We start from the raw sequence: 57,182 nt of genomic DNA on the forward strand, positions 1-57,182 counted from the left end.
CCGAACAGGACCGTGAAACAACTCCACGCCGATGATAGTGCGGATTGCCCGTGTGAAAGTAGGTAATCGTCAGGCTCCTTATGCTGTAACGTCCAGAACCCCGGTCTCTCCCAACGAGAACCGGGGTTCTGGCGTTTGCGGCGGGCGTTGAGATGAAAGCGCGAGGTTGCCGCTCACGCAACGACACAGCGAAGCTCCCTCACGGCCAGCTCCACTGGCCGCGGTGAGATTCAGGCAAGGTGCGCGCCGGCGGGTGCCGGCGCTGGGTTCAGTGCCTGCGGCGAACCCGGTCGAGCACGTGATGCTCGGCCAGCCAGTGATGCATCATGCCTTCGCCGTCGTGCTCCTTCCGGTAGGCACGCGATTCGAAAATCGATAGCCCGAGCAGAACTAGCAGACCCACAGCAAGACCGATCAGACCCGCAATAGTTTCGGCATCCATGGCAGCCTCCTGTCAATTGCAGCCATGTGCGTATCTTAGAACAGTGTCGCCACGGAAAAAATAGCAAGTTCGGCTGCTTCACTATCCGCCTGGAGCGCTGATCGGATCATCATTCAGAAAGGATTTGAGGCGATGTCCCGTGTTTATCTGGCCCTTGCAGTAGCCGCTTTGCTTTCGGCATGCGCCGACAACGCAACAACCCACCGCCACGGCACTCCGCCGCAGGATCCGGCCGACTACCACGGCGTGCCGACCGACGATCGGCCGCCGATGATCATCGACAACCCACCACCCGCTCAATAAGCGCCGATGCTGGGCGCGAGCGCGCTCAGCGTAACTGCGCAGACATAGAGCCGATCGCGCCGCTGATGCGCGGCAGCAAGGGCGAGAGCGTCAGACCGCGCGCGGCCATGAAGACGAGCAGGGCGATCCACAGTCCATGATTGCCGAGCGGCCCGACCAGTGCCCAGGACGCGCACAGAAACACAGCCAGCGACACAGCCATGGCTTGCATGAGTTCGCGTGTTCGCGTGGCCCCGATGAATACGCCGTCCAGCAGAAATCCCCAGACGGAAATGAGCGGCGAAAGCGCAGCCCATGGGAGGAATGCCTGGGCGGCGGCACGCACCGCCGGCTGATTGGTTAGCTGAGCGATGATCCACGGGCCGCAGGTCCAATAAATCAGGGAAAAACCGAAGGCACCTAGCGTTGCCCAGAACAGGTTGATCTTCACGGCCTGGCGGAACGCATTGCGATTGCCTGCGCCGATCGCCGCACCGACCAGCGCCTCGGCTGCATGAGCGAACCCGTCGAGACCGTAGGCCATGAAGGTCTGGAAGTTGAGGAGCAGGGCGTTCGCCGCAAGGATCGCGTCGCCTTGCTTCGCGCCCAGATGCGCGAACCACCCAAACGAGCCCAACAGACAAAGCGTGCGCAGAAAGATATCGCGATTGATCGCGACGAGGCGCTTGAGCGCCGCGGGTTCGAGCACGGCTTGCAGCGCAAGCGGCGCGAGCCCGCGAGGACGTAGCCTCCACAGTACGCAGGCCCCAAAGACAAAACCAAGCGTATCCGCCGTTGCCGTCGCCGCACCGATGCCGGCGATGCCCCATCGCAGCCCGTACACATAGGCGAGCACGGCAACGACGTTCGCGAGATTGATAAAGATCTGCGAAAGCAGCGCAATGCGCACACGCTGCGTGCCGAGCAGAAAACCGAGTACGACATAGTTAGCCAAGGCGAACGGCGCCGAGCCGATGCGCGCGAGGCAGTAGACCCCGGCGTTGCGTTGCACCTCGACGCTGCCGCCAATGGCCGCGAGCGTGTACCGGATCAAGGGAGATTGAATCAGCAGGATCGCGGCGCCGATCGCGAGTGCTAGAAGCAGGGCGCGCACGACATTCGCACGCAATGCGGGGAGGTCGCCCGCGCCGTAGGCCTGTGCGACGAGTCCGGTGGTTCCCATGCGCAGGAAGCCGAAGCCCCAAAACACGAAGTTGAAGAACAGCCCGCCAAGCGCGACGCCGCCAAGGTCGGCCGCGCTGCCGAGGTGACCTGCCACAGCCGTGTCGACGGCGCCGAGGATGGGCTGCGTGAGATTGGCGAGGACGATGGGAAACGCGAGCGTCAGCACGCGTCGATGCCAACCTCGCTGGTCGGGCAGGGCCTCGGCGCCGCTCAAGCGCGTTCCTGCACGCACACCCACGGCGAGACGACTACCGCCCACAACTCCGGCTTGCGAGCCGCGTAATCGGCTGCGGTTTCTGTCGGCATGCGCTCGACGAGGCCTGACGACAGCCATTGCATAACGACGGCGCTGTCGTCGTTGGCAATGGCCTCGGCGACGCTTACGAGGTCGAGGTCGCGCGCCACGCTCAGCAGCTTGCCTTGAGCGAAGAAACGTTCGAGATCCTGCCAGTCGATCTTGGCGGTTTCGCCGAGCAGCCTGGCGTACGTCGAACTGGGATTGGCGTCTTCGATAGTCATGATGATTGGAAATTCGTTGCGGCCGATACTATAAACGATAGTCTGCCTGCCGACCGCTGGCCGGATGGCGAACGCCGGCTCGGCGCTATTAATCACATTAATAGTCGATATCCAGGCGTACGTCGCCAAAATGCAGACAATAAGCCACATTAAATCAGTCAAACATCTGATCTAAGCGCGCTGCGAATTGGTGTTTCAGATTTGTACACCACACCGAATAAATGCGCCGTTGCGTGCGCTCGCCCACTAAAGCCGGTTGCCTCAAAAATGCGAAAAGCGTCGTGCTTTAAACCGGCGATTCGGGCTCGCAAAAAGCCCTCGAAAAAACAATCTACGTGAGCTTGAACGGTCCGTCCAGCAAGCCTTTGCGCCATTCGACGACTTGTCGCTGTGTGTCATTGAAGCACGCGATTTCATGCGCAGGAGCAGTTGATTCGGCATCCTCATTCGTTGCTGAAAAGTGATGCGACACATAATCCGTGCGGCGTAGCACATTTTCGGGCTAATTAAGTGATTGCGCCGCAGGAAGCCCGTTGATAGATTGCGATTCGGCGCATGGTAAACCGGTCCTTTGCCGATATGCGCCAAACCCCCGTTAGCCCGGCGCCATGCCGGGCTTTTTTTTGTTCATTTGATTGGCTGGTCGCAACGGCCTGTCTCAGCGCGCGGGGAGTTGTCGCGTTGGATCGATCGAGCGTCCCTGGTATCGCAGTTCGAAATGCAGCATCACGCGATCGTTGTCGCTGCTGCCCATTTCCGCGATCTTTTGCCCTTGCGCGACGCTTTGACCTTCCTTCACGAACAAGGCCTGATTGTGCGCATAGGCTGTCAGGTAATCGCCGTTGTGCTTGATGATCAGCAAGTTACCGTAGCCACGCAGACCATTGCCGGCATAGACCACGGTGCCGGGCGCGGCGGCGACGATCGGCGTGCCGGCCGCATTGGCGATGTCGATGCCCTTCGAATTGCGGCCATCAAAGCCGCGGATGACCTGTCCGCTAGTCGGCCAGACAAGCGAAATAGAAGGCGCGGCCGCTGCCGACGGCGCGGATGACTCCGCAGATGACGGCGCTGATGAACTGTCGGAAGCGTTGGCGCTCTCGCGCGGGGCAGTTGCGGCGCTACGCGGCGCGCCACTGGTGCGGGCGCTCGCTGTACCGGCGGGCGGCTCCACGCGTAGCACCTGGCCGACTTCGATGGCGTCGGGGTTCGACAGATTGTTCCAGCGCACGATGTTCTGCACGGACTGGCGACTGCTGCGCGCGATCTTGTACACGGTGTCGCCGCGTTCCACGCGGTAAAAGCCGGGGCCGACCGGAGCCGATCCGCAAGCAGCGACCAACGCAACAAGCGCCGCACATGCAATCCGTCTGATTCCTGGTGCCAACATTGAACCTCGCATAACCTTGCCTCGACGGACCACGGTCCGCCGCGCCGGCAAAACGCCCGATTTTAGCGGGTTTGCCAACACAACTGGGGTTTTGCCTGACGAATGACTGACGAAAGCGGCAGCGCCCCTACCCGTGCCGGCCCCATACGGGGCCGGCAGGCGCGATTAGCCGCCGAGCGTCTCGACGCCGATGCGCAACGTCGCCGTCTCCGTTTGACCCGGCGCGAGCCAGCGCAGGCCGAGCCCGTTGTGGATAGCGTCGGGCAGACCAAGCCAGGGTTCGACGCAGTAGAAGTCGGAATCGGCGGCTTCCGTCCACGTCGTCACGGCGTACCAGGGCAGCGAGCCGGGCCGGTTCAGATCGATGGTCACCGCGCGGCCGAGTCCCGGCGTAACGAGGCGCACCGGCGTGGCGGGAGGCGTCGGCTCGAGCACGTGGAAGCGGTCGATGATGCTTGCGTCGTCGAGCCTGTATTGGGCCTTGCCGGGCTCGGGCGCGCTGATCGAACCGTCCGCGAGTTGATGACGGCGCTGGGCTGCCGGCAAGTCGAGTGTCGTCTGCGCGCGCTGGGCATGCGGCAAGGCGAAATAGAAATGATGGCCCGCGTACCAGGGAAGCCGCTGCGCGCCGGTATTGGTCGCGGTGAGCGTTACGTCGAGCGCATGCGCGTCGGCCAGACGGTAGGCCGCTTCGAAGCGAAAGGCGAACGGGTAGCCGGTGCGCGTTGCATCCGAGTCGACGAGCGTCATCTTCAGGCCGTGCCCATCGTCGTCGATTTGCGCGGCGAACGGCAGGTCGCGCGCGAAGCCGTGCATCGGTAGATCGCGAACCACGCCTTGGGCGTCGCGCCAGCGGCCGATCTGGCCGTCCACGCGATGGCGGCCGAGGAAGGGGAAAAGCAGCGGATTGCCGCCCCGAACGCGTGCCGGCTCGGCCCAATTTGCGTTCTCCGGCCACACGATGACCGGGCGGCCTTCGATATGCCACGAGAGCAAACGGCCACCGGCCCACGGCGCAAAACGCAGCGTCGACGCACCGCGGGTGAGGGTGAGGATGTCCTGTTCTGGATGAGCGTTCATAGGCCGGCCTGGAGTGGGTGGAAGGAGGGCGGCACGTATGCGCCGGGCAGGCGGATTTTGCGCCGCTTTCTCATGCGTGAAAACCCTCGTCGGGAAAGCGTGGGTGTCGTTGCAGGATGAGAGTCAGCATAATCCGCATGATCGTGCGCTAGCGCACAGAGCATTTTCGCAGGAGACCTCCCCATGGACCTCGCAATGACAATGAGCATGGCTCTGTTCAGCCTCTTTGTCGGCAGCAGCGCGTATTTCTTCTACAAGATGGCGCGCTAATCGCGCCGCGTTCCGTCCCTCCTCATTTGGCTCCCGCGGCACGACACGCGCGTTCGCGCCAGGATCCGTGCATTCGCAGCCAATTTTGTTGCGACGCAGTAACTTTTCTGACAAATCCGTCTCCAGGCTTGGCGCTGCAATTCGGCCCAGGCATAATCGGTGCGCTTTGCCGCACCGGCTCCGCAGCGGTCCGGCCCCTTACACCATCATTACGAGGATCCGCGCGTGAGTCTCTGGTTTCTATTCTTCCTGAGCGTGTTGCAAGGCGTCACCGAACTGTTTCCCGTGAGCAGTCTCGGCCATACGCTGCTCGTGCCCGCGCTGTTCGGTATGCACATCGACAAGCACGCGCCGCAGTTGCTGCCGTTCCTCGTCGCATTGCATCTAGGAACCGCAGTCGCTCTCCTCTGGTATTTCCGTGAGCGCTGGGTCGCGTTGATCAGTGGCTTCTTCAACTCGCTGGCCGGCCGCAAGAACGACGATGGTCACATGATGTGGGCGCTCATCATCGGGACGATTCCGACGGGTATTGTTGGCCTCGTGCTCGAAAAACGCATCGAAGCCATCTTTCACGATCTGCGCATTGTCGCGGCCGCGTTGATGGTCAATGGCGTGCTGCTGTGGTTCGGCGATCGCCTCCAGCGTGCGCGCGCGCATCGTCCGCCCGAGAAGCTCACGTTCCGCCAGGCATTTCTCGTCGGCCTCGCGCAGATCGGCGCACTCATTCCCGGCTTTTCGCGCAGCGGCCTCACGATGATCGCCGGCAACGCGGCAGGCCTCACGGCCGAAAAGGCTGCGGAGTTTTCGTTCCTGCTCGGTACGCCGATCATCTTTGCGGCTGGCGTGCTCGAGCTGCCGAAGCTCTTTCACGCGCGAGATCAGCTGATGACTGCGGTCGTCGGCGGTGTGCTCACAGGCATCGCGGCCTGGCTGAGCGTGAAGTTTCTGATGAAATATTTCGAGGGACGCGGGCGCCTCGCATCGTTCGGCGCGTATTGCCTGATCGCGGGCGCGATCTTCCTTGCTTGGTTTGCGCTGCATCAGCAGCCGGTTTGAATCTGCCGCGAAGGCCCTTGGCAAGCGTGACGAGCGAGGCGCGACCGCGTGGGACGATCGCGGTATAATCCAGCCCCGTCTTCGCGAGGCCCGCTTGCGGTCTTGCGTACGTTCACGCGACAGTAGCTCAGCTGGATAGAGCATCGGCCTTCTAAGCCGAGGGTCGGGGGTTCGAGCCCCTCCTGTCGCGCCAGATCAAATAAACAGAAAGCCCGGCATTCACTGCCGGGCTTTTTGCTTTTTCACGCACCACGCATCCAGGCCGAATCAAAACTCTCACGCCACGAGCCGCAACGGCACTCGCTCCTCGGCCACCTGCGCGAGAAACACCATACGGCGAAACTCGTGCGGATTTGCGATGCCGGGAATCGGTGTCGCGATGAGGCCCCCGCTGCCAATGACGAGCGAACCATAGTCGAATATCCGGCCAATCAGGCTTTGCTCGACCCGCACGCTCTCGATCTTCGCGAGCGTCAACTCCACCGTGTGCCGACGCAGCGCGCCGAACTTCGCCACCACGCGCTTATTGGTCACGGCGAATTCCGTCGTCCACCAGGCGAGAAGCGAGGCGCCGAACAGGCCCAGCCCTGCGACGAAAAACCCCACCGCGGCGAGCGGCGACGTTCCCATGGTGCCGATGAGCACGCCCCAAACCATGAGCAAAAGGCTCAGTGTGATACGCGGACCCATCGCCCAGAAGCAGGGGTGTCCCCCGCAGACGATCCTCTCGCCTGGCAGGAGAGCCGATTCGACGTATTTCACAATGACCTCCGTCAAGATTTTCGCAGTAATTAATCTGTAAGGTAGTGCATCTCGCAGAGTAGGATCCGTGGTCAAACGTCGCGGCTCAGGGCCCGGCTGGCGCATGGGGCGCGCATGTGGCGTATAGGGAGCGACGAATCCCCGGCGCAATAAAAAAGGCAGCCCGAGGGCTGCCCGTCAAACCGGATGATCAACATCCGGTGATCGATGGTCCGATGGTTCTGCGCGCTTAGAGCTTGACGTCGAGTGCGTTGGTCAGATCGCCCATCGGCTGGGCGCCGTTGCTCTTGAGCGCGGCGTCGCGGTTGGCAAGTCCCGGCAGCGTGGGCAGCGAGAAGCGACGCGTGATGAGGCGCAGGATCGAGGTCGTGTCGTACTGCGTGTGGTCGACGTAACCCTTCTTCGCATACGGCGAGATGATGAGCGCCGGAATGCGCGAGCCCGGACCCCAACGGTCGCCCTTGGGCGGCGCAACGTGATCCCAGAAACCGCCGTTTTCGTCGTAGGTGACGACCACGACCATGTTGTTCCACTGCGGGCTCTTCTGCAGATGCGCGATGACGTCGGCAATGTGCTGGTCGCCACTCGTCACGTCCGTGTAGCCCGCGTGCTCGTTCAGGTTGCCCTGCGGCTTGTAGAACGACACTGCCGGCAGCGTGCCTGCGTCGATCGACTTGATGAATTCCGTGCCGTCCATGCCACCGTCGAGCAGGTGCTTCGCGCGCGCGTCGGTGCCCGGCGCGTAGTTCGCGAAGTAGTTGAACGGCTGATGGTGCGGCTGGAAGTTCGGCGCCGTCATGTTCGCGCCATAGATCACACCCGAGGTGCTGTTCTGCGCTGCGCTCACGGCCGCACCCCACGCGCCGCCGTACCACGCCCACGTCACGCCCGCGTTCGAAAGCAGGTCGCCAATGTTCTGCGCCGTTTGCGCGGGCATCGTGGAGGCGTTCGACGGGTCGGCCAGGTTCGCGTCGCCGCCCGAAGCCGATGCGTTGCCGCTCGGCTGATACGGCGGCTGCATCGTGTTGACCGCGTAAAAGTCCGGCGTCAGATTGCCCGATTTCACGAACTTCGGAATGCCATCGAGTGCCGACTTCGGCGAGTTCGACGCGAGCGTGAGCGAGACGCCGTCGGCGTCCACGGCTGAAATCGTCGGCTTGGCAGGGTTCGTGTCCGCGTTCGCGTAGTACGGCGTGCACGCGCAGACCAGCCACTGGTGGTTCAGGAATGAGCCGCCGAACGCGCCCATGAAGAAGTTGTCGGCGAGCGTGTATTGCTGGGCGATCTTCCAGAGCGGCAGCTTTTCGGCGCTCGTCGTGTAGTGCCCCATCACGAGACCGCCGGAGTCGCCATAGGCCGCGAACATGTCGTTCTTGCCGCCGTGGATCTGCATCTGGTTCTCGTAGAAGCGGTGATACAGGTCGCGCGTCGTGACCGAGAGCGGCACGTTGTAGCCCTTCGCGTCGTCGAGGGCGAACGGCGCATTCGGCATGTTCTCGGTCATCGCCGCGGTCACCGCGGGCGTGACGCCCGTTTGCGTGAGACCGTTCCAGACGGTCGGCAGCGTAGCGAGCACGGAGCCGTCGCGATCGAGCTGCTGCGTGCTTTGCGCGCTCACGTTCTGCAGGCCGTTGGCGCCCGGGAAGCTGCCGTACAGGTTGTCGAAGCTGCGGTTTTCCGCGTAGATCACGACGATGTTCTTCACCGACGAAAGGCCCGGCTTGCTGCTGTCGTTACCGCCGCAAGCTGCGATGGCCAGGGTCGCCGCCGCTATCGCGATCGGCGTGGCATAGAACCATTTTCTGTTGATCATTTTTCTCTCTCTCGCGTTGGGGGCCCGCATGGAGGCCGGCGCGAATGACACCGGCCTTCGGGCGAGGCGCAGTGTCGCAACGGAATTTGACAGCAATATGTAAATAATTGCGTTTAGCTTTTTCATACCCTTTGATTGCATGACATCTGTCTTACTGCACGTCATTTGAGCGTCACATCCCTGACATACGATTTCGCGACTTCGGTGTGCGGGTGAGCGCATCGGCATTCGCACGACAGCGGCGCCACGCGCGCGTCGCGCTCAAGCTTCGGGGACCAGGCATGTTGCGTAGATTGGCGCGTCGTTCGGCGCGAACACAAAGTGAGACGCGGGCTCGATCGCACGGCGGCGCACGCCGCCCAGCGGGGCTTTTCGTGATGGCGGCGGTGCTGTCGTCGCTGCTGATGGCGTGCGACGGCAGCACGTCTGGTTTGGCCAATACCGATGCAACGACAGGCGCATCGGGCAGCGCCTCGCGTGCGCAAGACGCCAATGCGAACGCGCGAGCCGCACAGGGCGTGAAGCTGATGAAGATCGCCGCACCCGCGCAAGGCGGACAGACGCGTGCGGAGGTTTACGCTCAGGTGCGCCGCATGACAGTGCTTGGGAAGCAGATGTTCTTCGACGCGTCGCTCTCGGGCTCGGGCAAGATGGCCTGTGCGTCGTGCCACAGTCCCGACCATGCGTTCACGCCGACCAACGCGCTCGACGTGCAGATCGGCGGCGTGGACATGCAACGTCCTGGCATGCGCGCCGTGCCGACGCTCAAGTATCTGCAGGCAGTGCCGGCGTTCGCCGAGCACTATCACGACTCCGACGACGAAGGCGATGAAAGTGTCGATGCGGGCCCGACCGGCGGGCTCACCTGGGACGGCCGCGTCGATCGCGGCTCGGACCAGGCGCGCATTCCGTTGCTCTCGACGTTCGAGATGGCGAGTTCGCCGAAGAAGGTGGCCGAGGCCGTGCGGGCGGCGCCTTACGCACAGGCATTTCGAGAGGCATTCGGCGCGAGCGTCCTGGCTGACGACGACGCGACTTTCAGGGCCGTGCTGAAGTCACTGGAGACATTCGAGCAGTCGCCCGAGGTGTTTTATCCGTACACGAGCAAGTACGACGCGTACCTGGGCGGCAAGGCTACGCTCAGCGCCGCCGAGCTGCGCGGGCTGCAACTCTTCAACGACGAGAAGAAGGGCAATTGCGCGAGCTGCCATATCAGCCAGCGTGCGAAGGACGGCTCGCCTCCGCAATTCAGCGACTTCGGTCTGATCGCTGTGGGCGTGCCGCGCAACCGTGCGCTTGCCGTGAATCACGACCGAAGGTTTTTTGATCTGGGTGCATGCGGCCCGGAACGAACGGACCTCGATCACCGCGCGGAATTTTGCGGGCTCTTCCGCACGCCGACGCTGCGTAACGTCGCGCTCAAGAAGTCGTTCTTCCACAACGGCATCTATCACTCGCTGGAAGACGTGCTGCGTTTCTATGCGCGGCGCGATACGAATCCGGAGGAGTTCTATCCGGTGGTGAAGGGCAGGGTGCAGAAGTTCGACGATTTGCCGCGCCGCTACTGGGTGAATCTCAACACGGACCCGCCGTTCGATCGCAAGCCGGGCGACGCACCGGTGTTCAGCAACGCCGAAATCAAGGACGTGATCGCGTTTCTCGACACACTCACCGACGGCTGGCAGCCACGGGCGCGCTGAATGTGGACTGAGCGCGCTGCGTCAGATGCCTGCGACCAGCAGGCAGGCGCCGGTGAGCACGAGGAAGGAGACGAGCAACGCGACCGTGCCGATGCGCACAGCAGTGTCCGGCCAGCGCAGCGCGCGCTCGGGGCGCAGTGTCAGGTTCGGGCCGGGCGCCTGCGTTTGCGGCGCGTGAGTGTAGTGCGCGACGAAGGACATCAGGCCGATGCAGATAAGGGCCAGCAGGACCGCAAAGACCCGTAGTGCAATGGTGTAGGTCATGTCAGATATTCCTGATTGGGTGTAAGAGGGCGACGGACCCATCGTAGTGATCGACACCATCCCTCACCATCAGATCAGTCCGAAAACGAACCGGCCGCGTGCGCGGCCTTGCTGGGCGAGCCGAAAAAAGGGCGCGTGTTATGCTTTTCGCCGATTCGTTCAGTCCGTCGAGGAGAACACGAAATGTCGAGAATGCCCCGAACCCTGCACACGCTGAGCGCCCTGGGCGCGGCGCTCTTTGTCACGATTGGCATGGGCAGCGCGCATGCCGCCAATCTGGGTTTTCTGAACAACACGCCCATGTCGTTCATGAATCAGGAGGACTACAACTCGCTCCAGAACGCCGTGCGCGACGCCGTCGAGCACAAGGCCGATGGCGAGAGCACGACATGGTCGAACGAAGGCTCGCGCAATGGCACGCGCATTAACTCGACCATCACGACGTCGAATACGCAAAAGGAAGGCGACAAGACGTGCCGCGACACGGAGGTCGTTATCAACGCGAAGGGCCAGTCGATGACGCTGCGTCCGCACTTCTGCCGCACGGGCCAGGGCGCGTGGGTGTTCCAGAAGCAGCACTGAGCGCGCGGTGAACGGCAAGATCGTTTCGTGCGGCATCGTGCTGCTCGATCCTGAAGGCCGCGTGCTGCTCGCGCACGCAACCGGCACGAATCACTGGGACATTCCGAAGGGGCAGGGGGAGCCCGGCGAGACCGAATCGCAGAGCGCGCGCCGCGAGATGGTCGAGGAGACCGGCATCGAAGTCGCGCAATCGCGGCTCGTCGATCTTGGACGCTATGTGTACCGGCGCGACAAGGATCTGCATCTCTTTGCCGCGCGCGCAAGTGCCGATGAACTCGACCTCTCGCGTTGCGTTTGCGTGTCGCTCTTTCCGCGCCGCGAGGACGGCGTGATGATTCCGGAAATGGATGCCTGGCGCTGGACCCTACCCGGCGAAGTGGAGGGCTACGCGAGCCGCAGTCTCGCGCGGCTGTTTAACACGTCGCTCTCGCTCGTGGAATTGCACCGCGGACTTTAGGCCGTTCTCGCTAGCCGCTGGCGAAATTAAAAAAGCCCGCACGAATCCGTGCGGGCTTTTTGCTTGCTGGCGGGCGCGGACCTTACTTGCCCCAGCTGTCGCGCAAACCGACGATGCGGTTGAACACCGGCGCACCCGGCTTCGAATCGTAGCGGTCGGCGACGAAGTAGCCATGGCGCTCGAACTGATAGCGGTCTTCGGGCGCGGCATTGCGTGCGCCCGGTTCCAGATACGCTTGCACCACGCGCATCGAGTCCGGATTGAGCGCTTCGAGGAAGTCGCGGCCACCCGCGTCGGGCTGCTCTTCGCGGAACAGGCGATCGTAGAGGCGCACTTCGGCAGGCACGGCGTTGTCGGCGCTGACCCAGTGGATCGTGCCCTTGACCTTGTAGTTGCTCGCGCCTTCGGTGCCCGATTTGCTGTCTGGGAAATAGTTGCAATGCACGGCAATGATGTTGCCGTCGGCGTCCTTCTCTGCGCCCGTGCATTCGACGACGAAGCCGTACTTCAGCCGCACCTTGTTACCCGGGAACAGGCGGAAATAGCCCTTCGGCGGCGTTTCCTGGAAGTCCTCGCGCTCGATCCACAGCTCGCGTGAAAACGTGAACGCGCGATTGCCGCGTTCCGGATGATGCGGATGCACTGGCGCGCTGCATGCCTCGGACTGGCCTTCAGGGTAGTTGTCGATCACGAGCTTGAGCGGATCGAGCACGGCGGTCGCACGCGGGGCCTTGTCGTCGAGATCGTCGCGCAGCGCGCCTTCGAACACGCTCATGTCGATCCACGAATCGACCTTCGTCACGCCGATGCGCTCGCAGAAGAGCTGGATACTCTCGGGCGTGAAGCCACGGCGGCGCACGCCGACGATGGTAGGCATGCGCGGGTCGTCCCAGCCTTCCACGTGGCCTTCGGTCACGAGCTGGAGCAGCTTGCGCTTGCTCGTGATGGCGTACGTGAGGTTCAGACGCGAAAACTCGATTTGCTGCGGCAGCGGGCGCGTGAACACGCCGGCGTCGGCCAGTTCATTGAGCACCCAGTCATACAGTGGGCGATGATCTTCGAACTCGAGCGTGCACAGCGAATGCGTGATGTTTTCCAGCGCGTCCGAGATGCAGTGCGTGTAGTCGTACATCGGATACACGCACCACTTGTCGCCGGTGCGGTAGTGATGCGCGAAGCGGATGCGGTAGATGACCGGATCGCGCATGTTGAAGTTCGGCGACGCCATGTCGATCTTCGCGCGCAGCACATGCGCGCCTTCCTCGAATTCGCCCGCCTTCATGCGGCGGAACAGGTCGAGGTTTTCGTCGACGGAGCGATCGCGGAACGGCGAGTTCTTGCCGGCTTCCGTGGCCGAGCCGCGGTTCGCGCGCATCTCTTCCGGCGACTGGCTATCGACGTAGGCTTTGCCGCGCTGGATCAGCAGCTCGGCGAACTCGTAGAGCTTGTCGTAGTAGTCGCTCGCGTAGAAGAGGTACTCCTTGTCGTCCTTCTTCCACTCGAAGCCGAGCCACTCGACGGCGTCGATGATCGAGTTGACGTACTCGACGTCTTCCTTCTCCGGGTTCGTGTCGTCGAAGCGCAGGTGACACACGCCGTCATAGCGCTTCGCCACGCCGAAGTTCAGGCAGATGCTCTTCGCGTGGCCGATGTGCAAATAGCCATTCGGCTCCGGCGGGAAGCGCGTTTCGACGCGTTGCGCCCACTTGCCCGACTGGTTGTCGTCGTCGATGATGTTGCGGATGAAATTGGATGCCGCAGGCGCGTCCGTGCGGTCGGCGTCTTTACGTTCGGTATTCATGCGAAAAGGGAGTCGTTCGAGGGCGCCCGTCAAAAGGATAAAAGCGCGTAACTGGGCACCCGATGGTGTCTTCCATTCTACCTGACGCGACCCGCCGTGCCAGTCCCGGTGCCGGATCGTCGCGCGGATCACAACAACCGAGGGGAAAAACGTGACGATGAGCGAAACACCTGTGCTGGTGCTGCCGGGCTATATGGATTCGGGGCCGGGGCACTGGCAGACGCGCTGGGAGGCCGCGCACGCGGGCTTCACACGGGTGCAGATGCCTGACTGGATGCACCCGGACTGCGAGGCTTGGTGCGCGACGCTGGAGGCCGCCGTGCAACGCGCGCCTGCAGGCGTGCGCCTCGCCGCCCACAGCCTTGGCTGCCTGACCGTGGCGCATTGGGCTGCGCATCACGCGAGCGCCGCGACCCGCGCGAAGGTGGCCGGCGCGCTGCTGGTGGCGCTACCCGATCCGCACGGTCCCGAATTTCCGCGCGACGCGCGGGGCTTCGATCCGGTGCCGCTGGCGGCGCTGCCGTTTGCGAGCGTCGTGGTCGCCAGCAGCGACGATCCCTATGGCGGCGTGGCGTTTTCCAGGCACTGCGCGCAGGCGTGGGGCAGCCGTTGGATCGACATCGGCGCGCGCGGGCATATCAATGCCCAAAGCGGGCTCGATGACTGGCCGCAGGGGCTGGCGTGGCTGATGTCGGCGGGGAAGTAGGGCGGCCATGCGCAGCCGCCCCGGGCGTGGCGGTCACACCACGCCCTTGCCCCGCAACGCCGCCACCTGCTCATCGCCGTAGCCAAGCACCTCGCGCAGGACCGCATCGGTATGCTCGCCGAGCGTGGGCGGATGGCTCGCCACGCGCGGCGGCGTCTCGCTCATGCGGATAGGGTTGCCCACGAGCCGCGCCATGCCTCCCGAAGGATGAGGCACATCGACCTGCAGCCCGCGCGCGATCACCTGCTCGTTCTCGAACACCTCCGCGAGGTTGTTGATCGGCCCGCACGGCACGCCGGCGGCTTCGAGCGCGCTGATCCAGTCGGCTTTCGTGCGCGCGCGGATCAACCCGGCGACGATCGGCACGAGCGTGTCACGGTGGCGCACGCGCGCCGGATTGGTCGCGAAGCGCTCGTCGTCGGCAAGCGCGGGCTGGCCCGCCACCTCGACGAACTTGCGGAACTGCCCGTCGTTGCCCACCGCGAGGATGATCCAGCTGTCGCTCGTCTGGAACGCCTGATAGGGCACGATGTTGGGATGCGCATTGCCCCAGCGCGCAGGCGGATTGCCACTTGCCAGGTAGTTCGAGTTCATGTTCGCGAGCATGGCCACCTGCACGTCGAGCAACGCCATGTCGATGTACTGGCCAACGCCCGTGCGGTCGCGGTGCGCGAGCGCGGTGAGCACGGCGATGGTCGAATACATGCCGGTCATCAGGTCGGCGATCGCGACGCCCGCCTTTTGCGGGCCGCCGCCCGGCAGCGCGTCGCGCTCGCCGGTAATGCTCATGAAACCGCCCATGCCCTGCACGATGAAGTCGTAGCCCGCGCGCGAGGCGTAGGGTCCCGTCTGGCCGAATCCGGTGACCGAGCAGTAGATGAGGTCGGGCTTCACCTCACGCAGCGACGCGTAGTCGAGCCCGTATTTCTTCAACTGGCCCGCCTTGTAGTTCTCCAGCACGACATCGCTTTGCGCAGCCAGCTCGCGCACGATGCGCTGCCCCTCGGACGTGGCGATGTCCACCGTCACCGAGCGCTTGTTACGGTTCGCGGCGAGGTAATAGGCAGCCTCGGCGGTATCCGCGCCATCGGGCGTCTTCAGGTACGGAGGCCCCCAGTGGCGCGTGTCGTCGCCGGCGCCGGGGCGCTCCACCTTGATCACGTCGGCGCCGAAGTCGGCGAGGGTCTGTGCGCACCACGGTCCGGCGAGGACGCGGGTGAGATCGAGTACGCGGATATGGCTAAGAGCGCCCATGCTGTGTCTTCCAATGTCGTTCTAAGGCGGGCCGCGTGCGCACGTCGCGCGCTGGCCGATGCCGCCCATAGTAAGCGAAAAGGCGCGACACGCGTCAATATTCGGTACAAGGTTCCGCACTGCGGAACATGGTCGGTCGACCCGTCGCGTCGCAGCACGCCTTGTCGCGCGCATGCAAACCACGCCGGACGCGCCGCCGCGAGCGCGCGACGATCCCGTATAATCGTTCGATTCAGCACCGGGGTTTTTGCCGCAGGCCGGGCCCCCGATCACGACAAGATTCAGCACAGGACGCTCCGAGAAGGACCCAACGCACGCCATGAAAGCCGCCGACATCCGCGAGAAATTCCTCAAGTTCTTCGAATCGAAGGGCCACACGATCGTGCGCTCGTCGAGCCTCGTGCCGGGCAACGACCCTACGTTGCTCTTCACCAACTCGGGCATGGTGCAGTTCAAGGACGTGTTCCTCGGCACCGAGAAGCGCCCGTACACGCGCGCCACGACCGCGCAGCGCAGCGTGCGGGCCGGCGGCAAGCACAACGACCTCGAGAACGTCGGCTACACGGCGCGTCACCACACGTTCTTCGAGATGCTCGGCAACTTCTCGTTCGGCGACTACTTCAAGCGCGACGCGATTCACTACTGCTGGGAACTGCTGACCAAGGTCTACGCGCTGCCGGCGGAGAAGCTGACCGTTACCGTCTACAAGGAAGACGACGAAGCCTTCGATATCTGGGCGAAGGAAATCGGCGTGCCGGTCGAGCGCATCATCCGCATCGGCGACAACAAGGGCGCGCGCTACGCCTCGGATAACTTCTGGCAGATGGCCGATACCGGCCCGTGCGGTCCGTGCTCGGAAGTGTTCTACGACCACGGCCCGGAAATCTGGGGCGGCCCCCCGGGGTCTGCCGAAGAAGACGGCGACCGCTTCATCGAGATCTGGAATCTCGTGTTCATGCAGTTCAACCGCGACGCCCAGGGCAACATGACGCCGCTGCCCAAGCAGTGCGTCGATACGGGCATGGGTCTCGAGCGCCTTGCGGCCGTGCTCCAGCACGTGCATAGCAACTACGAGATCGACCTGTTCCAGAATCTCATCAAGGCGGCTTCGCGCGAAACGAACACGCCCGATCTCACGAACAATTCGCTGAAGGTCATCGCTGACCACATCCGCGCGTGCTCGTTCCTGATCGTCGACGGCGTGATTCCCGGCAACGAAGGCCGCGGCTACGTGCTGCGCCGTATCGTGCGCCGCGCGATCCGCCACGGCTACAAGCTCGGCAAGAAGGGCGCGTTTTTCAACAGGCTGGTGGCGGATCTCGTCGCCGAAATGGGCGCCGCCTATCCGGAACTCGCCGAAGCGCAGCAACGCGTGACCGACGTTCTGCGCCAGGAAGAAGAACGCTTCTTCGAGACCATCGAGCACGGCATGTCGATCCTCGAAGGCGAACTCGCGGACCTCGAAGCCAAGGGCGGCAAGACGCTCGACGGCGAACTCGCGTTCAAGCTGCACGACACGTATGGCTTCCCGCTGGACCTCACGGCCGACGTTTGCCGCGAGCGCAACGTGACGGTCGACGAGCCCGCGTTCGACGATGCGATGGCGCGTCAGCGCGAGCAGGCGCGCGCGGCGGGCAAGTTCAAGATGACGCAGGGCCTCGAATACTCGGGCGCGAAGACGACGTTCCACGGCTACGAAGAGATCGTGTTCGACGATGCGAAGGTCGTCGCGCTCTACGTGGACGGTTCTTCGGTCAACGAAGTGAAGACGGGTCAGGACGCCGTGGTCGTGCTCGACCATACGCCGTTCTACGCGGAATCGGGCGGCCAGGTGGGCGACCAGGGCGTGATCTCGAACGCGAGCATCCGCTTCGCCGTCGCCGACACGCTCAAGGTTCAGGCCGACGTAAGCGGCCACCACGGCACGCTCGAGCAAGGCCTGCTCAAGGTTGGCGACGTCGTGAAGGCGGAAATCGACGCCATCCGCCGCGCCCGCACCGCGCGCAACCACTCGGCCACGCACTTGATGCACAAGGCGCTTCGCGAAGTGCTCGGTTCGCATGTGCAGCAGAAGGGCTCGCTCGTCGACGCGGATAAAACCCGCTTCGACTTCGCGCACAACGCGCCGATGACGGACGACGAAATTCGCCGCGTCGAGCAGATCGTCAACGCGGAAGTGCTCGCGAACGCGCCCGGCATCGTGCGCGTGATGTCGTACGACGATGCCGTGAAGGGCGGTGCGATGGCGCTCTTCGGCGAGAAGTACGGCGACGAAGTGCGCGTGCTCGACCTCGGCTTCTCGCGCGAGCTGTGCGGCGGCACGCACGTGCATCGCAGCGGCGACATCGGCCTCTTCAAGATCGTGATGGAAGGCGGCGTGGCCGCGGGCATCCGCCGCGTGGAAGCGATCACGGGCGACAACGCCGTGCGCTTCGTGCAGGACCTCGACGCCAACATCAACGCGGCAGCGGCGGCGCTGAAGGCGCAGCCCTCGGAGCTCACGCAGCGCATCGCGCAGGTGCAGGACCAGGTCAAGTCGCTGGAAAAGGAACTGGGCGCGCTCAAGTCGAAGCTCGCTTCGAGCCAGGGCGACGAGCTCGTGGGCCAGGCGATCGAAGTGAACGGCGTGCACGTGCTCGCCGCGACGCTCGATGGCGCCGATTCGAAGACGCTGCGCGAGACCGTGGACAAGCTCAAGGACAAGCTCAAGAGCGCGGCCATCGTGCTGGCGGCTGTGGACGGCGGCAAGGTTAGCCTGATCGCAGGTGTAACCGCCGAGGCGAGCAAGAAGGTCAAGGCCGGCGAACTCGTGAACTTCGTCGCCCAGCAGGTGGGCGGCAAGGGCGGCGGCCGTCCCGACATGGCGCAGGCTGGCGGCACCGAGCCGGCCAACCTGCCGGCCGCGCTTGCCGGCGTGAAGGGCTGGGTCGAAGCGAAGCTGTAAGTCGGCGCGTCGCGGCTTGATTGCCGCTTTGCGACGAAAAAGGGCTGTCCGTGAGGGCAGCCCTTTTTGCTTCTCGCGCCGCCTATATGGCGTGAAGGCTTGTGGCTGCAGCTTCACCCGCTAGTGGCAACGCCGCGCTGCCTGTGCGTTGCGCATGCTCCAGCAGCGCTTCCTTCAATGCGCCGAGGGCGGGCGAAAAGTGGCCCCGCCGCCAGGCGAGCAGCGTGTCGATCTGACCGAGCTTGCCAAGGGAATGCATCGTGACCTCGTCGGCACTGCGTTGCAGTTCGAGCACCGAGCGCGGCGCGACAGCCACACCCGCGCCCGCTGCCACGCACGCGACGATCGCGTGATACGAGCCCAGCTCCAGTACGCGTGACGGCCGGATGCCGTGTTCGAGATACCAGCGCTCGACATAGGCGCGATACGCGCAACCGCGCTCGAACGCGACGAGCGTGGAGAGCGCGATGTCGCCGGGCTGGCGGATTGGCCGGTGCCCGCGCGGCGTGAGCATCACGAGTTCCTCGCGATAGACCGGCACGAGGTCGAACACGTCGGGGTCCGGCAAGCCGGCGAGCGGCGTGGCGATCAGCGCGGCATCGATTTCGTATTCGCGCAGACGTTCGATCAGCGTGCCAGTCGTGCCCGTTTCCAGTTCGAGCGTGACCTCGGGCCATGCCTGGTGATAGTGCGCGAGGAGGCCTGGCAGACGGCTTGCCGCAGCGCTCTCCATGGTGCCGAGCCTCAGGCGTCCCGCCGGGCGCCCGGCCTTCAGCGCATGGCGCGCTTCGTCGGCGAGCGCGAGCAGACGCTCGGCGTAGGGCAGCAGGGTTTCGCCAGCGGGCGTGAGAATGAGGCGGCGACCCTCGCGCGTGAAGAGCGGCGTGCCGAGCTGATCTTCGAGCTGCTTGATGCGCGTGGTCACATTCGACTGCACGCGGTTGAGCTTGGCGGCGGCCCGCGTCACGCCGTTTTCCCGCACGACTGCCCGGAAAATCGCCAGTTCGGCAAGGTCCATGGTTCTCTCCTCGGAATGCATCGAATCATGATAATTCATTTTTCGTGAACGATAGAATCGCCTACGATGGTAGGCAGTCGCTTAACCCACTGAACTCATGAACGATTACGTCCCCGGCGCCATCCACGTTTCCGAGCCACGCCCGCATGCCGGACGCCGCGCGGCGTTGGCCTGCATGGTGACCCTCGCCGTCGCGCTGGGTGTCGGGCGCTTCGCCTTTACGCCGCTCTTGCCGCTGATGCTGCACGGCGGCGCACTCGACCTGCGCCATGGCGGCTGGCTCGCATCGCTGAACTACGCGGGCTACTTCGTTGGCGCGATCAGTTGCGTCGCGCTGCGCATGGCGCCAGCGAGGATCGTGCGCGCGGGCCTCGTGGCCACGGTGCTCCTCACACTCGCGATGGGCCTCACCGAGCAATTCTGGATCTGGGCGGTGGTGCGCTTCCTGGCGGGCGCGGTGAGCGCATGGACTTTCGTATTCGCCTCGCAATGGGGCCTGCGGCGGCTCGCGCAACTGGGCGCGAACGCGTGGGGCGGCGTGATCTACACCGGTCCCGGCGTCGGCATCATCGCGACCGGGCTGTTCGTGAGCGCGGCAGGCGGTCTCGGCGCGCGGACGGGGTGGATAGGCTTCGGGCTGATCAGCGCGCTGCTCGCCGTGGTCGTCTGGCCCACGTTTGGCGAAGACATGCGTGCGCTGGCGCCGCGCGCCGCCGCGAGCGCTGCGAGCACCAAGTCAACCATGGCGCACGAGGCGCGCGAAGGCGGTCGCGCCGATGCCTTCTGGCTCGTGCTGCTCTACGGCGTGCCCGGCTTCGGCTACATCATCACGGCGACGTTCCTGCCCGTGATCGCGCGCCACGCGCTGCCCGGGTCGGCATGGCCCGACCTGTTCTGGCCGATGTTCGGCGCGGCGCTGATCGCGGGCGCGCTGCTGGCGGCGCGCTTCCCGCTGCACTGGGACAACCGCTTGATGCTGGCGGGCGCTTATGTGCTGCAGGCCGTGGGTATCGCGCTCGGTATCGTCTGGCCCAACGCCGCGGGCTTCTCGTTCGGCAGCGTGTTGATCGGCCTGCCGTTCACGGCGATCACGCTCTTCGCGATGCGCGAGGCGCGCCTGCTGCGTGGCGAGCATGCGGCCGCGCTGATGGGCTATGCGACGGCGGCCTACGGCATCGGGCAGATCGCGGGGCCGCTCGTGGCCGCGCCGCTCGCGGCGTCGACGGGCTCATTCTCGCCTTCACTATGGCTCGCGGCGGGCGCGCTCGTGGCCGGCGCGATCGGGCTCCTATGGCGGGTCTGGCATACGCGCGAGGCGGCGCGCTAGTGTGAGCCGTCAAGTCGTGCGCCGGGTGAAAACACATGGGGACGGGGCGTCGCCCCGCTTTTGCTCAGCCGCACGCGCGAGCCGATAGCGCACTAAAATGGACGCTTTCGCGCGAGCCGCGAGCGTGCCCGCCGGGCCGCGCGGCTGGTTCTCAGCGCCATCGACCCGCACCTTTTCCCCCATGAGCGACTACCAGTTTTGCCCGCGCTGCGCCACGCCCCTGACCGAGCGCTCCGATCCCGATCACGAAGGTGGCCGTGTGCGTCTCGCCTGCCCGGACCATGCCTGCGGCTACGTCCACTGGAACAACCCGCTGCCCGTCGTGGCGGCGATCGTCGAGTACGAGGGCCGCATTCTGCTCGCGCGCAACGCCGCCTGGCCCGAAGGCATGTTTGCGCTCATCACCGGCTTTCTCGAAAATGGCGAGACGCCCGAAGAGGGCATTGCGCGCGAGGTGCGTGAAGAGACCGCCCTGCGCGCCGAGAGCGTCGAACTGGTTGGCGTGTACGAGTTCATCCGCAAGAACGAGCTGATCATCGCGTATCACGTCAAGGCGTCGGGCACGATTGCGCTCTCGCCGGAGCTGCTCGAATACCGCCTCGTCGAGCCCGCGAAGCTGCGGCCGTGGCGCGCGGGCACGGGCCAGGCGCTCGGCGAATGGATGCGTCGGCGCGGCCTGCCGTTCGAGTTTGTCGAGCGTCCGGGCCAGTGATGGCCGCGAGACGATCGACGCTTTCCCGCTACGCCTTCCCAGGATCACGCCGATGAACCGACCCGTCACCGTTGCCCGCTCCGGGTATCGCCATTTCCTGCCGATCGGCACGCGCTGGATGGACAACGATGTCTACGGCCACGTGAACAACGTCGTCTACTACAGCTACTTCGACACGGTGGTGAACGAGTATCTGATTCGCGCGGGCGCGCTCGACATCGAGCAGGGCACGACGATCGGGCTCGTGGTCGAAACGCAGTGCAACTACTTCGCGCCGCTCACGTTTCCGGAGCGCGTGGAGGCGGGGCTGCGCGTCGCGCGTCTCGGCTCGTCGAGCGTGCGCTACGAAGTCGGGCTCTTTCGCGAGGGCGAGGACGCGCCCGCGGCACAGGGCCATTTCGTGCACGTCTACGTCGATCGCGTGACGCGCCGGCCCGTGAGCGCGTTGCCCGATGCGCTGCGCTCGGCGCTCGAGCCGCTCGTTATCGCGCGCTAAACGCGCTTCATCGAGCCTGAGCGTGCCTTAGCGCGCCACGCTTACGCGTTCGAGCGCTGCCATCGGGCCGAGTTGCGCGAGCGTCTGCCACTGCGCCGCGTTGCGCACGAAGAACGAGCCGGCAAAGCCGAGCGAGTTCACCGAGATACCCTCGACGCATTCCGTCGTGCGCGGCACGACCAGCATCCACCTGCGCGTGACGAGCAGGTTGTACGGCGCGCCCTGATGCGCAGCGCCACCCACGTCGACAGCGGGCACGCCCGCGGCGTCCAGCAGCGCGCGATAGCAGTCGAGTGCGACCAGCGCGGCGGCGTCCGGCGTGCCCTTGTCGGGGCCGAGATCGAGGCGCGCGAATGCATGGACAAACGCGAGCCCTGGCACGATCGCGATGGGACGCGCGCCGTGAACCGCCTGCGCGCTGCCGAGCAGAGCTTCGAGGGGCGCCATGTGAGGCCCGTCGTCTGCGAGCGGCAGCGGCACCATCTGCAAATGTTTGTGCGGCTGGCTCGCGCCAGCCGCCGCGCCACCGTTGTAGAACGCGAGACCGTCGATCTCGCGCAGCGCCTCTATGAGCGCGGTGAAGTCCGCCGCGTCGAGCAGCGCTTCTTGCGGCTCGTAATGACGCGTCACGATCAGCAGGTGCTGGTCGATCACATTGAACTTGTTGAGCAGCGCGACGTGCGTGGGCGACAGGTCGCCGACGAAGAGATCGGGCTCGTAAGGCAAGAACGGATCGCGCGGAGGCTGCGAACTGGACGCAGCTGAAGTCTGCGGCGTGAGCCGTGCCACCTCCTTGCGCGCAAGATTCTCGGCTACGCGCACGTAGAAGCGCATGCCGCCATCGTCGATGAAGGTATGCGCGGTCTCGATGGGATGGAGCGCGCCACACGCGAGCGCGTACGCCGTCTGCCGCTCGATTGCCGCGCGCAGCGTTGTCATGGGCGCTCAGGCCTTGTAGCCGATCGCGCGCAACAGGTCCTTGCGCCAGCGCACGTCGTCCTCGGCCTCGACGCCGAGCGGCGGCATGCCGTCCACCACGCCGACGATGCCTCGCCCTTGATCCGTTTCCGCGATCAGCACCTGCGTGGGGTTCGCGGTGGCGCAGAAGATGCGGCAGACCTCGGGCACAGCCTTGATCGCGTTGAGCACGTTGATGGGGAAAAAGCCGTCGCCGAGAAAGACGATGAAGCAGTGACCGGCGGCGATGCGCAGCGCGTTTTGCGTAGCCATCTCGATGAGCGCGTCCTGCGTGCCCGAGCGCCGCACGAGCCGCTTGCCCGACGCCTCGCAGAACGCGAGGCCGAACTGGATGCCCGGCACCGTGCCGTAGAGGGCCTCGTGCAGATCCTCGACGGATTTGATGAAGTGGGTCTGGCCAAGGATGAAGTTGGTGGCTTCGGGCTTTTCGATCTCTACCGTGGACAGTTGCATGGCGAACCTCGCGCGCGGGCGTCTCGAAAGCGCCGCGTTTCGCAAGACCTGGCCGGGATGGCTGGCTGGCGGGCGGCGGCGGCCAACAACAAGCCTAGTACGAAGTCGCGGCGGGGCAAAGCGTGCGCAGGCGCATAAAGTAAAACGGCCGGAGCCCCGAGGGGCATCCGGCCGTTCTGCTGAGCCGTGTGGCGTGCTGCCGCGCTCAGGCTGTCTTCTTCGCGCGCTTGCCTTCCACGTCGGGCAGCAGCACGGTGAGGATGCCGATGAGCGGCAGGAACGAGCAGACCTTGTAGACGAAACCGATGCTGGTGGCATCCGCCAACTGGCCGAGCACCGCCGCGCCGATACCGCCGAGGCCGAACGCAAAGCCGAAGAAAAGACCCGCGACCATGCCCACCTTGCCCGGAATCAGCTCCTGGGCATAAACGAGGATGGCCGAGAACGCCGAAGCCAGCACCACGCCGATGATGACCGTGAGCACGCCGGTCCAGAACAGGTTGGCGTAGGGCAGCAGCAGCGTGAAGGGCGCCACGCCGAGAATCGAGCCCCAGATCACGTACTTGCGGCCGATACGGTCGCCCACCGGACCGCCGATGATCGTGCCTGCGGCAACGGCGGCGAGGAACACGAACAGATGGATCTGCGCGGCTTGCACGGAGAGGTGGAAACGGTCGATCAGATAGAACGTGAAGTAGCTGTTGATGCTCGCGAGGTAGAAATACTTCGAGAACACGAGCAGCACGAGAACGCTGATGGCGCCCGCCACGCGTCCTCGCGACAGCACGACGTGCGGCACCTCGGCGCGCTTTTTCTTCATCGCGGGATGGGACTTGTACCAGCGGCCGATCTGCGTGAGCACGACCATGCCGACGAGCGCCGCCGCCGAGAACCACGCGATGCTGCGCTGGCCATGCGGAATGACGATCAAGGCGGCGAGCAGCGGCCCGAGCGACGAGCCCGCGTTGCCGCCCACCTGGAAGAGCGACTGCGCGAGACCGTGCTGGCCGCCCGAGGCCATGCGGGCCACGCGCGACGATTCCGGATGGAACACCGACGAGCCGCAGCCCACCAGCGCCGCTGCCACGAGCAGCACGCCGAAGGTCGGCGCGACCGACATCAGCAGGAGGCCGCACAACGTGAAGCCCATACCGACGGGCAGCGAATACGGCAGGGGCCGCTTGTCGGTATAGACGCCCACTAGCGGCTGCAGCATCGATGCCGTGATCTGGTAGGTGAGGGTGATGAGGCCGATCTGCGTGAACGACAGCGAGAAGTTGTCCTTGAGCATCGGGTAGATGGCGAGGATCAGCGACTGGATCATGTCGTTGAGCAGGTGCGAGAAGCTGATCGCACCGAGCACCGAATAGACGGTGCGTTGCACCGCGCCCGTGGCGGGGGCGGGGGCGGCCGCGGACGAACCCGCGGCGGCGCCCGGCAGGGCGCGCTTGTCGAGACTGGTTTCCATATGTTCGGTAGCAGCAGAGAGTATTCAGCGGGCACCGCTCCAGGCGGGCAGCGGCGACGGCATGAAAGGACATGTATAAGAGTTATGAGCGCAGTGTAATGTGTCTTGCTCGAACTGTACGGACAAGATTTGTCGAGAATCGGACACGAATCGAACACGGATGATGCGCGGTTGCCTGCGGCCCAATGCCGCAAGGGACTGGAGCCGATACTCGAAATTGATCCGGGATTTTTGGCGTTTCATTTTGGCCATGTATAAACCGCCGATGTGCGCGCCCACGAGGTGCGCAATACGGGGCCGGAATACGAGCCGCAGCGCGCGCGACGGGGGTTAAAGATTGCGCGACGGCGTGCCGTAGACCGGAGTTGAGGCGTAACGCAAATCACGAACGATGGCGCCAAGCCGAACAACAATGCTGGGGACCAAAATGAAAGCAGTATCGCAAGGCGGCAGGCACGCGGGCTTCGTGCCGCAGGATCCGGCGGGCAGCGCGGCGAACGCGCAGTTGCACAACGGTGGACGCACTGGCGCTGCAACGCGCAGTTCGCGGCTTTCCGTGAAGGCCACGCTGCGCCTCGCCTTCGCACTCGTGCTGATCGGCACACTCGCCATCGGCGCCATTTCGCTCGCGCAAATCAGCCGCCTCAACGGCTCGACGCAATCGATCTACGAACAGGGCTACGTCGCGAGCCGCGCCGCCGAGGAAGCGCGCGGTCACGTGCTGCGCGCGAGCCGCGCCCAGAAGATGCTGCTCACGGCGACCACGGCGCGCGAGCGCGACGAACTGGGCCAGGATATCGACAAGGATCTCGGCGCGCTGGAGCAAGGCATGAGCCAGCTGCAGCAACACGCGCAGGAGCAGGGCGGCGACGCGCTCGCACTGCAAAAGAAGCTCGCGGACGCAACCACGACGTGGAGCGGTCATCTGCGCGACTTCGTGACGCTCGTGAAGCAGCAGCCGCTCGATCTCTCGCAGATGAGCTGGCAGGTGGGCACACAGGACGTGTCGCTGCTCGTGGAGACCGGCAAGCTCGAAACGCTCGTCAACGACCTCGTCGCGCAGCGCGGCACGGCCGCGAAAGCCACCATCGGGCATGCCGAGTTCATCTTCAAGTCGTCGTTCGTGATGATGGCCGTGGCGACCGTAGCCATGTTCGTGCTCGCATTCTTCGTGAGCGAATGGGTCGTGCGCCGCATCGCGCGGCAACTGGGTGGCGAGCCGGCGCACGCGAAGGCCATCGCGTCCCGAATCGCAGCCGGCGATCTCGCACAGCCCGTAACGGTTCACGCACGGGACGCGGCGAGCATGCTGGGCGCGTTGCGCGACATGCAGAACGGCCTCTCGACCACGGTGGCCGAGATCGCCGCAAGCGCCGAGGCGATCGCCTCCGCCTCGGGCGAAATCTCGACCGGCAACCTCGATCTGTCACGCCGCACCGAAGAGCAGGCCATGGCGCTCGAACGCACAGCGAGCAGCATGGAGCAGCTCACGTCCACGGTGCGCCTGAACGCCGAGAACGCGGAGCAGGCCAGCACGCTCGCGGGCAATGCCTCGGCAATCGCGGAGAAGGGCGGCTCGGTGGTGGGCCGCGTGGTCGCGACCATGCACGAGATCAACGACAGCGCGAAGAGCATCGCCGACATCATCGGCGTGATCGAGGGCATTGCGTTCCAGACCAACATCCTCGCGCTCAACGCGGCTGTGGAAGCGGCGCGCGCGGGCGAGGACGGGCGCGGGTTCGCCGTGGTGGCGGGCGAAGTGCGCAGCCTCGCGCAGCGTAGCGCGGCGGCGGCCAAGGAGATCAAGACGCTGATCGACGCATCGGTTGAGCGCGTGTCCAATGGCTCGACGCTGGCGCAGGACGCGGGCTCGACGATGGACGAGGTCGTGAAGGCCGTGAGGCGCGTGAACGACATCATCGGCGAAATTTCGGCGGCTTCGCGCGAGCAGCGCTCGGGCATCGAGGAAATCAGCCGCGCAGTCACGCAGATGGACGCCGGCACGCAGCAGAATGCGGCGCTCGTGGAAGAGGCGACCGCCGCCGCGCAATCGCTCGACGATCAGGCGAAGGTGCTCAAGCGTCTCGTGGGGAAATTCCGGCTGGCTTGAGTCTTTCTCGTTCGTTGCTGGCACAACGAAAAACGCCGCGTGGTGCTACACGCGGCGTTTTTTTATTGGCGTATTACTTCGCGTCGCGCTCGATGATCCACTCGTGCGCGGGGTCGTTATGGAAGTGCCATTCGCGCGTCGGGCCCGCCATCACGTTCAGGTAGTACGAGTCGTAGCCATACGGGACGACTACCGGGTGATAGCCGCGTGGCACCATCACGACATCGTGGTTTTCCACTGCCATCGTTTCGTCCAGATCGCGCGCGTCGGTGTACACGCGCTGGAACGCGAAACCCTGCTGCGGATTGAGCCGGTGATAGTAGGTTTCCTCGAGCGCGCTTTCCTGCGGCAAACGGTCGGCATCGTGCTTGTGCGGCGGGTAGCTCGACGAGTGGCCCGAAGGCGTGCGCACCTCGACCACGAGCAGTGACTCCGCGAGCGCATCTTGCGGCAGGATATCGCACACGTAGCGCGTATTCGCGCCCTTGCCGCGCGTGGAGCGCTTCATCTGCGCGGGCTCGATGAGGCGAACGGGCAGCGTGCCTTTGGCGGGCGCACTCGCTACGCCCACTTCAGCGTTGCGTGTCGCGCGCACGGTCGCTTTTACGCCGGGCGGCACGTAGAGCGCATACGGCGCGGCGTCTTCGAAGACGCTATCGCGCGAGCCGAGGCTCGACCAGCGCTCGCCGCCCGCTTCGATATCGACCGCACCCGCGAGCACGACAATACAGCTCTCGCGATCGGGTTCGGACACGTAGACGATTTCATCCGTCTCGAGCCGATACGCGGCGAAGCCGACATAGCGCCAGCCCGCAGTGTCGGGCGTGACGCGCGCGATCGACTGGCCTTCGCGCGCGGCCTTGACCAGCAGAGTCATGCTGCCTCCTTCGATTGGGTGTCCGTAGCATCGACGAGCGTGCGCAACGTGCGGTAACCCTTTTGCGCATACTCATACGACGGTGCGATCACGGGGTCCTGCTCGGCTTCGACGACGAGCCAGCCGCGATAGCCGTGGCGCTTCAGGCGCGCGATGATCGCAGGGAAATCGACGGCGCCGTCGCCCGGCACGGTGAACGCGCCTGCCAGCACGGCGTCGAGAAAACTCCAGTTGCGGTTGCGCGCAAGCTTCATGACGGCAGGGCGCACGTCCTTGCAGTGCACATGGCACACGCGTGCAATGTGCTTGTCGAGTTCGGCAACCGGGTCGCCGCCCGCAAACGTCATATGGCCCGCGTCGAACAGCAGGCCCACGGCGTCGGTAGTGCGCGCCATGAGCTTGTCCACGTCGGCGGGCGTTTCGACATAGGCGCCCATGTGATGGTGGTAGGCAAGCCGCACGCCGCGCGAGAGCGTATGGCGCGCGAAGGCGTCCACGCGCGCGGCGTATTCGTCCCACTGCTTGTCACTGAAAAAGCGCGGTCGTTGATAGAGCGGGCGCGGCGCGCCCTGGATCGAATCGGCGACCTCGCCATAGACCATCGCCGTCGCGCCGTTCTGCGCGAGCAGGTCCAGATGCTTGTCGACCGCGGCGATTTCTTCCTCGACGCTGCGCCGCGCGAGCATGCCCGAGTACCAGCCGGAGACGAGCGAAAGATCGTATTGCGCGAGGAGTGCCTTGAGCGCCTGCGGTTCGCGCGGGAACTTGTTGCCTAACTCGAAGCCTTCATAGCCGATCTCGCGGCCCTCGGTCAGCGCCTGGGATAGCGGCGTCTCGCCGCCGAGCGAGGGCAGGTCGTCGTTCATCCACGACAGCGGGTTGATACCGATGCGTACTTCAAATGCGCTCATGTGCGCTCCTCGATGTCTGTGTCGTCAGACGCGTTATGCGTCGCCGGATTCGTCGTCGCCGGCGCTCGTGTCTTCAGCCGCTTGCGCGCGACCGCCGCGCTCGGCGACATGTTCTTCATAGCGCTCGCGCGCCTCGCGCACAGCAGCGCGCGTGGACACCTCGGGCACCGCGACTTCCCACCACCAGCCACCTTCCTCGGTCGTGCGCGTGGGGTCGGTGTCGATGCTGACCACGTAAGTGCGCGACGAAGCGCGCGCGCGTTGCAGCGCCGCTTCGAGTTCCGCGACGTTCGCCACATGTTCGGCCTGCGCACCGAGCGAGCGCGCATGCGAGGCAAAGTCGATGCGCGGCGCGCCGAGCGGCCCTTGCGCGCAGTCGTCGAACAGGTTGTTGAACGGCGCGCCGCCGCAGGCCTGCTGCAACCGGTTGATACAGCCATAGCCGCGGTTGTCGAGCACGACGATGATGAGCTTCGCGCCTAGCATGACCGAGGTGGCGATTTCGCTGTTCATCATCAAATAACTGCCGTCGCCCACCATGACGATGACCTCGCGATCGGGCCGCGCGAGCTTCGCACCGAGGCCGCCCGCGATCTCGTAGCCCATGCACGAGTAGCCGTATTCGACGTGATAGGCGCCAGGCTGGCCCGCGCGCCACAGTTTGTGCAACTCGGCGGGCAGCGTGCCGGCCGCGCAGACGACGATATCTTCGGTGTACGAACGGCTCGACGAGCGCTGCACGGCGCCGATGACATCGGCGTCGTAGGGCAGGCGGTTGCGTTCCTGTGGCGCATGCGTCAATTGCTCGACGCTCGCACGCCACTCGTTGGCAAGGCGCTGCGCGTGAGCGGTCCAGTTCGCGTCGGCGCGCCAGTTCAGCAACTCGTCGTTGAGCATGGCGAGCGCCTGGCGCGCGTCCGCCTGCACGGCGAGGCCGTCGTGCTTGAGCGCGTCGAAGGCATTGGCGTTCACGCCGATCACATGCGCATTGGCGAAGAGCGAGTTCGAGCCGGTCGTGAAGTCCTGCAAACGCGTGCCCACGGCGAGCACGCAGTCGGCGTCGCGCGCCAGTTCGTTGGCGGCGGGCGAGCCCGTCACGCCGAGCGCGCCGGCGTTGAGCGGTTCGTCCCACGCGAGCGAGCCTTTGCCCGCCTGCGTTTCCGCCACGGGAATGCCACGCGAGGCAGCGAGCGTCTGCAAGGCCTGCGAGGCGCGCGAATAGAGCACGCCGCCGCCCGCCACGATCAGCGGGCGTTTCGCGCGATGCAGTTGCGTGAGCGCCGCGTCGATCTCGGTCTGAATGGGCGCGGGCGCGTGGAAGGTCACGAGGCGCGGCGTGAAGAAGCTCGCCGGATAGTCCCACGCCATGGCCTGCACGTCCTGCGGCAGTGCGAGCGTAACCGGGCCGCAGAGCGCGGCGTCGGTGAGCACGCGCAGCGCGCGCGGCAACGCCGTGAGCAACTGCGCGGGATGCACGATGCGGTCGAAGTAGCGCGATACCGGCTTGAGCGCGTCATTGGCGGAAATGCCGCCGTCGTGCAGGTCCTCGATTTGTTGCAGCACCGGATCGGGTTCGCGCGAAACGAATATGTCGCCGGGCAACAGCAACACTGGCAGGCGATTCACGTGCGCGAGCGCAGCCGCGGTGACGAGATTCGTCGCGCCCGGGCCGATCGAGGTCGTGACCGCCATCATGCGGCGCCGGAAGTGCGCTTTGGCATAAGCAATCGCACTGTGCGCCATGGCCTGTTCGTTGTGCGCGCGCAGCGTAGGCAACTCGTGCCGATGCTGATAGAGCGCCTCGCCGATGCCTGCCACATTGCCGTGACCGAAGATCGCGAACACGCCACCGAACAGCGGCTCAGTGCGGCCCGAGCCGTCCTCGCTCGCCACGCGCTGGGCGGCGAGATAGCGCACGAGCGCCTGAGCGGCAGTGAGCCGTACGGTGCTCGCGTGTGCGCCGGGCGATGCGTTCTGCGCGCTTTCCTGCGAGGCGTAATCGCCTGGAGCGATGCGTCGATTCATGCCGCCTTCTCCTCATGGTTGGCGTGCGTGCCGACCGCTTCGGCGCGCGCGGCGCGCCACGCGCCGATCAGCGTTTCGAAGGCGTGGCGTGCGCGGGCAATCACTTCGTCGTCGCCGATCTCGCCGGCTAGCCAGGCGAGGCTCGGCTCGTAGAAGATCGAGCGGCCCACCGTGAAGCCCCGGCAGGTGTTCGAGGCGGCCGCCGCGCGGAAGCCTTCCACGAGCTGGTCGATCGGCGCGGAGAGCCCGAGCAGCACGACACCGCGGCAATACGGGTCGCGCTCGGCGATCAGCGCGTCGATATCGCGCCATTGCGCGGCACCCGTCGGCTCGAGCTTCCACCACTCCGGATAGAGGCCGATGTTGTAGAGACGCTTGAGCGCGCGATAGACCGTATCGGGCGCATTCGGTTTGCCGCCCAGCTTCGGCGGAATCACTTCGAGCAGCAGTTCGTGGCCGCTCGCCTGAGTGGCGTCGTAAAGCGCGCGCAACTGCGCTTCCTGTTCGAGACGTTGTTCGATCGGCTCGTCGGGATGGAACTGCACGAGGCACTTCACCGTGTGGTCGATGGGCCATGAAGCGAGCGTCGTGCCGATGGAGCGGCCGTGGTCGAACACGAGCGGAACGGACCCCGGCAGCTCGACCGGGCGGCCGATCCACCAGCCGCGGCCGGTCGCGGCGTTGAGCGCATCCTGACCGTAGCGATCATCGATCAGGACACCGATGCGTCCCTGCAGGCCGAGCGTGCGTTCGGTCTGCGCCACAGCCTCGACGAAGAGATTCTTCAGATACGAAATGCGTGCTTCGCTTACGCCGGTCTGCTGCGCAAGATCGAAGAACTGGTTGCGATGATCGAATGCGAAGCCGAGCACTTCGTCGTGCCGCTTGCGCGCGGGGGTTACGCGATGCAGGCGCGCGAGTGTCGCGTCGCGGTCCGGGCGGCGCATGCGCACGGGGTCGACGGCGGCTTCACGCAGGAAGTAATCGAGTTCCACCGGTGTAGGCATCGCGGGTGCGCAACCGTGTCGCGAGACGACGAGGGCACCGCATGCATTGGCCGCGCGCGCGCAGTCTTCGAGCGATGCGTCGCGCAGCCAGCCCGAGAGGAAGCCGGAGGCGAACGCGTCGCCCGCGCCGAGCACGTTGAGCACTTCGACTTCCACGCCGCGCTGCATCGGCAAATCATCCATCGAGGCGGGCACGGCGCCTTCCACGATCTGGCAGCCAAGCGGTCCGCGCTTGACGAGCAGCGTCGCGCCCGTCACTTCGCGCACACGCTTGAGCGCATCGACGAGCGTCTCCTTGCCGCCCGCGATGCGAAACTCCTCTTCGGTGCCGATCACGAGATCGAAATGCGGCAAGATGCGCTGCAAATGCTCGCTCACGCCTTCGCTCGCGACGAAGCGCGTCTCGCCATCGGCCTTGCCCGTGAGGCCCCACAGCACAGGCCGGTAGTCGATGTCGAGCACGGTGCGCACGTTGTTGCGGCGCGCGTAGTCGAGTGCGGTAAGACTCGTGCGGTTCACCTGTTCGGTCGAGAAGTGAGTGCCGGTGATCAGCAGTGCTTTCGATGAAGCGATGAAAGCTTCGTCGAAGTCGCCCGAATCGACGGCCATGTCGGCGCAGTTCTCGCGATAGAAGATGAGCGGGAACGTGTCGCGGTCTTTCAGGCCCAACAGCACGAGCGCCGTGAGGCGTTCGTGGTCCACGCGCACGTGGCTCGTGTCGCAACCTTCCTTCGTGAGCGTTTCGACGAGAAAGCGCCCCATGTGGTCGTCGCCCACGCGCGAGAGCATGGCCGACTTCAGGCCAAGACGCGCGCAGCCGAAGGCGATGTTCGCGGAGGAGCCGCCCAGATACTTCGCGAACGTGGAGACGTCTTCGAGCCGCGCGCCCACCTGTTGCGCGTAGAGGTCGACACCCAGGCGGCCAAGGCAGACGATGTCGCGGCTGCGCCCGGCGGCAAAGCGGCCTGGAGTTGAACGGGTCGAGGTTGAATGAGTCAGGGCCATGTGTATTCCTGTTGAGGGCTGTGCCGTGCGGGCGCGATCAGATGGTCGCGCCGTCGAGCTCGGCGATCATCGTCTGCATCTCCGCGCCGCCCGCCATCATGTCGAGCACTTCGTTCTTGCTGATCGTGTCCTTCGTGTAGGTGCCGAGCGAGCGGCCGCGATTGAGCAGCGTGAACGAGTCGCCGATAGGGTAGGCGTGGTGCACGTTGTGGGTGATGAAGATCACCGAAATACCCTTGGCGCGCGCCGCGTGAATCAACTTGAGCACGTTGAAGCTCTGCTTCACGCCGAGTGCGGCGGTCGGCTCGTCGAGAATCAGCACGCGCGCACCGAAGTGAATGGCACGCGCGATGGCGAGACACTGTTTCTCGCCGCCCGACATCGTGCCGATGGCCTGATGCGGGTCGCGCACGTTGATGCCCATGCCGGCGAGACGGTCCTTGGCGATCGTTGCGCTCGCATCGAGATCCATCACGTTGATGAAGCCGAACAGCTTCTTCTGCGGCTCGCGGCCCATGAAGAAGTTGCGTGCGACCGAGAGCAGCGGCACGAGCGCGAGATCCTGATAGACGGTCGCGATGCCGAGGTCGAGCGCGTCTTTTGGCGAATCGAAGTGCACGGGCTTGCCGTCCACGAAATACTGGCCGGAAGTGGGCTGGTGCACGCCGGCGAGCGTCTTGATGAGCGTGGACTTGCCGGCGCCGTTGTCGCCGAGCAGGCAGTGCACCTCGCCGCGCTTCAGGCGCAGCGTGACGCCGTTGAGCGCAATGACCTTGCCGAAGTACTTGCTGACGTCCTCGAGCGCGAGAATCGTGTCGTCGTTCGCGGTGTTGGTGGTATCGGACATTTGAGCCTCCGGCTTACGATTGCGCGACGCGGCGGCGCACATAGTGATTGAAGAGCACGGCAATGAGCAGCATCACGCCGAGGAACACACGGAACCAGTCCGAGTCGATGTTCGTGTAAGTGATGCCGATCTGCACGACGCCGAAGATGAGCGCGCCGAATGCCGCACCGATCACCGAGCCATAACCTCCCGTGAGCAACGTGCCGCCGATCACCGCGGCGATGATCGCTTCGAACTCCTTTTGCAGCCCACGGTCGGCGGCGGCCGAACCGATGTCGCACACTTGCAGCACGGCGAAGAGGCACGAGCAGAACGCGGTGAGCATGAAGAGCGAGATCTTCACGCGCTTCACGGGTACGCCAACGTTCTTCGCGGCGTTGGCGTCGCCGCCCACGGCGAGAACCCAGTTGCCATAGCGCGTCTTGGCGAGCACGAACGCGCCGATGGCCACGAGCGCGAACCACCAGAGAATGACCTTGGGGACGCCCGGCACGAGCGGCTGGCCGTTGTCGAGCATCTTGCCGATGCCGATATGCGCGAGTGCCACGAACAGGCCCTTGAACGCCGTGCCGTGAAAGAGCAGGTTGGTGATGAAGTCGGCTTTGGCCACGTCGCCCACGCCCGAGACGATCGTGCGGTCGGCGAACATGATCGAGAGCGCGAGGGTCAGGCCGCGCAGGATGAACAGAAACGCGAGCGTGACGATGAACGAAGGCAGCCGCGTGCGCATCACGAGGTAGCCGTTCAGTGCGCCGAGCGCGGTACAGCCCACGAACGCGAACAGAATGGAAAGCGCGATGGGCCAGTGGAAGTACATCGTGGGGATCGCCACCATCATGCCGGCGAAGCCGATCATCGAGCCGATGGAGAGGTCGAACTCGCCGGCGATCATGAGCAGGCACGCGCCGACGCTCAGGATACCCAGGTAAGCGGCGACCTGGGACCAGTTCATCACGCCGTCGAGATCGAACATGCCCGAGCCGCCCGCGCCGATCGCGAAGACTGCGAACACCAGCACGGTGCCGGAAATCGCGGCGAATTCGGGGCGGCCGAGCAGATGGCCGAACCACGATTCGCGGCGCACGCGTTCGTCGCTGGCGCCTGGTTGCGGCGTGGGCGCATCTTGCGCGGCGCTCTCCGGAGCGTGCGAGGGGAAGTGTTTGCCGGCTACACCCATGATGTCTCCTGTATCGACCCGAGTTGGCGCTTTAGCGTCTTACTCTGGTCCTATGCACGGCGATTGGCCGTGTGAGGCGCGTTCGCACCTGCATTGGCTCAAATGCCCGAGCGCATTCCCCACAAGCAACTGCCTTGCAGTAGAAGCAACACGGTGAATGGCGCGCGGCGAAGCTGGCGAGAGGCGATGGGCATCGGAAGATGCTAGCCGCCGCCGCGCGTGGCTGACGAAGAAAGCTTAGCGGTACTGACCTGCGTACTTCACGACCTTGTCGAGATTCTCCTTGGTGATGAAACCCGGACCCGAGCGGATATTCTTCGGGCCGTAGGAGGGCTGCAGGCCATAGGTTTCAAGGCGCTGCTTGAACTTCGGATTCGCTTCGAGAATCTGGCGGATCTTCTGCGGGTCCGTGGTGTGCTCCTTCTTCACGATCGCGAGCACGGCCACAGGGATATAGCCCTGCAGGTACGGTTGCTGGTCGATCGCGAACTGGATGGTGCCCGCGCGGATCGCCTTGGCAATGTCATCCGAGAAGTCGAACGTGCAGAAGTAGATCTTGCCCGCGAGGCCCATCTGTTCGATCGCCTTGAGCGTGGCGGCGGCCGGCACCGGGCCGAGCGTGAGGACCGCGCCCGTGTTCGGATGGTTGCGCAGGTACGCGCTCACCTTCGACTGGATTTCGGTCGGGTCCTGGCCGGAGTCGATCGTCGAGGTCTTGTAGTCCACGCCGAGCGCATCGGCAAAGCCGCGGCAGCGTTCGAACGACACAGCGTTGGTCGCGAAGTGGTTCACGCACAGGAACGTCTTCACGCCCGCGGCCTTCGCCTTTTCGCCGGCCGCGTGACCCGCCACATATTCAGGCTGACCCACGTGCATGATCGCGCCGAGTTTGGCGCTCTGTTCCTCGGTGCCGGAGTTGATCGTCACGAGCGGGATCTTCTTTTCCGTGACCTTGCCGATAGAACTCTTGAGGACGTCGTAGTCGGCAATGGTGACGATCACGCCGTCATAGTTGCGCGCGGCGGCCTGTTCGATCAGGCGCGACATGTCGGCGATATCGCCGTTGGGCGGATTGCGGTAGTCGGTTTCGACGTTCCAGTCTTCGTCGGCCTGCTTGATGGCGTTCTTGATCGTGTTCCACCACGAGTCGGAATCGGGCGCGTGGCTGATCAGCACGAAATGCGCGTCGGCGGCTTGCGCCGTTTGAGCGCTGAGCACGCTCGCACCGGTCAGTCCCGCTGCCAGCGCGAGCACTGCGGCCAACCTTCGGAGCATGGTCTTGCCCTTGCGTTGAGTCATTGTCTCCACCTTTCTCGGTCTGTCGTTCGTTCTTGGGGTGAGCGTCGCAGCCGCGCTTTTCACATGCCGCTTGTTACCTGGACCAACTGCCGCGCTCATGGACAAGAGTAGGACATCGCCTCACGAGTTGCAACGAAAATTTCATCGAAAATAAAAATGGAAAATTTGTTCCATTCATGTGACACGCTGCCTATAATCGGCTCCGTCGACATGCCGTGGAATGCAAGCCGGATAAGGCTTTGCGGCGGTGCGGCAAATAGCCAAGGAAAACAATCATGGCGGATGACACAACCGACGCCGTAGCGGGCGTAGACGAATTGATGCAGCGCATCGCGCACGATTACGAGGCGCTGCCGCGTCAGCTGAAAAGCATCGCGACCTACATCGAACAGCACCGCGCGAGCGTGATGATGGACCGCACGAGCGACATTGCCGCGAGCTGCGGCGTGCATCCCTCGGCGGTGGTGCGCTTTGCGCAGCGCTTCGGCTTCTCGGGTTTCTCCGACCTGCAGGCGGTGTTCCGTCAGGCGTATGCGGGGCAAGGCGCGTCGGCCACGAGCTATCAGCAGCGCATTCGCCAGCTGATCGACGCCAAGGAGGGTGAGGCGAGCCCGGACACGGGCGGCGCCGTGGCGCGCGAATTCATCGGCGCGTGCCGCAGCGGGCTCGACGAACTCGAAGCAGGGCTCGACGGCGCGCAGTTCGACGAGGCCGTGAAGATGCTCGAGCAGGCGGACAACATCTACGTGATCGGTGTGCGCCGCTCGTTTCCGGTGGCGAGCTACATCGTTTATGCCTTGCAGCACACGCGCAAGCGCGTGCACCTCGTCTCGGGGCTTGGCGGCATGTATCACGAGCAGATCCGCGGCGTGAAGAAGGGCGATGTGGTGATCGCCATCAGCTTCGCACCGTATGGCAAAGAGACGCAGTACTGCCTGCGCGTGGCGCAACAGCATCACGCCAAAACGCTCGTCATCACCGACAGCCAACTTTCGCCGCTCGTGCGCCACGCGAACGCGCAACTCTATGTGAAGGAGGGGAGCGCGTTCGCGTTCCGCTCGCTCACCAGCACCTTCTGCCTGTGCCAGGCGCTCTTCATTGCGCTTGCGTACCGGCTCGAACTCAACGTTGAAGAATCGACCGACACCGGAGGATACGATGACTAGTGCAGCAAGCGGAGCCGCGAAAACGTTGGATGTGGCGGTATTCGGCGCGGGGCGCATTGGCCGCATTCACGCGGGCAATCTCGCGCGCCAGCCGGGCGTGCGTCTGAAGTACGTGATCGACGTGAATCGCGAAGCCGCCGCCGCGCTCGCCGCGCAGCACGGCGCGCAGGTCGTCGACGTGGACGCCGCGTTCGGCGACGCCTCGATCGGCGCCACGGTGATCTGTTCGAGCACCGATACGCACTCCGAACTGATTCTGAAGTCGGCAGCGGCAGGCAAGCCTATCTTCTGCGAAAAGCCCGTCGATCTGACCATCGAGCGCGCACGCGCCTGCGCTGAAGCGGTTAAGCGCGCGGGCGTCGTGGCCATGATCGGCTTCCAGCGCCGCTACGATCCCACCTTCGCCGCGCTCAAGACTCGCCTCGACGCAGGCGAGATCGGCACGCCGGAAATGCTGATCGTCACGAGCCGTGATCCGGGCGCGCCGCCGGTGGAATACATCAAGCACTCGGGTGGCATCTTCAAGGACATGCTGATCCACGACTTCGACATCTTCCGCTGGATTCTCGACGACGAGGCGCTGAGCGTGCACGCCACGGGCAGTTGCCTGTCCGATCCGGCCATTGCCGATGCGGGCGACATCGATTCGACGGCGGTGACGATCCGCACGAAGCGCGGGCGCCTTTGCCAGATCAACACGGCGCGGCGCGCGGCCTACGGCTACGACCAGCGCTTCGAGGTGCTCGGCAGTGAGGGCATGCTGCAAGCCGGCAACATGAAGCCGACCGAAGTGGTGGCGTGGTCGAAGACCGCCGTGGCACAGGACGTGCCCGAGGCGTTTTTTCTCGAACGCTATCGCGCTGCTTACGCGCGCGAAATGGCGCACTTTCACGAAGCGGTGACGCAGGGCGTGCCGGTGCGCACGTCGGTTGCCGACGGGCTGAAGGCGCTGGAACTGGCCGAAGCCGCTTCGCTGTCGTGGCGCGAGGGACGTGTGGTGACGCTGGGCGACTGAGACGGATCAAGCGTGGATTAGGCGTGGATCAAGCGAGGAGGCGAGGAATGCAGGCAATCGATCGTGCACAGCCGTTGCGCGTGGGCGTGGCGGGACTTGGAAGGTTGGGGCGGCGGCATGCGCAGAACCTGGCGTATCGCGTGCCGGGCGCGACGCTCGCGGCCGCGTGCAGTCCGCTCGACGCGGATCTCGCATGGGCGCGCGAGGCGCTGCCCAACGCGCGGCTGTATGGCGAATACGCAGACCTGTTGGCGGATCAATCGGTCGATGCCGTGTGGCTCGTCTCGCCTTCGGCACTGCACGCCGAGCAGATCGTGCAGGCGCTCGAAGCGGGCAAGCATGTGTTCTGCGAGAAGCCACTTTCGCTCGATGTCGCCGAGTGCGAGCGGGTGGTGAACGTGTCACGTTGTCATGCGGACCGGCAGGTGACGATCGGCTTCATGCGCCGCTTCGACCCGAGTTATCAGGATGCCTACGCAAAAGTACAGGCGGGTGCGATCGGCAGGCCGTTTCTCGTGCGCTCGCAGACCTGCGATCTCAACGATCCCGAAGGCTTTTTCGTGCGCTTCGCGCCCACCTCGGGCGGTATTTTCCTCGACTGCACGGTCCACGACATCGACGTCGCGCGCTGGCTGCTCGGCAAGCCGCGCGCCACGCGTGTCTACGCTGCTGGCGCGATCGCGCTGCACGAAGGCCTGCGCGAAACGGGCGACGTGGACAACGGCGTGGCGATCTGCGAGTTCGAGGACGGACGTCTCGCGATGTTCTACGCTTCGCGCACGATGGCGCACGGCAACGACACGTCGAGCGAGGTGATCGGCACGGCGGGCGCGCTTGCGATCGGGCGCATCCCGCGCGCGAATCGCGTCGATGTCTACGACGCGACGGGAGTACGCAGCGAATGCACGCCGACGTTCTTCGACCGCTTCGAAGAGGCGTTCCTGATCGAGGCACAGGCGTTCGTCGCGGAGGTCGCGGCGCGCAAGGCCGGTGCAGCGGAGACGGGTAGCCTTGGCGCGACGCTGGAAGACGCGCTGGAGGCCACGCGCATCGGCCAGGCGCTGCGCGAATCGCTACATGCGGGGGCGGCGGTCACGCTGTGAGCCGTGTGCCGCGATTAGAGGCCAAGCGGAGGCTGGCGTGGCTGCGGTAAAATCGACGCTATTGCCAGCGCCGTCTCACGCCGCGACGGTGCGCCACCGAAGGATCCAACCCCGATGCAGATTCAGGTTCACAAGGAAGTGGATGCACGCGGGCTGAACTGCCCGCTGCCGATCCTGCGCGCCAAGAAGGCGCTCGCCGACATGGAAAGCGGCCAGATCCTCAAGGTCCTCGCGACCGACCCAGGCTCCCAGCGCGATTTCGCCGCGTTCGCGAAGCAAACCGGCAACGAGATCGTGGAAAGCTCGCAGCAGGACAAGACGTTTGTGTTCCTGATGCGCCGACGCTAAACGCCGAAGCCGATAAAAAATGGCCCGCATTGAGAACGCGGGCCATTTTTGTTTGTGTAACGCGAATCGAGGCTAACCGGGGGCGCCTAACCCGTGGCGCCTAGCCGGGGGCGCCTAGCCTTCGAGCACAGGATTGCGCGTGCGCAGATACTCGTCGAAATCCGCGCCCACTTCCGGGTGACGCAGCGCGAACTCCACCGTCGCCTTCAGATAGCCGAGCTTGCTGCCGCAGTCGAAGCGCGTGCCGTGGTACTTGTACGCGAGCACCTGTTCGTCGGCGAGCAGCGACTGGATTGCGTCGGTAAGCTGCAGTTCGCCGCCGGCGCCCGGCTTGATCGACTTCAGATGCTCGAAAATGCGCGGCTTGAGCACGTAGCGGCCGACCACGCCGAGGTTCGACGGCGCGACTTCGGGCGCCGGCTTCTCGACGATGCCCGAGAGCTTGACGATCGAGTCTTCCCACTCCTTGCCGTCGACAATGCCGTACGAGCGCGTTTCCGAGGGCGGGATCTCTTCCACGCCGAGGACCGAGCTATGGTAGTGGTCGAACACCTCGACCATCTGCTGCATGACGGGCGGCGTGCCGTAGAGCAAGTCGTCCGCGAGAATCACGGCGAACGGGTTGTCGCCCACGAGCTTCTCGGCGCACAGCACGGCGTGGCCAAGGCCGAGCGCCTCCGGCTGACGCACGTAAAAGCAGTCGACGTTGTTCGGCTTGATGTTGCGCACCAGTTCGAGCAGCTTGGCCTTGCCGCGCGCTTCGAGTTCGGCCTCGATCTCATACGACTTGTCGAAATGGTCCTCGATCGCGCGCTTGCTGCGCCCGGTCACGAAGATCATTTCGGTGATGCCCGCAGCCACGGCTTCTTCGACCGCGTACTGGATGAGCGGCTTGTCGACCACGGGCAGCATTTCCTTCGGGCTTGCTTTCGTGGCCGGAAGGAAGCGCGTGCCTAGGCCCGCTACCGGGAATACCGCTTTTGTCACTTTCAGCATGTCTTTAGTCCCTGTCCTGGTGCTCGCGTGACGCCGCGGGTGCGGCGTCACACGTTACAGCCTTTGGCCGATATGGCGCTCAGGCCGGCAACCGCGTGAGTTGCGCGGTCAGTTTGTCCAGCGTTGCCTGGTATTCTGCCAGTCTTTTCTGCTCCTGCTCAACGACTGCGGGCGGTGCTTTTGCTACAAAACTGTCGTTTCCTAGCTTGGCCTTGCACTTTGTCACCTCATTGCTAAGGCGGGCAATTTCCTTCGACAGGCGTTCGCGTTCGGCGGCTACGTCGATCTCCACCTTCAGCACGAGCTTGTCCGTGCCTACGATAGCAACTGGCGCGCCTGCCGAGGCTGCGTCAAGCGCGGCTTCGTCGGCGATGATCTGGACCTCCGAAAGCTTTGCAAGCGCCTGCGCATACGGCGCGAACGTCGCGAGGCGTTCGGCGTTGCCCGTGGCGAGCAGCGGCACCTTGGTGGCGGGCGAGAGGCCCATCTCGCCACGCAGGTTGCGGCATGCGTCGATGACGGCCTTCAGGTCGGCGGCCCATTGTTCCGCGGCTTCGTCGATCTTCTTCGCTTCCGCCACCGGGTAACGCTGCACCATGATCGACGCCGCGCCAACGGCCGCGCCTTGCGGGTACGCGTCGGTGAGCGGCGCCACCTTCTGCCACAGCGCTTCGGTGATGAACGGAATCACCGGATGCGCGAGGCGCAGCACCGTTTCCAGCACGCGCAGCAGCGTGCGGCGCGTGGCGCGCTGCTGTTCGGGCGTACCCGTCTGGATCTGCACCTTCGCCAGTTCCAGATACCAGTCACAGTATTCGTCCCAAACGAACTTGTATATGGCGTTGGCCACGTTGTCGAAGCGATAGTCCGCGAAGCCCTTCGCGACTTCGGCTTCCACGCGTTGCAGGAGCGAGACGATCCAGCGGTCGGCCTGCGAGAAGTCCGTGTAGCCGCCGGGGCCGCAATCGCCCGGCTGGCAATCGCCCGGCTTGCCGAAACCGCAGTCGTGGCCTTCGCAGTTCATCAGCACAAAACGCGTGGCGTTCCAGAGCTTGTTGCAGAAGTTGCGATAGCCCTCGCAGCGCGCGAGGTCGAAGTTCACGTTGCGGCCGAGCGTGGCCATCGAGGCCATCGTGAAGCGCAGCGCGTCGGTGCCGAACGCGGGAATGCCGTCCGGGAACTCCTTGCGCGTCTTCTTTTCGATGGTCGCGGCCTGCTTGGGATTCATGAGGCCGGTCGTGCGCTTGGCCACCAGCGCTTCGAGGTCGATGCCATCGACGATATCGATCGGGTCGAGCGTGTTGCCCTTGCTCTTCGACATCTTCTGGCCTTCGGCGTCGCGCACGAGGCCGTGCACGTACACCGTGTCGAACGGCACCTTGCCGGTGAAGTGCGTGGTCATCATGACCATGCGCGCCACCCAGAAGAAGATGATGTCGAAGCCCGTGACGAGCACGGAGGAGGGCAGGAAGGCCTTGAGCTCCGGCGTCTCTTGCGGCCAGCCGAGCGACGAGAACGGCACGAGCGCCGACGAGAACCACGTGTCGAGCACGTCTTCGTCGCGCCTCAATGCGCCCTTGTAGCCCTTGGCGTCGGCCTGCGCGCGCGCTTCTTCCTCATTCTTCGCGACGAAAATTTCGCCGTTCTCGCCGTACCACGCCGGGATCTGGTGGCCCCACCAGAGCTGGCGCGAGATGCACCAGTCCTGGATGTTCTCGAGCCACTGGTAGTAGGTGGTCGTCCAGTTTTCCGGCACGAACTTGATCTGTCCGTTGCGCACCACGTCGAGCGAGGTTTCGGTGATCGACTTGCCGGGGTTGAAGGTGCCCTCGGGAGCGGGCTTCGTCATCGCGACGAACCACTGGTCCGTGAGCATCGGCTCGATCACCACGCCCGTGCGGTCGCCGCGCGGCACCATGAGCTTGTGCGGCTGGACCGAGTCGAGCAGACCCAGCGCCTCGAAGTCGGCCACCACCTGCTTGCGCGCCTCGAAGCGGTCGAGGCCGCGGTATTTGGCGGGTGCGTTGTCGTTGATCTTCGCGTCGAGCGTGAGGATCTCGATCATCGGCAGGCCGTGGCGCTGGCCCACCTGGTAGTCGTTGAAGTCGTGCGCGGGCGTGACCTTCACGACGCCCGTGCCGAACTCGCGGTCCACGTACTCGTCGGCGATCACCGGGATTTCGCGGTCGGTGAGCGGCAGCTTGACCATCTTGCCGATCAGGTGCGCGTAGCGTTCGTCTTCCGGGTGCACCATGACGGCCGTGTCGCCGAGCATGGTTTCCGGACGCGTCGTGGCGACCGTCAGCGCGGCCGAGCCGTCCGCGAGCGGGTAGCGCAGGTGCCACAGGTTGCCGTTTTCCTCTTCGCTCGCCACTTCGAGGTCCGAGACGGCGGTGAGCAGCACCGGGTCCCAGTTCACGAGGCGCTTGCCGCGATAGATCAGGCCCTGTTCATAGAGGCGCACGAACACGTCGCGCACGGCGGCCGACATCTTGTCGTCCATCGTGAAGTATTCACGCGACCAGTCGATCGAGGCGCCGAGACGCCGCACCTGCCCCGTGATGGTCGAGCCCGATTGCTGCTTCCATTCCCACACGCGTTCGACGAACTTCTCGCGGCCCAGATCGTGGCGCGAAACTTTCTGCGCGTCGAGCTGGCGCTCGACCACGATCTGCGTGGCGATGCCCGCGTGGTCCGTGCCCGGCACCCACAGCGTGTTCTCGCCGAGCATGCGGTGGTAGCGCGCGAGGCCGTCCATGATCGTCTGGTTGAACGCGTGCCCCATGTGCAGCGTGCCGGTGACGTTGGGCGGCGGCAACTGGATCGAGAAGTTGTTGCGGCCGGGCTCGAAGGTCGCGGCGGCGTAGCCTCGACGCTCCCATTCGGGGCCCCAGTGGGCCTCGATCGTCTGGGGCTCGAAGCTTTTCGCTAGCGTGCTGTCGCTCATGGGTGGAATCTGCCGAAAAAGGGATGCGGAAACATTCGATTATAAGGGGAAGTCCTGCCGGAGCCGACGCGCCAGCCGACGCAGGCCGACGTGAGGGCCGATCCCCGGGGCGATGTGCGACGCGCCCGGGCCGCCCAAGCCGCCATGTGCGCGCGCACTTATAATGGCGGTCTGCCATTCAACGGCGCGCCCTTGCCGCGCGCCACGTCCCTGTGGTTATGTCCCCAGGGGCACGTTCCTTTTCAGCCCATGCCCGAACTGCTCGCGAACCTGAACCCCGAACAACTCGCCGCCGTCACGTTGCCCAACGAGCCGGCGCTCATTCTGGCCGGGGCCGGCAGCGGCAAGACGCGCGTGCTGATCACACGCATTGCGTGGCTCATCCAGCAGGGCATGGCGTCGCCGTCCACCATTCTGGCCGTGACCTTCACGAACAAGGCCGCGCGCGAAATGCTGGGGCGCCTGCAGGCGCTCCTGCCCATCGACACGCGCGGCATGTGGATCGGCACGTTCCACGGCCTGTGCAACCGCATGCTGCGCGCGCATTTCCGCGACGCCGGCCTGCCGCAGACCTTCCAGATCCTCGACACGGCCGACCAGCTGTCGGCCATCAAGCGTTTGATGAAGGGCCTGAACGTCGACGACGAGAAGTACCCGCCCAAGAACCTGCAGTACTTCATCAACAACGCGAAGGAGCAGGGCCTGCGTCCGAAGGACGTGGACGTGAGCGACGACTTCAACCGCAAGTTCGTCGAGCTCTACGAGGCCTACGACCAGCAGTGCCAGCGCGAAGGCGTGGTCGATTTCGCGGAGCTGCTGCTGCGCTGCTACGAGCTGCTCGCGTACAACCCGCCGCTGCGTGCGCACTATCAGGGGCGCTTTCGCGACATCCTGGTGGACGAGTTCCAGGACACCAACAAGCTCCAGTACGCGTGGCTCAAGCTGCTCGCGGGGCCGGGCAACGCGATTTTCGCAGTGGGCGACGACGACCAGTCGATCTACGCGTTCCGCGGCGCGAACGTCGGCAACATGCGCGACTTCGAGAATGAGTTCCGCGTGAAGCATATGATCAAGCTGGAGCAGAACTACCGCTCGCACGGCCATATTCTCGATGCGGCCAACTACCTGATCGCGCATAACTCGCGGCGTCTGGGCAAGAACCTGCGCACCGATGCGGGCCACGGCGAGCCGGTGCGTGTGTACGAAGCGGCGACCGACTCGCAGGAAGCGGGCTGGATCGTCGAGGAGATTCGCGCGCTGATCAACCAGGGGCTGGCGCGCAACGAGATCGCCATTCTTTACCGCAGCAACGCGCAGTCGCGCACGATCGAGCACACGCTCGTGAACGCGGGCGTGCCGTACAAGGTGTATGGCGGCCTGCGCTTCTTCGAGCGTCAGGAAGTGAAGCATGCGCTCGCGTATCTGCGCCTCATCGACAATCCGAACGACGACACGGCGTTCGCGCGTGTCGTGAACTTCCCTGCGCGCGGTATTGGCGCGCGCTCGATCGAACAGGTGGCGGATGCCGCGCGCCTCTACAACTGCTCGATGGCTGCGGCGATTCCGTATGTCACGGGCAAGGCGGGCACGAGCCTCGGTTCGTTCGCCAATCTGGTCGCGAAGATGCGCGCCGAGACGGCGCAGATGAGCCTGCCGGAAACCGTCGAATACACGGTGCGCATGAGCGGTCTCGCCGAGTTCTATCAGACCGAGCGTGAAGGTCAGGACCGGCTGGAGAACTTGCAGGAACTCGTGAATGCGGCCACGGCGTTCGTGAGCGAGGCGGGCTACGGCCTTGACACGCCCGCGCGCTCGATTCCGCTGCGCCCCGGCGCGAGCGCGGTGCCCGAGATCGTCTCGCAGGACGGCGAGATCGAGGTGCTCGATGCGCCCACGATCACCGACCCCGCGCAGAACCCCGACGTCATGACGCCGCTCGCGGGCTTCCTCTCGCATGCATCGCTCGAAGCGGGCGACAACCAGGCGCAGGCGGGCCAGGACGCCGTGCAACTGATGACGGTGCACGCCGCGAAGGGCCTCGAATTTACGGCGGTCTTCATCACCGGTCTCGAAGAGGGCTTGTTCCCGCACGAGAACAGCGCGATGGAAGCCGACGGCCTCGAAGAAGAGCGCCGCCTGATGTACGTGGCGATCACGCGCGCGAAGGAGCGGCTTTACATCTCGTTCGCGCAGAGCCGCATGCTGCACGGCCAGACGCGCTACAACGTGCGCTCGCGCTTTTTCGACGAACTGCCGCAGGAATCGCTCAAGTGGCTCACGCCCAAGGTCGAGGCGGGTTCGCGCTGGGGCGGCCGCTCCGACAACGCGGGCTGGGGCCGCGACTGGTTCGCGCGGCCGGGCGGCGGCGAGGGCGGCAACGGGGGTGGCAACGGAGCGGGCAACGGAGCTGGCAACTACGGCGGCCGCCGCGAGCGCGACGCCTACATCGCGGACAAGAGCCCGGCGCCCGCATTCGCCAACGAGCAGCGCGCGGCCGAAACGGGCTTCCGTGTGGGCCAGGGTGTGTTCCACACGAAGTTCGGCGAAGGCACGATTACGGCACTCGAAGGCAGCGGCACCGACGCCAAGGCGCAGGTGCGTTTCAAGCGTCACGGCGAGAAGTGGCTCGCGCTGGCGGTGGCCAAGCTTCAGCCGGTGGAGTGAGCGCGTAGTCTTTGACGAACCAGACGGACAACAATCAACGATGAACTCTTCGACCCAGGCGAGCAGTACGGCCGCCCGCCCGCTCGGCGTGCTCGCCGCGCTGCCTCAGGAACTCGGCGATCTGATCGCGGTGATGCAGGCGGAATCGGGCGTCGTCACGCGCACGTTTGGCCGCCGTGACTATCACCTCGGCACGGTGCATGGCGCGCCCTGCGTGGTGACGCTCGCGCGCGTCGGCAAGGTGGCCGCCGCCGCCACGGCGAGCGCGCTGATCCATGTGTTCGATGTGGACGCGATCGTCTTTACGGGCGTTGCTGGCGGCGTGGGCGAGAGCGTGCATGTGGGCGACGTGGTGGTGGGCGAAACGCTGCTCCAGCACGACATGAACGCCGAGCCGCTTTTTCCGCGCCACGAGATTCCGCTGCTCGCGCGCTCGCGCTTCGACGCGGACCACGCGCTCGCTGATGCGCTTGCCGCTGCCTGTGAGCGCTTCATCGCGGAGGAGGGGCTGGAACTGGCCGCGCGCTTCAAGGCCGCGCTGCCGCGTCTCGCAACCGAGTTGCCGCAGGTGCACCGCGGGCTCGTGATCAGCGGCGACCAGTTCGTCGCGAGCGCGGCCGCCGTGGGCGCGCTGCGCGCGCTGTTGCCCGATGCGCTCGCCGTCGAGATGGAGGGCGCGGCGATCGCCCAGGTTTGCCACGAGTACGACGTGCCCTGCGCGGTGGTCCGCACGATCTCCGATACCGCCGATGAGCACGCGAGCACCTCGTTCTCGAGCTTTCTCACCGATATCGCGGGCACGTATTCGACCGGCATCCTCAAGCGCTTTCTCGCGGGCTACCGGCCGCTCGCGCGATAAGACGCAATATCACGCGCCAGGCGGCCGCTCGCGCATCACCTGCCGCTGACCGCCTCGCGAATCGACTGAAGCGCGGAGGCGTCCTCGATGGTCGGCAGGTCGCCCGGGTCGCGACCTTCGGCGAGGGCCGCGATTGCGCGGCGAAGCAGCTTGCCGGAGCGCGTTTTCGGCAGCATCGGCACGAAGTGCACTCTCGCGGGCCTGCCGATTGCGCCCAACTCGCGGTCCACCGTCGCAGCTAGCGCGAGCGCGAGCTTCTCCGCATCGGCGGGATTGGCTGCCGCATTTGCATCGCGCAGCACGACGAAGGCCAGCGCGGCCTGACCCTTCACCGAATCATTCACGCCCACCACGGCCACTTCCGCGACCGCCGCGTGCGACGAGATCGCCTCTTCGATTTCGCGCGTGCCGAGACGATGGCCCGCCACGTTGATCACATCGTCGGTGCGGCCGAGGATCGTCACGTAGCCGTCGCTATCCTGCACACCCCAGTCGAAGGTCGAATACACCTGCTGGCCGGGCACGCTTTCCCAGTACGTTTTCACGAAGCGCGCGTCGTCGCCCCACACGGTTTGCATGCAGCCGGGCGGCAACGGGTAGCCGAGCGTGATGACGCCTTTCTCGCCTTGCCCGCAGGGCTCGCCCGTATGTTCGTTGCGCAGCACGAGGTCGTAGCCGTAGCAGGGCACGCCTGGCGAGCCGAGCTTCTGCGGCAGCGGATCGACGCCGCGCTGGATGGCCAGCATCGGCCAGCCGGTCTCCGTCTGCCAGTAGTTGTCGACGACGGGTTTGCCGAGCGCCTCGGAGATCCATTGCGCCGTGGGCTCGTCGAGCGGTTCGCCCGCGAGAAAGAGCGTGCGCAGGCTCGAAAGATCGGCGGAGTGAAGGAGTGCCGGGTCCTGCTTCTTGAGCACGCGAATGGCCGTGGGCGCGGTGAACATCAGGTTGATGCGGTGCTGCTCGACGAGGCGCCACCAGATGCCGCCGTCGGGGCGCACCGGCGTGCCTTCGTACATCACCGTGGTCATGCCCGCGAGCAGCGGCGCATAGATGATGTAGCTATGACCGACCACCCAACCGATGTCGGACGCCGTGAACATGGTGTCGCCGGCGCGCCCTTCGAAGATGTATTCCATCGAAGCCGCGAGCGCCACGGCGTAGCCGCCCACGTCGCGTTGCACGCCCTTGGGTTTGCCCGTCGTGCCCGAGGTGTAGAGGATGTATGAAGGCTCGTTCGATTCGAGCCATTCGCAGGGAATTTGCACGTCGTAGTGCTGCTCGCGCAGCGGCTCGTAGTCGACGAGATACGGCGCGTTCAGCCGCTCGGGCGCGAGCTGGCGGTCGATCAGCAGCACCTTGGGCGGCGCGAATTCGGCGCGCGCCATCGCTTCGTCCACGAGCGGCGTGTAGTCGATCACCTTGCCGCCGCGCGCGCCGGCGTCGGCGCTCACGAGCAGCGCAGGCTTCGCGTCGTCGATGCGCGCGGCGAGGCTCGGCGCGGCGAACCCGCCGAACACCACCGAGTGGATCGCGCCCAGACGCGCGCAGGCGAGCACGGCGAACACGGCCTCGGGGATCATCGGCAGATAGATCAGCACGCGCTCGCCGCGAGCCACCCCGAGCGAGCGCATCACGGCGGCCATGCGGTTCACTTCGGCGTGAAGGTCGGCGTAGGTATAGCGCCGCTCGATGCCGGTTTCGGTCGAGACGTAGACGAGCGCATTCTGGTGCGCGCGCGACGCGAGGTGGCGGTCCACGGCGTTGAAGCACAAGTTCGTGCGGCCGCCGCAGAACCAGCGGGCGAACGGTGGGTTCGAGCGGTCCAGCACCTGGTCGAACGGCGTCTCCCAATGGATGCGCTCGGCCTCGCGGCGCCAGAAGTCGTCGGGGTTCGCGACCGACTCGCGGTGAAAATCGCGGTAACGCATGACTCCCTTCCTCCCGTGCTGATGGTGCAGGCGGCCGGCGCAGTAATCCGGCGCAGTTATCCGGATCTGGCGCAGTTTTTCAGGATAGTGCAGTGCAATGCGTGCGGGCAACGCGGGTTCTCCCGCGGGTTCTCCCGCAGATTCCCAATTACGGCTCTAGCGTGGCGTTCAGCCGCGCATATCAGAAGGAGAAGGCGCGAGGCGCGGCAGTGGGGCGGCGCGCCAGCGGTGCAGCCAGCCCCGCGCGGCTTCGACAGTGGCGTCGAGTTGCGCGCGCACGGTGCTCGACAAGCTCGCGCCGTAACAGTCGCTGCCATGCGGCTGCACGCCGATCAGCACGAACTCGCGCGGCGAGCGGCCGCTCAACTGCGCGCAGGCGAGCGCGTCGGCGAAACCCATGCCTGGGCGGCTCGGACGGCGCATGTAGAGATGTTCAGCCGCCGCGTCGCCGGTGACCACGCGAAGCGCGCCCGGCGCGAGCCCGAAATCGAGTGCAGTGAGCACAATCAAACGCTGCGTGGATTCGACGACGGGTAAGAGCGTACGGCCGCGCGTGCCCCCTTCCACGAGTTCGACCTGAGCGGGGCATTGCCAATTCGTCTTCAATTGCTCGAGCGCGAGAACGCCCACGCCAGCATCGCCCCATTGAACATTGCCGAGGCCAAGCACGACCACCCGTTGTGGCGCGAGGGTCTGGCGGTTCGCGAGTCCGGCCAATGCGCGGCGCGCAAAGGCACGGATCGCGCCGCCGTCGCGCGTCGCCTGTGGTATATCGCCGATTTTGTGAGGTCGATGTAGGCGAGGGATCACGTTGATGGTTGGTAGGAAGAGTGAGCGAATAGGAATAATCCGAGTAATTCGACAAACTTCTGTTGACGTGTATCAATCGAGATAGGTTTTATCGTGCTAGGGACAATGTTTTGCAATACTCATCGATTCACCGTCAGATCAATGTGCGGTAGTCGCTAACACTCCGTCCACGCGCAACAACAAAAAAGGGGAACGCCAAACTGGCGTTCCCCTTTTGCGTGCGTTTTTGCGTGCGCTCTTACGTGATGCGGCTGGCGGCGCGCGCGGTCAGCGTGCTGCGTCACCGCGCCATCACGTGCCCGGTTTCACGACCACCGTGCAGGTCGTCCCGGCCGCGAGCACCATGTCGTCCGGCACCTTGTCGATGTGGATGCGCACCGGCACGCGTTGCGCGAGGCGCACCCAGTTGAAGGTCGGGTTCACGTCGGCGAGCAGTTCGCGGCTTTGCGGATTGTCGCGGTCGTAGATGCCGCGCGAGATGCTCTCCACGTGGCCTTCGAGCGTGCCGCCGCTCATCAGCTTGATGTCGGCCTTGTTGCCCACCTTCACGTGCGGCAGCTTGGTTTCCTCGAAGTAGCCGTAGACCCAGAACGAATGGCTGTCCACCACGGCGAGCTTGGCCTGGCCGGAGATCGCGTAGTCGCCCTGGAACACCTGCAGGTTCGTGATGTAGCCGTCCACCGGGGAGACCACGCGCGTGCGTTCGAGGTTCAGTTTGGCGGCGTCGAGCGCGGCGATTGCCTGCTGGTACTGCGCCTGTGCCGAGTTTGCGGTGTGCGAAGCGTTTTCACGGTTTTCCTGCGAGACGACTTCACTGTCCATGTCGGCGCGGCGGCGCGCGTCGTCCTGGCGCATGGTCAGCTCGGCTTTGCGCGCGGCCACGGCGGCCTCGGCCTGCTCGACGGCGATCTGATAGTGCGACGGGTCGATCTGCATCAGCAGGTCGCCCTTGTGCACGAACTGGTTGTCCTTCACGGGCAGCTCGACCACGGCGCCCGAAACGTCGGGGGCGATGTTCACCACTTCGGCGCGCACGCGACCGTCGCGGGTCCACGGCTCGTCCATGTAGTGAACCCACAGGACGCGCCCGACCAGAATGGCGACGACGAAGATGATGGCCGTCGCGATAAAGCCAATGAGGTTGCGGATTGTCATGATTCGGTTGATTCGTTCAGCGATGCATTCAGCGGCGCATTTAGTGATAAACCGCGAGGCCGAGCACGCAGCACACGACCACGAGCAGGCTCACGCGAAAGAGGGACGGGTGCCACACGACCCGATAGAGGCCGGTTCTGGCCAGAACGGATCGAGCACCCAGGTGATCGCTGCGCCCAGCATGAAGAGCAGCACGATCGCCGGGATATAGGCGTCGAGAAACGCGACGTCACGAGGCATGGTTGGCTCCATGAGGTTGACGCTGATTCGCGCCCTCGCTGCCCGCGTAGGCCGCGAGCGGCGATTGCGGGTCGATGAGCGCGGTGCGGATGAAATGCAGATGGCTCTGGATGCGCTGCAACTGATGACGCGCTTCGCGAGGCGGCGTGTCGCCACGCTCGGCCGCGCTCGTTGCCTCGGGCTTCCACATGCCTTGCAGCACCGTCTGGCTCGCGTCGATGGCGTGTACGGTTGCCGCGAGCGCGTCGCGGTAGCGTGCCTCGCTTGGGCGATCGAAGAGCGCGCTCACGGCCTTGAGCGTCGCGTCGATCGCCACGCGCCATGCCGTTGCGTGCGGGTACGGCGGATGCGCGGGCAGCGTGGCCAGCTCGTGACGCAGATCGAGCGCGGCGTTGCCCACTTCGAGCGTCGAGAAGAGCCAGCGCAGCGTGTCGCGGCGTTGCGTGTCGTCGTTGCCGGCGATCGCCGAGAGCTGGAACATCAGGTCGCGCGCGCCGCTCTCGAAGCGGTTGCGCAGTCCCTTCAGGCGCGCGCGGCAGGCCTGCACGGCGGCGCCGCGCAGGTCGGCCAGCAGGCGCCGGCGCAGCCACGGCGTCGAGGGCGGCAAGAGCACGGCGAACGCCAGCGCCGAAACCGCCATCGACGCGATGAGCGCGAGTGCGTCGTTCATATAGCTGCTCGGGTTGTACTGCACGACGTTATCCGGGCCCGCGAGAAAGCACAGGAAGATGCAGTAGCCCACGCCGTAGCCCGCGTACTTCGGGCGCGTCGTGAGGAACACGCCGAACGCGAGCGCGGGCGCGAGCGCGACGCACAGCATCGCGAAGCCGTCGATATGCGGAAACACGCCGAACGTGAGCACCATGCCGACGAGCGAAGCGAGCACGGTGCCGAGCGCCATTTGCGTCGCCATGCGCGAGGGCTGCGGCGCGGACGAGGCGAGCGCGCAGGTCGCGGCGGCATTGAGCACGAGGGTCGTGCCGCTCGGCCATGCGGTGGCGATCCAGAACGCGCCGAGCAGCGTCATCACGATCGCGGCGCGCAGACCCGCGACGCCTGCTGCGATCGGGTTCGTCTTCGGCACGTAGCGCGCGATCCATTTTTCGCGCGAGTGCGTATCGACGGCAAGCGAGGCGTAGGTGGCCGTGTACTCGGTCATCTCGTGCACGAAGCGGTAGAACAGTTCCGTGGCGGTGTCGAAGTCGAGCAGGTGCGCATCGCCTTGCGCTTCGAGTTCGGCGCGCGTGGCGCGTACGCGCCTCGGCAGCGCCGAGCGGTAGTCTTCGAGTTGCTTCGAGACGTGCGCCGCGTCGGCGGCCGTGAGCACCGGTTCGCCCGCTTTCGCGAACAGCGGCGCGATCTCACGGAAGTACGGTTCGAGCGCATCGACGGTGACCGAGGAGCCATCCGCGCGCAGACGGTTCATCAACTGATGCAGCGCGTGAAAGCGCGTGGAGACCGTCATGAACTCGGTGTTCAGGCGCGCGAGGCGCCCCGAGCGCATGCGCGCGTCGGGCGACTCGAACACGGCCATGCTGCGGTTCGCTTCGAGGCCCACGACGTCGGCGACGAAGCGCGCATTGCTTGCTTCGATGTGCGAACGATCGATGCGGCCGGCAAGCGCTGCCGACACGTAGTCGACGAACGACGAGAAACGGCGCCGCACGTTCGAGCGCAGCATCTCGCCCGTAAACTGCGGAAACACCACGGCGCTGACGAAGCCCGAGCAAAGAATGCCGATCGAGATCTCGCCCACGCGCGTCATGGCCGACATGAACGCACCGTCGGGATGCTGCGAGGCCGGAATGCCGATGAGCGCCGCCGTATAGCCCGCGAGCACGAAGCCGTACGAACGGAAGTTGCGGTTGCGCGCCGCGCCCGCGGTGCACAGGCCCACCCACAGCGCCGTCGAGACGATGAAGAGTTCCGGCTGCTGTGCGAAGAGGCCGATCAGCGCGAGCATCACGACGAGGCCCACGAGCGTGCCGCAAAGCCGGTAGAAGCTCTTCGCGAATACGGGGCCGCTTTGCGGCTGCATCACGATGAACACCGTCGTCATGGCCGTGCGCGGCTGCGGCAGATCGAGCTTCATGGCAATGCCGAGCGCGAGCAGTGCGGCGGCGATCGCCTTGAAGAGATAGATCCAGACGAGGCCGTCAGTGCGCGCCCAATCGGCGAGCGCAGCATAGAGGTTCTGGCCGCCCGGCTGCGGAGGTGAGGAGGTGGACGCTTGCATTGTCGGCCGCCTCAGTGCGCCGCGCCGGATGCGCTTGCATCGGCGGCGTCGGGCCCGGACGACGCATGCGACCCGTGCGGCGCAAGCAGCGCCGCGGGCATCAGCGGCACGTCGCGCGTCTTCTTGCCGTGCGCGGGCAGCTGCTCGGCGTCGGTCGGGCCTTTCGCTGCAACATCGCTCGACGCGTCGATCATGCCGCCGCCCAGCGCCGCGACGAGCGAGGCGTGCGCGGTCAGGCGCTCGGCCTGGATGTGCGCGACGCCTTCCTGCGCGCGCAGCAGCTGCGTTTGCGCAATCAGCACGTTCACATAGTCGGTCAGGCCACGGCGGAAGCCTTCCTGCGCGAGGTCGTAGTTGCGCTGCGCGGCCGCGACCGAGCGGTGCGCGTCGTCTTCCTGCGTCGCGAGCGAGCGCATGCGCACGACCTGATCGGCGATTTCCTTGAGCGCGGTGACGATCGTCTGGTTGTACTGATCGACGGCGATGTCGTACGCGGCGGACTGCGCGCCGAGCTGCGCGCGCAGGCGTCCGCCGTCGAAGATCGGCAGCGAGAACGCGGGGCCGGCCGCGTAGCTGCCGCTCATCGACTTGAGGAACTGGAACAGCGGGCCGGCCGCCGCGTACCCGCCCATCGAAACGAGCAGGTTCACGTTCGGATAGAAGTCGGCACGGGCGACGTCGATGCCGCGCGCTTGCGCGGCGACGAGCCAGCGCGCCGCGACTACGTCGGGGCGATAGCCGATCAGCTCGGCAGGCAGCGCCGAAGGCAGGCCCGCGGGCGCGGCGAGCGAGAGCGCCGGGCGCTCGATCGATTCGCCGGCGCCCGGCCCCTTGCCCGCGAGCGCCGCGAGCTGGTTCTTGCCGAGCGCGATGGACTCTTCGAGCGCGTCGATCTGGCGCTCGTATTCGGGCAGCGGTGTTTGCGCCTGACTCACTTCGAGCTGGGTGCCGATGCCGCCCGCCAGGCGCTTTTGCGCGAGCGCGAGAATGCGCTGCTGCTGAGCGAGCGTTTGTTTCGCAATGTCGAGCAGCGCGTAGTTCATCGACATGTCGATGTAGGTGCGCGTGACATTGACTTCGAGTTCGAGCTGCGCCGCGCGCGCATCCGCAGCCGTGGCGTGCGCCACGTCGAGCGCGCGCTCGGCGTTGTTCTTGTCCTGGCCCCAGAGATCGAGGTGATAGGAGAGGCCGAGCGTGGCCGTGTTGTTCCACGTATTCGCGCCCGCGAGCGGTCCCGGTCCGTAATAAACGTTATCGGACCATTGCTGACGCTGGATGGACATGCTGCCGTTGATTTGCGGCAGGAGCCCGGCCTGGGCCACGCCCACCATCGAGCGCGCTTCGCGCACACGCGCCTGGGCCGCGGCAAGCGAGGGGTTGCCGGCCACGGAGGCTTCGATCCAGGCGTTCAGTTGAGGGTCGTTATAGCCGCGCCACCAGTCGCTGGCGGGCCAGCCGGCGTCGGTGTTGGCCGCGCGGATCGCCGATCCGGCGTCGAGTTGCGCGGCTTCGGCCTGTTGCGCTTGCGGTGCGATGCCCCCGGTACTGGCGCAGCCCGCGATTATCAACGAGAACGTAAGAACCGAGAGTGCGGCGAGTCCTTTCGGTACCGGAGACTGCACGATTTACTCCTTATCTTGGCTATGAATCACTGCCCGTCATTATATTTTTTGCGCGATTGATGAATAACCGGTAAGGATGCAAGGCATTTTTACGAAACGTGAGACAATCGATCTTGCGAAATATGAAACAATTCGTGTGTCAGATAGAGGATTGGTATGGATACGCTTCAAAACATGCGTGTATTCGTCCGGGTGGTGGAGGCGGGCAGCTTCACGGGCGCGGCGCAATACCTGAACACGACTACGGCTTATGCCTCGCGCGCGGTGTCCGATCTGGAGGCGCATCTGCGCACGCGACTTCTGAATCGCACGACGCGTCGCATCGCGCTCACCGAAGCGGGCGAGCGTTACTTGCAGCGCTGCGAGCAGATCCTGGCCTACGTCGATCAGGCTGAAGCGGAAGCCGGCGACGCGCATGCGCGCCCCTCGGGCAAGCTCAAGGTCCACGCCATGACGAGCTTCGGCCAGCACTATGTGGTGCCGGCGGTGGGGCAGTATCAGCAGCGCTATCCCGACGTGCACGTGGAGCTCACGCTCGCGCAGCGCATGCCGGACCTGCTCGACGAGGGTTATGACGTGGCCCTCGTGGTCGCGACCGATCTGCCGGATTCCGGTTTCGTGTCGCAGCGGCTCACGAGCGCGTTCAGCATCGCGGTTGCATCGCCGGCGTATCTGGAGAAGCGCGGCGTGCCGCAAAAGCCCGCCGATCTCGCCCACCACACCTGCCTGCAGATGGTGACGCCCGTGTTCCCGACCTCGCAGTGGCAGTTCACGGGCCCCGAAGGCGAGGCGACGGTCGATCTCGGCGCGGCGACCTTCCAGGTGAACGTGGCGGAAGCGATGGCGGTGGCCGTGCGCGAGGGCATGGGCGTGGGCCTGCTGCCGATCTATTCGGCGATCAGCGGTCTGCGCAGCGGCGAACTGCAGTGGATCCTGCCGGAGTACAAGTCGCAGGAGATGAACGTCTTTGCGGTGTACCCGTCGCGCCAGTATCTCGACGCGAAGATCCGCACATGGGTCGAGCTGCTGCGCGAGAGCATGCCTTCGACGCTCGCACGGGATCAAAACGAGCTACGCCGGTTCGCGCGCACGTGAGGCGGCTGCGCTTGCGCCTGATTTCCGCCTGATTTGCGCCTGATCAAAAGGCACGTGCGGGCTGTGACAGCCTGTTACAGCTTGCGCAGATGGCAACACTTCCTTACGCCCGGCGGCGCGGCGGCTTGGTAAGGTAGCGGGACGGTTTCACGCAACCCTCTTTTTGCCAACACCAGGGACTTACATGGATACGCATCTGATGATCGGCATCGCCGTGATGATGGGCCTGATCGGCATCGCGGCATCGCGCGATCTGCTGCGCATGCGCCGCGCGCAGCTGCAGCCCGCGACGCTGCGCGTGCGCCGCGACGACGCACGCATGCATTGACGCATGCATTGAAATAGCGCGCCCGTTCGCCGCGCTAGATTTCCACCACCTTGTCCCATGCAAATGCCGGATTCTCCGGCTGCCCCGTGCGACGGTCGCGATAGCCGCGCGGATTGCACACCACGCGCGTGCCGTTGACCGTGTAGTCGAAGCACGTATGCGTGTGGCCATGTATCCATAGCGCGACAGGCGCGCGCACCAGCGCGTCGAGATCGCTCACGAATCCCGCCGACACCAGATCTTCCGCGTAGCGCGTTGCGAGGCTTTGCCTGTGCGGCGCGTGGTGCGTCACGACGATCGTCTCGCCCGCGAAGGGCTTCGCCAGTTCCGCTTCGAGCCACGCGCGCGAACGCGCATGGAGCGCGAGCGAATCGGCCGGCGTGAAGTCGCGGGGGAGCGCTTGCGGGCTATCCGGCCAGGACACCTGGATCAATCCGCGAAAGTCGAGCATCA

48 protein-coding genes, 1 tRNA gene and 1 pseudogene (1 of these 50 running past the window's edge) are annotated in these 57,182 nt (G+C 65.1%); 20 read left to right on the forward strand and 30 right to left on the reverse strand.

Annotated features, from left to right (window positions below):
* Positions 1-268: 268 nt before the first annotated feature.
* Positions 269-442: a hypothetical protein gene (locus JMY28_RS36435; RefSeq protein ID WP_165822956.1), complete on the reverse strand. Its 174-nt coding sequence runs from the start codon at positions 440-442 to the stop codon at positions 269-271.
* A 132-nt stretch (positions 443-574) separates the two neighbouring features.
* Here JMY28_RS36435 and JMY28_RS36440 point away from each other — a divergent pair, with 132 nt between their 5' ends.
* Complete coding sequence (locus JMY28_RS36440) at positions 575-745, forward strand: hypothetical protein (protein ID WP_201700730.1); 171 nt, start codon at positions 575-577, stop codon at positions 743-745.
* A 25-nt stretch (positions 746-770) separates the two neighbouring features.
* Here JMY28_RS36440 and JMY28_RS36445 read toward each other — a convergent pair whose 3' ends face one another.
* The 4 genes from JMY28_RS36445 to JMY28_RS36455 form a co-directional block, all read right to left on the reverse strand.
* On the reverse strand, positions 771-2,123 hold the full coding sequence (locus JMY28_RS36445) for an MATE family efflux transporter (RefSeq protein WP_236597204.1): 1,353 nt from the start codon (positions 2,121-2,123) through the stop codon (positions 771-773).
* Complete coding sequence (locus JMY28_RS39220; RefSeq protein ID WP_236597205.1) at positions 2,120-2,428, reverse strand: DUF2288 domain-containing protein; 309 nt, start codon at positions 2,426-2,428, stop codon at positions 2,120-2,122. The genes JMY28_RS36445 and JMY28_RS39220 overlap by 4 nt, the downstream gene beginning before the upstream one ends.
* A 658-nt stretch (positions 2,429-3,086) precedes the next feature.
* Positions 3,087-3,818, reverse strand: a complete 732-nt coding sequence (locus tag JMY28_RS36450; RefSeq protein WP_201700732.1) for a peptidoglycan DD-metalloendopeptidase family protein — start codon at positions 3,816-3,818, stop codon at positions 3,087-3,089.
* Positions 3,819-3,983: 165 nt separating this feature from the next.
* Positions 3,984-4,898, reverse strand: coding sequence for an aldose epimerase family protein (locus JMY28_RS36455; protein ID WP_201700733.1), 915 nt, complete (start codon positions 4,896-4,898; stop codon positions 3,984-3,986).
* A 495-nt stretch (positions 4,899-5,393) separates the two neighbouring features.
* Between JMY28_RS36455 and JMY28_RS36460 the strand changes: the two genes are divergently transcribed.
* Together JMY28_RS36460 and JMY28_RS36465 are read left to right on the forward strand one after the other, a co-directional pair.
* The gene (locus JMY28_RS36460; RefSeq protein WP_201700734.1) at positions 5,394-6,224 is read left to right on the forward strand and encodes an undecaprenyl-diphosphate phosphatase; all 831 of its coding nucleotides are present in this window, start codon (positions 5,394-5,396) and stop codon (positions 6,222-6,224) included.
* 116 nt (positions 6,225-6,340) lie between these two features.
* A tRNA-Arg gene (locus tag JMY28_RS36465) sits at positions 6,341-6,417 on the forward strand.
* 83 nt (positions 6,418-6,500) lie between these two features.
* Here JMY28_RS36465 and JMY28_RS36470 read toward each other — a convergent pair.
* Entirely contained in the window at positions 6,501-6,986 is a 486-nt protein-coding gene (locus tag JMY28_RS36470) for a PH domain-containing protein (protein ID WP_201700735.1), read from the reverse strand.
* Between the two features lie 229 nt (positions 6,987-7,215).
* The gene (locus JMY28_RS36475) at positions 7,216-8,799 is read right to left on the reverse strand and encodes an acid phosphatase (protein WP_201700736.1); all 1,584 of its coding nucleotides are present in this window, start codon (positions 8,797-8,799) and stop codon (positions 7,216-7,218) included.
* Positions 8,800-9,080: 281 nt separating this feature from the next.
* On the opposite strand from JMY28_RS36475, the gene JMY28_RS36480 reads away from it, so the two are divergent.
* The gene (locus JMY28_RS36480) at positions 9,081-10,499 is read left to right on the forward strand and encodes a cytochrome-c peroxidase (protein ID WP_201700737.1); all 1,419 of its coding nucleotides are present in this window, start codon (positions 9,081-9,083) and stop codon (positions 10,497-10,499) included.
* 21 nt (positions 10,500-10,520) lie between these two features.
* Here the strand turns inward: JMY28_RS36480 and JMY28_RS36485 are convergent, their stop codons facing one another.
* Complete coding sequence (locus JMY28_RS36485; RefSeq protein ID WP_201700738.1) at positions 10,521-10,763, reverse strand: hypothetical protein; 243 nt, start codon at positions 10,761-10,763, stop codon at positions 10,521-10,523.
* 183 nt (positions 10,764-10,946) lie between these two features.
* Between JMY28_RS36485 and JMY28_RS36490 the strand changes: the two genes are divergently transcribed.
* Complete coding sequence (locus JMY28_RS36490; protein ID WP_201700739.1) at positions 10,947-11,345, forward strand: hypothetical protein; 399 nt, start codon at positions 10,947-10,949, stop codon at positions 11,343-11,345.
* 7 nt (positions 11,346-11,352) lie between these two features.
* Positions 11,353-11,802 (forward strand): NUDIX domain-containing protein, encoded by a 450-nt coding sequence (locus tag JMY28_RS36495; protein WP_201700740.1) that lies wholly within the window; start codon positions 11,353-11,355, stop codon positions 11,800-11,802.
* A gap of 82 nt (positions 11,803-11,884) precedes the next feature.
* Here the strand turns inward: JMY28_RS36495 and JMY28_RS36500 are convergent, their stop codons facing one another.
* The gene (locus tag JMY28_RS36500; protein WP_201700741.1) at positions 11,885-13,603 is read right to left on the reverse strand and encodes a glutamine--tRNA ligase/YqeY domain fusion protein; all 1,719 of its coding nucleotides are present in this window, start codon (positions 13,601-13,603) and stop codon (positions 11,885-11,887) included.
* A gap of 157 nt (positions 13,604-13,760) precedes the next feature.
* Between JMY28_RS36500 and JMY28_RS36505 the strand changes: the two genes are divergently transcribed.
* Positions 13,761-14,309, forward strand: a complete 549-nt coding sequence (locus JMY28_RS36505) for an RBBP9/YdeN family alpha/beta hydrolase (protein ID WP_201700742.1) — start codon at positions 13,761-13,763, stop codon at positions 14,307-14,309.
* A gap of 33 nt (positions 14,310-14,342) precedes the next feature.
* Here JMY28_RS36505 and JMY28_RS36510 read toward each other — a convergent pair whose 3' ends face one another.
* Positions 14,343-15,563, reverse strand: a complete 1,221-nt coding sequence (locus JMY28_RS36510) for a CaiB/BaiF CoA transferase family protein (protein WP_201700743.1) — start codon at positions 15,561-15,563, stop codon at positions 14,343-14,345.
* A 319-nt stretch (positions 15,564-15,882) separates the two neighbouring features.
* Here JMY28_RS36510 and alaS point away from each other — a divergent pair, with 319 nt between their 5' ends.
* Complete coding sequence (alaS, locus tag JMY28_RS36515; RefSeq protein WP_201700744.1) at positions 15,883-18,507, forward strand: alanine--tRNA ligase; 2,625 nt, start codon at positions 15,883-15,885, stop codon at positions 18,505-18,507.
* A gap of 82 nt (positions 18,508-18,589) precedes the next feature.
* On the opposite strand, the gene JMY28_RS36520 is transcribed toward alaS, so the two are convergent.
* The gene (locus tag JMY28_RS36520; RefSeq protein WP_201700745.1) at positions 18,590-19,525 is read right to left on the reverse strand and encodes a LysR substrate-binding domain-containing protein; all 936 of its coding nucleotides are present in this window, start codon (positions 19,523-19,525) and stop codon (positions 18,590-18,592) included.
* Positions 19,526-19,622: 97 nt separating this feature from the next.
* Between JMY28_RS36520 and JMY28_RS36525 the strand changes: the two genes are divergently transcribed.
* The 3 genes from JMY28_RS36525 (at position 19,623) to JMY28_RS36535 (ending at position 22,060) form a co-directional block, all read left to right on the forward strand.
* Positions 19,623-20,852: a YbfB/YjiJ family MFS transporter gene (locus JMY28_RS36525; RefSeq protein WP_236597207.1), complete on the forward strand. Its 1,230-nt coding sequence runs from the start codon at positions 19,623-19,625 to the stop codon at positions 20,850-20,852.
* 181 nt (positions 20,853-21,033) lie between these two features.
* Positions 21,034-21,564 (forward strand): NUDIX domain-containing protein, encoded by a 531-nt coding sequence (locus tag JMY28_RS36530; protein WP_201700746.1) that lies wholly within the window; start codon positions 21,034-21,036, stop codon positions 21,562-21,564.
* A gap of 52 nt (positions 21,565-21,616) precedes the next feature.
* Positions 21,617-22,060, forward strand: coding sequence for an acyl-CoA thioesterase (locus JMY28_RS36535; protein WP_201700747.1), 444 nt, complete (start codon positions 21,617-21,619; stop codon positions 22,058-22,060).
* A 27-nt stretch (positions 22,061-22,087) separates the two neighbouring features.
* Here JMY28_RS36535 and JMY28_RS36540 read toward each other — a convergent pair whose 3' ends face one another.
* From JMY28_RS36540 to JMY28_RS36550, 3 genes are all read right to left on the reverse strand, one after another.
* On the reverse strand, positions 22,088-22,999 hold the full coding sequence (locus JMY28_RS36540; protein ID WP_201700748.1) for an ATP adenylyltransferase family protein: 912 nt from the start codon (positions 22,997-22,999) through the stop codon (positions 22,088-22,090).
* 6 nt (positions 23,000-23,005) lie between these two features.
* On the reverse strand, positions 23,006-23,491 hold the full coding sequence (locus tag JMY28_RS36545; protein ID WP_201700749.1) for an adenosine-specific kinase: 486 nt from the start codon (positions 23,489-23,491) through the stop codon (positions 23,006-23,008).
* 205 nt (positions 23,492-23,696) lie between these two features.
* Positions 23,697-24,959: an MFS transporter gene (locus JMY28_RS36550; protein WP_201700750.1), complete on the reverse strand. Its 1,263-nt coding sequence runs from the start codon at positions 24,957-24,959 to the stop codon at positions 23,697-23,699.
* A gap of 427 nt (positions 24,960-25,386) precedes the next feature.
* Here JMY28_RS36550 and JMY28_RS36555 point away from each other — a divergent pair, with 427 nt between their 5' ends.
* Positions 25,387-27,069 (forward strand): methyl-accepting chemotaxis protein, encoded by a 1,683-nt coding sequence (locus JMY28_RS36555; protein WP_201700751.1) that lies wholly within the window; start codon positions 25,387-25,389, stop codon positions 27,067-27,069.
* A 73-nt stretch (positions 27,070-27,142) separates the two neighbouring features.
* Here the strand turns inward: JMY28_RS36555 and iolB are convergent, their stop codons facing one another.
* The 7 genes from iolB to JMY28_RS36590 all read right to left on the reverse strand — a co-directional run bounded on the left by iolB (position 27,143) and on the right by JMY28_RS36590 (position 36,217).
* Positions 27,143-27,946, reverse strand: a complete 804-nt coding sequence (gene iolB, locus JMY28_RS36560; RefSeq protein ID WP_201700752.1) for a 5-deoxy-glucuronate isomerase — start codon at positions 27,944-27,946, stop codon at positions 27,143-27,145.
* Entirely contained in the window at positions 27,943-28,857 is a 915-nt protein-coding gene (iolE, locus tag JMY28_RS36565; protein WP_201700753.1) for a myo-inosose-2 dehydratase, read from the reverse strand. The genes iolB and iolE overlap by 4 nt, the downstream gene beginning before the upstream one ends.
* 33 nt (positions 28,858-28,890) lie before the next feature.
* Positions 28,891-30,882 (reverse strand): 3D-(3,5/4)-trihydroxycyclohexane-1,2-dione acylhydrolase (decyclizing), encoded by a 1,992-nt coding sequence (gene iolD, locus JMY28_RS36570; RefSeq protein ID WP_201700754.1) that lies wholly within the window; start codon positions 30,880-30,882, stop codon positions 28,891-28,893.
* Positions 30,879-32,894: a bifunctional 5-dehydro-2-deoxygluconokinase/5-dehydro-2-deoxyphosphogluconate aldolase gene (locus JMY28_RS36575; protein WP_201700755.1), complete on the reverse strand. Its 2,016-nt coding sequence runs from the start codon at positions 32,892-32,894 to the stop codon at positions 30,879-30,881. The genes iolD and JMY28_RS36575 overlap by 4 nt, the downstream gene beginning before the upstream one ends.
* 37 nt (positions 32,895-32,931) lie before the next feature.
* Complete coding sequence (locus tag JMY28_RS36580) at positions 32,932-33,741, reverse strand: ATP-binding cassette domain-containing protein (protein ID WP_201700756.1); 810 nt, start codon at positions 33,739-33,741, stop codon at positions 32,932-32,934.
* 13 nt (positions 33,742-33,754) lie between these two features.
* Positions 33,755-34,918, reverse strand: a complete 1,164-nt coding sequence (locus tag JMY28_RS36585) for an ABC transporter permease (RefSeq protein ID WP_201700757.1) — start codon at positions 34,916-34,918, stop codon at positions 33,755-33,757.
* A gap of 237 nt (positions 34,919-35,155) precedes the next feature.
* Positions 35,156-36,217 (reverse strand): sugar ABC transporter substrate-binding protein, encoded by a 1,062-nt coding sequence (locus JMY28_RS36590; protein ID WP_201700758.1) that lies wholly within the window; start codon positions 36,215-36,217, stop codon positions 35,156-35,158.
* Positions 36,218-36,492: 275 nt separating this feature from the next.
* Between JMY28_RS36590 and JMY28_RS36595 the strand changes: the two genes are divergently transcribed.
* The 4 genes from JMY28_RS36595 (at position 36,493) to JMY28_RS36610 (ending at position 39,849) form a co-directional block, all read left to right on the forward strand.
* Entirely contained in the window at positions 36,493-37,383 is an 891-nt protein-coding gene (locus JMY28_RS36595; RefSeq protein ID WP_201700759.1) for a MurR/RpiR family transcriptional regulator, read from the forward strand.
* Positions 37,376-38,398 (forward strand): inositol 2-dehydrogenase, encoded by a 1,023-nt coding sequence (gene iolG / locus JMY28_RS36600; protein WP_201700760.1) that lies wholly within the window; start codon positions 37,376-37,378, stop codon positions 38,396-38,398. The genes JMY28_RS36595 and iolG overlap by 8 nt, the downstream gene beginning before the upstream one ends.
* Before the next feature lie 47 nt (positions 38,399-38,445).
* Entirely contained in the window at positions 38,446-39,501 is a 1,056-nt protein-coding gene (locus JMY28_RS36605) for a Gfo/Idh/MocA family oxidoreductase (RefSeq protein WP_201700761.1), read from the forward strand.
* A gap of 120 nt (positions 39,502-39,621) precedes the next feature.
* Positions 39,622-39,849 (forward strand): sulfurtransferase TusA family protein, encoded by a 228-nt coding sequence (locus JMY28_RS36610; RefSeq protein WP_028208042.1) that lies wholly within the window; start codon positions 39,622-39,624, stop codon positions 39,847-39,849.
* A gap of 114 nt (positions 39,850-39,963) precedes the next feature.
* On the opposite strand, the gene galU is transcribed toward JMY28_RS36610, so the two are convergent.
* Positions 39,964-40,845 carry a UTP--glucose-1-phosphate uridylyltransferase GalU gene (galU, locus tag JMY28_RS36615; RefSeq protein WP_201700762.1) on the reverse strand — a complete coding sequence of 294 codons (882 nt, stop codon included), beginning with the start codon at positions 40,843-40,845 and terminating at the stop codon, positions 39,964-39,966.
* Positions 40,846-40,924: 79 nt separating this feature from the next.
* Positions 40,925-43,792 (reverse strand): valine--tRNA ligase, encoded by a 2,868-nt coding sequence (locus JMY28_RS36620; RefSeq protein ID WP_201700763.1) that lies wholly within the window; start codon positions 43,790-43,792, stop codon positions 40,925-40,927.
* A gap of 249 nt (positions 43,793-44,041) precedes the next feature.
* Here JMY28_RS36620 and JMY28_RS36625 point away from each other — a divergent pair, with 249 nt between their 5' ends.
* Both JMY28_RS36625 and JMY28_RS36630 read left to right on the forward strand, forming a co-directional pair.
* The gene (locus tag JMY28_RS36625; RefSeq protein WP_201700764.1) at positions 44,042-46,456 is read left to right on the forward strand and encodes a UvrD-helicase domain-containing protein; all 2,415 of its coding nucleotides are present in this window, start codon (positions 44,042-44,044) and stop codon (positions 46,454-46,456) included.
* A 40-nt stretch (positions 46,457-46,496) separates the two neighbouring features.
* Complete coding sequence (locus tag JMY28_RS36630) at positions 46,497-47,315, forward strand: 5'-methylthioadenosine/adenosylhomocysteine nucleosidase (protein WP_201700765.1); 819 nt, start codon at positions 46,497-46,499, stop codon at positions 47,313-47,315.
* Between the two features lie 35 nt (positions 47,316-47,350).
* Here JMY28_RS36630 and JMY28_RS36635 read toward each other — a convergent pair whose 3' ends face one another.
* The 6 genes and pseudogenes from JMY28_RS36635 to JMY28_RS36660 all read right to left on the reverse strand — a co-directional run bounded on the left by JMY28_RS36635 (position 47,351) and on the right by JMY28_RS36660 (position 55,306).
* Positions 47,351-49,243, reverse strand: a complete 1,893-nt coding sequence (locus JMY28_RS36635; RefSeq protein WP_201700766.1) for a propionate--CoA ligase — start codon at positions 49,241-49,243, stop codon at positions 47,351-47,353.
* 168 nt (positions 49,244-49,411) lie between these two features.
* Positions 49,412-49,960, reverse strand: a complete 549-nt coding sequence (locus tag JMY28_RS36640; RefSeq protein ID WP_201700767.1) for a hydrogenase maturation protease — start codon at positions 49,958-49,960, stop codon at positions 49,412-49,414.
* 384 nt (positions 49,961-50,344) lie between these two features.
* The gene (locus tag JMY28_RS36645) at positions 50,345-51,208 is read right to left on the reverse strand and encodes an efflux RND transporter periplasmic adaptor subunit (RefSeq protein ID WP_201700768.1); all 864 of its coding nucleotides are present in this window, start codon (positions 51,206-51,208) and stop codon (positions 50,345-50,347) included.
* Between the two features lie 40 nt (positions 51,209-51,248).
* Positions 51,249-51,448, reverse strand: a pseudogene (locus JMY28_RS36650) (DUF1656 domain-containing protein).
* Complete coding sequence (locus tag JMY28_RS36655; protein WP_201700769.1) at positions 51,438-53,684, reverse strand: FUSC family protein; 2,247 nt, start codon at positions 53,682-53,684, stop codon at positions 51,438-51,440. The pseudogene JMY28_RS36650 and the gene JMY28_RS36655 overlap by 11 nt, the downstream one beginning before the upstream one ends.
* Before the next feature lie 11 nt (positions 53,685-53,695).
* Positions 53,696-55,306 carry an efflux transporter outer membrane subunit gene (locus JMY28_RS36660; protein ID WP_201700770.1) on the reverse strand — a complete coding sequence of 537 codons (1,611 nt, stop codon included), beginning with the start codon at positions 55,304-55,306 and terminating at the stop codon, positions 53,696-53,698.
* A 156-nt stretch (positions 55,307-55,462) separates the two neighbouring features.
* On the opposite strand from JMY28_RS36660, the gene JMY28_RS36665 reads away from it, so the two are divergent.
* A complete protein-coding gene (locus JMY28_RS36665; protein WP_201700771.1) occupies positions 55,463-56,401 on the forward strand; it encodes a LysR family transcriptional regulator in 939 nt (312 codons plus the stop codon).
* A 184-nt stretch (positions 56,402-56,585) separates the two neighbouring features.
* Positions 56,586-56,729 (forward strand): hypothetical protein, encoded by a 144-nt coding sequence (locus JMY28_RS36670; protein ID WP_169739136.1) that lies wholly within the window; start codon positions 56,586-56,588, stop codon positions 56,727-56,729.
* A 34-nt stretch (positions 56,730-56,763) separates the two neighbouring features.
* Here JMY28_RS36670 and JMY28_RS36675 read toward each other — a convergent pair whose 3' ends face one another.
* Positions 56,764-57,182: the 3' portion of a metallophosphoesterase gene (locus tag JMY28_RS36675; RefSeq protein WP_201700782.1), read on the reverse strand. It continues 388 nt past the right edge of the window; 419 of the gene's 807 nt are visible here — the last part of the coding sequence; the start codon falls outside the window, past its right edge — the gene reads right to left on this strand; it ends in the stop codon at positions 56,764-56,766.

This window comes from Paraburkholderia hiiakae, assembly GCF_904848665.1.
GTDB lineage: Bacteria > Pseudomonadota > Gammaproteobacteria > Burkholderiales > Burkholderiaceae > Paraburkholderia > Paraburkholderia hiiakae.

Coding starts and splice junctions, on each gene's coding strand:
- JMY28_RS36435 (WP_165822956.1), bottom strand. CDS start 442: ATGGATGCCGAAACTATTGCGGGTCTGATCGGTCTTGCTGTGGGTCTG.
- JMY28_RS36440 (WP_201700730.1), top strand. CDS start 575: ATGTCCCGTGTTTATCTGGCCCTTGCAGTAGCCGCTTTGCTTTCGGCA.
- JMY28_RS39220 (WP_236597205.1), bottom strand. CDS start 2,428: ATGACTATCGAAGACGCCAATCCCAGTTCGACGTACGCCAGGCTGCTC.
- JMY28_RS36450 (WP_201700732.1), bottom strand. CDS start 3,818: ATGTTGGCACCAGGAATCAGACGGATTGCATGTGCGGCGCTTGTTGCG.
- JMY28_RS36455 (WP_201700733.1), bottom strand. CDS start 4,898: ATGAACGCTCATCCAGAACAGGACATCCTCACCCTCACCCGCGGTGCG.
- JMY28_RS36475 (WP_201700736.1), bottom strand. CDS start 8,799: ATGATCAACAGAAAATGGTTCTATGCCACGCCGATCGCGATAGCGGCG.
- JMY28_RS36480 (WP_201700737.1), top strand. CDS start 9,081: ATGTTGCGTAGATTGGCGCGTCGTTCGGCGCGAACACAAAGTGAGACG.
- JMY28_RS36485 (WP_201700738.1), bottom strand. CDS start 10,763: ATGACCTACACCATTGCACTACGGGTCTTTGCGGTCCTGCTGGCCCTT.
- JMY28_RS36490 (WP_201700739.1), top strand. CDS start 10,947: ATGTCGAGAATGCCCCGAACCCTGCACACGCTGAGCGCCCTGGGCGCG.
- JMY28_RS36500 (WP_201700741.1), bottom strand. CDS start 13,603: ATGAATACCGAACGTAAAGACGCCGACCGCACGGACGCGCCTGCGGCA.
- JMY28_RS36505 (WP_201700742.1), top strand. CDS start 13,761: ATGAGCGAAACACCTGTGCTGGTGCTGCCGGGCTATATGGATTCGGGG.
- JMY28_RS36510 (WP_201700743.1), bottom strand. CDS start 15,563: ATGGGCGCTCTTAGCCATATCCGCGTACTCGATCTCACCCGCGTCCTC.
- alaS (WP_201700744.1), top strand. CDS start 15,883: ATGAAAGCCGCCGACATCCGCGAGAAATTCCTCAAGTTCTTCGAATCG.
- JMY28_RS36520 (WP_201700745.1), bottom strand. CDS start 19,525: ATGGACCTTGCCGAACTGGCGATTTTCCGGGCAGTCGTGCGGGAAAAC.
- JMY28_RS36525 (WP_236597207.1), top strand. CDS start 19,623: ATGAACGATTACGTCCCCGGCGCCATCCACGTTTCCGAGCCACGCCCG.
- JMY28_RS36530 (WP_201700746.1), top strand. CDS start 21,034: ATGAGCGACTACCAGTTTTGCCCGCGCTGCGCCACGCCCCTGACCGAG.
- JMY28_RS36535 (WP_201700747.1), top strand. CDS start 21,617: ATGAACCGACCCGTCACCGTTGCCCGCTCCGGGTATCGCCATTTCCTG.
- JMY28_RS36540 (WP_201700748.1), bottom strand. CDS start 22,999: ATGACAACGCTGCGCGCGGCAATCGAGCGGCAGACGGCGTACGCGCTC.
- JMY28_RS36545 (WP_201700749.1), bottom strand. CDS start 23,491: ATGCAACTGTCCACGGTAGAGATCGAAAAGCCCGAAGCCACCAACTTC.
- JMY28_RS36550 (WP_201700750.1), bottom strand. CDS start 24,959: ATGGAAACCAGTCTCGACAAGCGCGCCCTGCCGGGCGCCGCCGCGGGT.
- JMY28_RS36555 (WP_201700751.1), top strand. CDS start 25,387: ATGAAAGCAGTATCGCAAGGCGGCAGGCACGCGGGCTTCGTGCCGCAG.
- iolB (WP_201700752.1), bottom strand. CDS start 27,946: ATGACTCTGCTGGTCAAGGCCGCGCGCGAAGGCCAGTCGATCGCGCGC.
- iolE (WP_201700753.1), bottom strand. CDS start 28,857: ATGAGCGCATTTGAAGTACGCATCGGTATCAACCCGCTGTCGTGGATG.
- iolD (WP_201700754.1), bottom strand. CDS start 30,882: ATGAATCGACGCATCGCTCCAGGCGATTACGCCTCGCAGGAAAGCGCG.
- JMY28_RS36575 (WP_201700755.1), bottom strand. CDS start 32,894: ATGGCCCTGACTCATTCAACCTCGACCCGTTCAACTCCAGGCCGCTTT.
- JMY28_RS36580 (WP_201700756.1), bottom strand. CDS start 33,741: ATGTCCGATACCACCAACACCGCGAACGACGACACGATTCTCGCGCTC.
- JMY28_RS36585 (WP_201700757.1), bottom strand. CDS start 34,918: ATGGGTGTAGCCGGCAAACACTTCCCCTCGCACGCTCCGGAGAGCGCC.
- JMY28_RS36590 (WP_201700758.1), bottom strand. CDS start 36,217: ATGACTCAACGCAAGGGCAAGACCATGCTCCGAAGGTTGGCCGCAGTG.
- JMY28_RS36595 (WP_201700759.1), top strand. CDS start 36,493: ATGGCGGATGACACAACCGACGCCGTAGCGGGCGTAGACGAATTGATG.
- iolG (WP_201700760.1), top strand. CDS start 37,376: ATGACTAGTGCAGCAAGCGGAGCCGCGAAAACGTTGGATGTGGCGGTA.
- JMY28_RS36605 (WP_201700761.1), top strand. CDS start 38,446: ATGCAGGCAATCGATCGTGCACAGCCGTTGCGCGTGGGCGTGGCGGGA.
- galU (WP_201700762.1), bottom strand. CDS start 40,845: ATGCTGAAAGTGACAAAAGCGGTATTCCCGGTAGCGGGCCTAGGCACG.
- JMY28_RS36620 (WP_201700763.1), bottom strand. CDS start 43,792: ATGAGCGACAGCACGCTAGCGAAAAGCTTCGAGCCCCAGACGATCGAG.
- JMY28_RS36625 (WP_201700764.1), top strand. CDS start 44,042: ATGCCCGAACTGCTCGCGAACCTGAACCCCGAACAACTCGCCGCCGTC.
- JMY28_RS36630 (WP_201700765.1), top strand. CDS start 46,497: ATGAACTCTTCGACCCAGGCGAGCAGTACGGCCGCCCGCCCGCTCGGC.
- JMY28_RS36635 (WP_201700766.1), bottom strand. CDS start 49,243: ATGCGTTACCGCGATTTTCACCGCGAGTCGGTCGCGAACCCCGACGAC.
- JMY28_RS36645 (WP_201700768.1), bottom strand. CDS start 51,208: ATGACAATCCGCAACCTCATTGGCTTTATCGCGACGGCCATCATCTTC.
- JMY28_RS36655 (WP_201700769.1), bottom strand. CDS start 53,684: ATGCAAGCGTCCACCTCCTCACCTCCGCAGCCGGGCGGCCAGAACCTC.
- JMY28_RS36665 (WP_201700771.1), top strand. CDS start 55,463: ATGGATACGCTTCAAAACATGCGTGTATTCGTCCGGGTGGTGGAGGCG.
- JMY28_RS36670 (WP_169739136.1), top strand. CDS start 56,586: ATGGATACGCATCTGATGATCGGCATCGCCGTGATGATGGGCCTGATC.